The following is a 49,163-nucleotide window of genomic DNA, read 5'->3' on the forward strand; positions in this document are numbered from 1 at the left end:
GCCATGGCCAACCAGGCCGACGCCGCCCACCGCGTCTTCCCGTCCAACGACCACCCCTCCGACAAGGCCGCCTTCACCTTCCGGATCACCGCCCCGAGCGAGCTGACGGCCGTCGCCAACGGCCTGCCCGCCGGCCGTGACGACAACGGCGCCACCACCACCTGGACCTACCGCGTCCACCACCCCATGGCCACCGAACTCGCCCAGGTCTCCATCGGCCGCTCCGCCGTCCTCCACCGCACCGGGCCGCGCGGCCTCCCGATCCGGGACGTGGTCCGCGCCCAGGACCGGGAGACCATGGAGCCCTGGCTGCGCAGGACCCCCGGCCACCTGGAGTGGATGGAGGGCAAGGTCGGCCCGTACCCCTTCGAGACGTACGGCGTGCTGATCGCCGACGCCACCACCGGCTTCGAGCTGGAGACCCAGACCCTCTCCCTCTTCGAACGGCGCCTCTTCACCGACCCCCGCTTCCCCGAGTGGTACGTGGACGCCGTCATGGTCCACGAGCTGGCCCACCAGTGGTTCGGCGACAGCGTCTCCCCGCGCACCTGGTCCGACCTGTGGCTCAACGAGGGGCACGCCAGCTGGTACGAGGCGCTGTACGCCGACGAGACGGCCGGCAAGTCCCTGGAGAAGCGGATGAAGGCCGCGTACGCCGCCTCCGACGGCTGGCGCGCCGACGGCGGGCCCCCGGCGGCGCCCCGCCCGCCCGCGCCCGGGCAGAAGATCAGCCTCTTCCGGCCCGTCGTCTACGACGGCAGCGCGCTCGTCCTCTACGCCCTGCGGGAGACCGTCGGCGCCGACGCCTTCGACCGGCTCCAGCGGCGCTGGGTCGCCGCCCACCGGGACGGCACCGCCGCCACCGCCGACTTCACGGCCCTCGCGGAGCAGGTCTCCGGGCAGGACCTCGACGCCTTCTTCGACGGGTGGCTGTACGGGGAGAAGACCCCGCCGATGCCCGGCCACCCGGACTGGCGCTCCCTTCCCGCACGGGACGCCGCCCGCTGAGGAAACCCGGGTGACGGCCGCCCGGCCGCCGTGTCACCATTTTCAGGTCGGCGACGCGGCCGCGCGGGGAGTTCCCCGCGCTCCGGGAACCCTGCGGGAATCTTCCGGGGCCGCCGCGCGTTGTCACCGACATCATCGTTCCAACCGACGTAAGGATCCAATGACCTCCTCTTCTTCCCCTTCCCAGGACGAGCAGAGCTTCGCGCAGTCGCGCCGCACCGAGAGCCTTCGGGCCGATGCCCTGATGGAAGAGGACGTCGCCTGGAGCCACGAGATCGACGGAGAGCGGGACGGCGAGCAGTTCGACCGCTCCGAGCGCGCGGCCCTGCGTCGTGTCGTCGGCCTCTCCACCGAGCTCGAGGACGTCACCGAGGTCGAGTACCGGCAGCTGCGCCTGGAGCGCGTCGTGCTCGTCGGCGTCTGGACCTCGGGGACCGTGCGGGACGCCGAGAACTCCCTGGCGGAGCTCGCGGCCCTCGCCGAGACGGCGGGTGCCCTCGTCCTCGACGGCGTGATCCAGCGCCGCGACAAGCCCGACCCGGCCACCTTCATCGGTTCCGGCAAGGCCCAGGAGCTCCGGGACATCGTCGTCGAGTCCGGCGCCGACACCGTCGTCTGCGACGGCGAGCTCAGCCCCGGCCAGCTCATCGCCCTCGAAGACGTCGTCAAGGTCAAGGTGGTCGACCGGACCGCCCTGATCCTCGACATCTTCGCCCAGCACGCCAAGTCCCGAGAGGGCAAGGCGCAGGTCGCCCTCGCGCAGATGCAGTACATGCTGCCGCGCCTGCGCGGCTGGGGCCAGTCGCTCTCCCGGCAGATGGGTGGCGGCGGCGGTGGCGGCATGGCCACCCGCGGTCCCGGTGAGACCAAGATCGAGACCGACCGGCGCCGCATCCGCGAGAAGATGGCGAAGATGCGCCGGGAGATCGCCGAGATGAAGACCGGCCGTGACATCAAGCGGCAGGAGCGGCGCCGCCACAAGGTGCCGTCGGTCGCCATCGCCGGATACACCAACGCCGGCAAGTCCTCCCTGCTCAACCGCCTCACGGGCGCCGGAGTCCTGGTGGAGAACGCCCTGTTCGCCACCCTCGACCCGACCGTCCGCCGGGCCGAGACGCCGTCCGGCCGGGTCTACACCCTGGCCGACACCGTCGGCTTCGTCCGGCACCTGCCGCACCACCTGGTCGAGGCGTTCCGCTCCACCATGGAGGAGGTCGCCGACGCCGACCTCATCCTGCACGTGGTGGACGGCTCGCACCCCGCCCCGGAGGAGCAGCTGGCCGCCGTGCGCGAGGTCTTCCGGGACGTCGGCGCGGGCGACGTGCCGGAGATCGTGATCGTCAACAAGGCCGACGCGGCCGACCCGCTGGTCCTCCAGCGGCTGCTCCGCGTCGAGAAGCACTCCATGGCCGTCTCCGCCCGCTCGGGCGAGGGCATCGAGGAGCTGCTCGCCCTGATCGACCGCGAGCTGCCGCGCCCGGAGGTGGAGATCGAGGTCCTCCTGCCGTACACGCAGGGCGGTCTCGTCTCCCGCGTCCACGCCGAGGGCGAGATGCTCTCCGAGGAGCACACCCCCGAGGGCACGCTGGTCAAGGCCCGGGTGCACGAGGAGCTGGCGGCGGCGCTCGCGCCGTACGTCCCCGCCGCGCACTGAGCCGACGGCAAGGCGCCACGAAGGGGGCGGGACCGATCCGGTCCCGCCCCCTTCCTCACGTGCCCGCGGCTCTCTCCGCGAGCGTGCCGCCTACCGGCCGGCGTACTTCTTGCTGACCTCGTCGAAGATCGCCTTGGCCTCGGCGCCGAGTCGGGGACCCGCCAGCCAGCCGGCCGTCGACGGGCCGATCGAGGTGTTCGACACCAGCGCCGGCTTGCCGTCCCGGCCCTGCGCGATCCAGCCGCCACCGGACGAACCGGCCGTCATCGTGCAGCCGATGCGGTACATCGTCGGCTGCTCCGCCTTCAGCGAGAGCCGGCCCGGCTCGTCCGCGCACCGGAACATCTTCTGGCCGTCGAACGGCGGCGCCGCCGGGTAGCCGGTGGCCGTCATGGCCTTGATCTTCGGCACGGCCGGGGCGTTGAACTCGACCGGCAGGGCCGTACCGACCGTCTCCTCCAGGGACTTGCCGGACGAACCCTTCTCCGGGGTGACCTGGATGACCGCGAAGTCGTACGGGGCACCCGCGCCGCCGGTGGACGCGCCCTGCGCGATCCACTCGTCGGAGGTCTTCACCCAGTCCGCCCACCACACGCCGTACGGGGCGATCTGCTCGCGCGTCGCCTTCTCCAGCGCGGAGGTCTCCATCGCGGCGTCGTTGTAGGAGGGGACGAAGGCGATGTTGCGGTACCAGCCGCCCTCCTTGCCCTTGTGGACGCAGTGGCCGGCCGTCCACACCAGGTTGGACTTGCCGGGGTGGGCCGGGTCCTTCACCACGGTGGCCGAGCAGACCATCGAACCGTCGGGACCGTCGAAGAACACCTTTCCGGACGCGGGCGAGTTCGCGTGGTACTTCGCCGGCACCGGCTGCGCCTTCACCGGGTCCGGCGTCGGGTCGGTGACGCCCTCGTCACCGGAGATGTCCTCCTCCTCGACCGGGCGCGGCTCGGGACGCTCGGCGTCCCGCATCCGGTCCGGGTCCCAGAGGTCCTCGATGATCGGGTTGACGAAGTCCTTCGCCTCGCGAAGCCACTTGTCCTTGTCCCAGTTCTTCCACTCGCCGTCGCGCCACTTGTCGAGATCGATCCCGTGGTCCTTCAGCCGCTGCTTCAGGTCCTCCGGAATCTTGATCTTGTCGACCGGGTTCTCGCTCACCGGCGCGCTGGGCTTGTCTCCTGCGTTCTCCTCGGTCGGGCCACAGGCCGTCGCGGTGAGCGTCAGCGCCGCGACGGCGGACGCCGCCATCAGCAGCGGACGAATCGATCGCATCTCGTGATCCCCCTGGGACTACGTCAACTGGTGCATTTCCGGGCTTCGGTCGCACTCGCGTCCGACCGGACGCGGGAACGACGGCCCCCACTATGCCGGTGCCGGAGGGGACGGTACGCGCCCCGGCGGCGGTTCCGGAGCCGGTGCGGCCGTTGTCATGCCGTGATCCGGGACACGCCAAGGATCTTGCCCCCGGCCCGTGTTCCCCGGCAGTTCCCGTCGTTGGTACGGGCGGGGGACACAACGGCGGCGCTCGGAGCGGCCTTCGAGCACGCCCGGACGCCCCGTCGATGTGCAACGCAACCGTTATCGCGGGAGGACAGCGAGCCGTGGCCGTTACCGAATCAGCTTCAGCCACCGCCCCGACCCGGCGGGGGTACGGGACGGCGGCGGGAGGCGGGTACGAGGCGATCCTGCGGCGGCAGGCCCAGCGCGAGTCCGCCGCCCGCACCTACGCCCGCTCGCTGCCGATCGTCCCGGTCCGTGCCCGCGGCCTGACCATCGAGGGCGCCGACGGCCGCCGCTACCTCGACTGCCTCTCCGGCGCCGGCACCCTCGCGCTCGGCCACAACCACCCCGTCGTCCTCGAAGCCATCCGCAAGGTCCTCGAATCCGGCGCCCCCCTCCACGTCCTCGACCTCGCCACCCCCGTCAAGGACGCCTTCACCTCCGAGCTCTTCGCCACCCTCCCCCCGGAGCTCGCCGCCGACGCGCGCGTCCAGTTCTGCGGACCCGCCGGCACCGACGCCGTCGAGGCCGCCCTCAAGCTGGTCCGCACCGCCACCGGACGCCGCGGCCTCTTCGCCTTCACCGGCGCCTACCACGGGATGACCGCCGGGGCCCTCGCCGTCTCGGGCGGCGCCGAGGACGTCCGCGTCACCCGCCTCCCGTACCCGCAGTCGTACCGCTGTCCCTACGGCATCGGCGGCGAGCGCGGCGCCGAACTCTCCGCCCGGTGGACCGAGTCCCTCCTCGACGACCCCAAGAGCGGCGTCACCACCCCGGCCGGGATGATCGTGGAGGCCGTCCAGGGCGAGGGCGGCGTCCTCCCCGCACCCGACGCCTGGCTGCGCCGCATGCGGAGCATCACCGCCCGGCACTCCGTCCCCCTCGTCGTCGACGAGGTCCAGACCGGGGTCGGGCGCACCGGAACCTTCTGGGCGGTCGAACACAGCGGCGTCGTCCCCGACGTGATGGTCCTCTCCAAGGCCATCGGCGGCTCCCTCCCGCTCGCCGTCGTCGTGTACCGCTCCGGGCTCGACGCCTGGGAGCCGGGCGCCCACGCCGGCACCTTCCGCGGCAACCAGCTCGCCATGGCCGCCGGCACCGCCACCCTCGCGTACGTCCGCGAGAACCGGCTCGCCGACCGGGCCGCCACCCTCGGCGCCCGCATGCTCGGCCGCCTCCAGGGGCTCCAGGCCGCGCACCCCTGCGTCGGCGACGTCCGGGGCCGCGGCCTCATGATCGGCGTCGAGCTCGTCGACCCCGAGGCCGCGGGACCCGACGACGCCGTCCCGCCCGCCGCCCCGGCCCTCGCCCGAGCCGTCCGGGAGGAATGCCTCGCCCGCGGACTCATCGTCGAGCTCGGCGGCCGCCACTCCGCCGTCGTACGGCTCCTCCCGCCGCTCACCCTCACCGACGAGCAGGCCACCGCCGTCCTCGACCGCTTCGCCGACGCCCTCGCCGCCGCCGAACGGGCCCACGTCCCCAGGCCGCCCGCCCCCCACAGGCCCGCCCCCGGACCGTCCCACTGACCCGGACCGCCCCCGGCCCCCTCCCCAAGGAAACCCGCGTGAACGCCACCCCCACCTCCCAGCTGACCGCGACCCCGACCGCGATCGTGACCCACCCGGACGCCGAGGAATCCACGGTCCCGCGCCAGCACCACGGTCCCGCCCCCCTCCGGCCGTCCCGCCCCGGAGACACCCGGGCCGGCGAACCGCACCGCTCCGGCGCCCCCGCCGCCGATCCGCTGGACGACCCGGACCCGCGGCGCGCGGCCGACGCCGCCGCCCTGGAGAACCTCCTCCGCTGCTGGGTCCGCGAGAAGAACCTCTCCGCCCCCGACACCGCCGCCCTCCGCATCCCCCTCGACGCCAGCGGAACCGCCCTCCTCGTCCCCGTCGCCTACTGGTCGCCCACCGGCTGGCACCGCTTCGGCACGCCCACCCTGGAAGGCCTCCCCTCCACGGCCCCGGCCGTCGACGCCGTCACCCTCGCCGCCCTCCTCAGCCGCGAGACCGGCCGGTCCGAGGCCACCGAACTCGTCGGCCGCGTCGCCGACTCCGCCCGCCGCACCGCCGACTTCCTCACCGCCCGCCGCCGCGACCTCCGGCCCCACCCCGACGCCGACCCCTTCCTCGCCGCCGAGCAGTCCCTCCTCCTCGGCCACCCGCTCCACCCCACCCCCAAGAGCCGCGAAGGCCTCTCCGACGCCGAGGCCCGCCTCTACTCGCCCGAACTCCACGGCGCCTTCCCCCTCCACTGGTTCGCCGTCGACCAGACCCTCCTCGCCTCCGACTCCGCCTGGACCGAACAAGGCCGCCCCGTCACCGCCGAGCAGCTCGCCGCCGGCCTCGCCGAAGGCCTCGCTCACCCCGCCGGCACCACCCCCCTGCCCCTGCACCCCTGGCAGGCCCGCGAGCTGCTCCACCGCCCCGACGTCCGCGCCCTCCTCGACCGGGGCCTCCTCCACGACCTGGGACCCCACGGCAGCCACTGGCACCCGACCTCGTCCGTACGGACCGTCCACCGCCCCGGCGCCCGCGCCATGCTCAAGCTCTCCCTCGGCCTGCGCATCACCAACTCCCGCCGCGAGAACCTCCGCAAGGAACTCCACCGCGGCGTCGAGGTCCACCGCCTGCTGCGCACCGGACTCGTCGACGAGTGGCAGGCCGCCCACCCCGGCTTCGACATCGTCCGCGACCCCGCCTGGCTCGCCGTCGACGCCCCCGACGGGACCCCCGTCCCCGGACTCGACCTGATGATCCGGCACAACCCCTTCGGTCCCGGCGACGACGCCGTCTGCCTCGCGGCCCTCACCGCGCCCCGTCCCCGGCCCGGGGCCTCCGGCATGGGCTCCCGCCTCGCCGACCTCGTCGACCGCCTCGCCGACCGTACGGGCCGCCCCGTCGCCGCGGTCTCCGCCGAGTGGTTCCTCCGCTACCTGGACCAGGTCGTCCGCCCCGTCCTCTGGCTCGACGGCCACGCCGGCATCGCCCTGGAGGCCCACCAGCAGAACACCCTCGTCCTCCTCGACCCCGACGGCTGGCCCACCGGCGGCCGCTACCGCGACAACCAGGGCTACTACTTCCGGGAGTCCCACCGGGCCGAGCTGGAGAGCCGCCTCCCCGGCATCGGCGCCCACAGCGACACCTTCGTCTCCGACCAGGTCACGGACGAGCGCTTCGCCTACTACCTCGGCATCAACAACGTCCTCGGTCTGATCGGCGCCTTCGGCGCCCAGCGGCTCGCCGACGAGCGGATCCTCCTCGCCGCCTTCCGGTCCTTCCTCGCCTCCGCCACCGGCCTCGGCTCGCCCCTCCCGCACCGCCTCCTCGAAGCGGCCACCCTCCGCAGCAAGGCCAACCTGCTCACCCGCCTCCACGGCCTCGACGAGCTCGTCGGCCCCGTCGACACCCAGTCCGTCTACGTCACGATCACCAACCCCCTCCGCGCCTGAACGCCCCGGCGGCCCCACCGGCCGCCCCCGCCCCGACTCATCGGCGCGTCCCCCGACCACCCACCGAGGGGCGCCCCCGACCCACGGAAGACCGCCGCATGTCCATACATCCGGACCACAGACACGACGCCGGCACCCCGGCCACCGACCACCCGCCCGCCGGAACGGCGGGCGCTCCGGCGGGCGACGACACCCTCGACCTCCGCGTCGACGACCTCGTCGACCTCCTCGCCAGAAGCGGCACCGGCACCGGGACCAGTACCGGCACAGGCACCAGGACCGAAGCCGAAGCCGGAACCGCCGTCGGCACCGACCTCCTCGACGCGGTCGCCTCCTGGGCACCGGCGGTCACCCGCTTCGGCGTCTTCCGCCTCGTCCCCGTCCGCCCGGAGCGCGACCTGCCCCTGCTCACGCGCTGGATGAACGACCCCGCCGTCGCGGCCTTCTGGGAACTCGCCGGGCCCGACACCGTCACCGCCGACCACGTCGGCGCCCAGCTCGAAGGCGACGGCCGCAGCGTCCCCTGCCTCGGCGTCCTCGACTCCACCCCGATGAGCTACTTCGAGATCTACCGGGCCGACCTCGACCCGCTCGCCCGGGCCTACCCGGCCCTCCCGCACGACACGGGCGTCCATCTCCTCCTCGGAGGCGCCGCGGACCGCGGCCGCGGCGTCGGCACCGTCCTCCTGCGGACCGTCGCCGACCTCGTCCTCGACCACCGTCCCCGCTGCACCCGCGTCGTCGCCGAACCCGACATCCGCAACACCCCCTCCGTCTCGGCCTTCCTCAGCGCCGGATTCCGCTACGCGGCGGAGATCGACCTCCCCGACAAACGGGCCGCGCTCATGATCCGCGACCGGTCCCTCCGTCACGTCCTGTGAACATCCACTGCCCTTGATCCACCGCTCGACCCACAGCGGTTCCCCCTTCGAGGAGTCCTTGTGACGACGTCCCCAGCACCCCACGACTCCGGACGACCCGCGGCCACCGCCGCGCCCGCCCCCGAACTGCTCGCGCCCCCCGAGCTCAACCCCACCGCCTGGACCCGCGCCGGCGCCCGCACCCTCGCCAAGGCCCTGGGAGAGTTCGCCTACGAGGAGATCATCGACCCCGTCGCCGAAGGCCCCGACAGCCCCGGCCGGTACGCCCTCGCCCTCGACGACGGCACCCCCCTCGCCTTCACGGCCCGCCGGGGCGCGTACGGCAGCTGGCGCGTCGACCCCGACACGATCACCCTCGACGGCCGCCCGCTGACCGACCCCCTCGACCTGCTCGTCCGCGCCCGTCGGCTCCTCGGCCTCGACGGCGCCACCCTCGGCCACCTCATCCGCGAGCTCTCCACCACCCTCGCCGCCGAAGCCCGCCTCGATCACACCGCCCTCCCCGCGGGCCGCCTCGCCGACCTGTCCTACGCCGAGCTGGAAGGGCACCAGACAGGCCACCCCTGGCTCGTCCTCAACAAGGGCCGCATCGGCTTCTCCGCCGGCGACGCGGCCCGCTGGGCCCCCGAAGCCCGCCGCGCCACCCGGCTCCCGTGGATCGCGGTCAGCAACCGCATCGCCGCCTACCGCGGCGTCGCGGGACTCGCCACCCCCGAGCGCCTCTACGCCGGCGAACTCGACGCACCCGTCCTCGACGCCTTCCGCGCCGAGCTCACCGCCAGAGGCCTCGACCCGGACGCGTACCTGCTGCTCCCCGTCCACCCCTGGCAGTGGGACGAGGTCCTGCTCCCGCTCTACGCCCCGGCCATCGCCTCCGGCGCCATCGTCCCGCTCCCCGCCGACACCGACCTCCGCCTGCCGCAGCAGTCCATCCGCACCTTCCTCAACACCAGCCGCCCCGACCGGCACACCGTGAAACTGCCGCTCTCCGTGCTCAACACCCTCGTCTGGCGCGGCCTCCCCACCGAACGCACCCTCGCCGCCCCCGCCGTCACCGCCTGGGTCCACGGCCTGCGCGACGCCGACCCCTTCCTCCGGGAGGAGTGCGGCGTCGTCCTCCTCGGCGAGGTCGCCTCCGTCACCGTCGGGCACCCCCTCTACGACCGGCTCCCCGAAGTCCCTTACCAGTACAAGGAACTGCTCGGTGCGATCTGGCGCGAACCCCTCCGCCTGCCGCCCGGCGAGCGCGCCCGCACCCTCGCCTCCCTGCTCCACACCGACCCCGGGGGCCGCGCCTTCGTCGCCGAACTCGTCACGCGCTCCGGCCTGGCCCCCGCCGTCTGGCTCCGCCACCTCTTCGCCGCCCTGCTGCCGCCGCTGCTCCACTTCCTCTACCGCTACGGCACCGTCTTCTCCCCGCACGGCGAGAACGCGATCGTCGTCTACGACGAGCAGGACGTCCCCGTCCGCCTGGCGATCAAGGACTTCGTCGACGACGTCAACATCAGCGCCCACCCGCTCCCCGAGCACGACACGATGCCCGAGGACGTCCGCGCCGTCCTCCTCACCGAGGAGCCCGGCTTCCTCACCCAGTTCATCCATTCGGGGCTCTTCGTCGGCGTCCTCCGCTACCTCGCCCCGCTGTGCGAGGAACAACTCGACGTGCCGGAGGGGGACTTCTGGGCCCTGGTGCGCGCCGAGATCCTCCGCCACCAGGAACGCTTCCCCGAGCTGAAGGAGCGGTTCGAGCTGTTCGACCTGCTCACACCCCGGATCGAACGGCTCTGTCTCAACCGCAACCGGCTGCACATGGACGGCTACCGCGACCGCCCCGACCGCCCGCACGCCGCCGTCCACGGCACCGTCCCCAACCCCCTCGCGTGACCCGGAGGAGTGCCCCCGCTGTCGGCGCGGACCCGTAGGCTGGGAACGCTATGACGAAGCCATCCCTCCCCGACCTCCTCCACGCCGCCGTCGCCGCCGTCGGCGGCACGGAGCGCCCCGGCCAGGTCACCATGGCCGAGGCCGTGGCCGAGGCCATCGACGACAACTCCCACCTGCTCGTCCAGGCGGGCACCGGCACCGGAAAGTCGCTCGGCTATCTCGTGCCGGCGCTCGCGCACGGGGAGAGAGTGGTGGTGGCCACGGCCACGCTGGCGCTCCAGCGCCAGCTCGTCGAGCGCGACCTGCCGAGGACGGTCGAGGCGCTCCACCCGCAGCTGCGCCGCCGCCCCCAGTTCGCCATGCTCAAGGGCCGGTCGAACTACCTGTGCCTGCACCGCCTCCACGAGGGGGTGCCGCAGGACGAGGAGGAGGGCCTCTTCGACCCCTTCGAGGCGGCCGCGCCCACCAGCAAGCTCGGCCAGGACCTGATCCGGCTGCGCGACTGGGCGGACGAGACGGAGACCGGCGACCGGGACGACCTGACGCCCGGCGTCTCCGACCGGGCCTGGGGCCAGGTCTCGGTCTCCTCCCGGGAGTGCCTCGGCGCGAGCAAGTGCGCCTACGGGGCGGAGTGCTTCGCCGAGGCGTCCCGTGAGCGCGCCAAGCTCGCCGACGTCGTCGTCACCAACCACGCCCTGCTCGCCATCGACGCGATCGAGGGCGCCCCCGTGCTCCCGCAGCACGAGGTCCTGATCGTCGACGAGGCGCACGAGCTCGTCTCCCGGGTCACGGGCGTGGCCACCGGCGAGCTCACCCCCGGCCAGGTGAACCGGGCGGTGCGCCGGGCCGCCAAGCTGGTGGACGAGAAGGTCGCCGACGAGCTCCAGACCGCGGCGGAGGGCTTCGAGCGGGTCATGGAGCTCGCCCTGCCGGGCCGTCTGGAGAAGATCCCGGAGGATCTGGCGTACGCCCTGACGGCGCTGCGCGACGCGGCCCGCAACGTGATCACCGCCCTGGGGAACACCCGGGACCGCTCGGTGCAGGACGAGGACGCGGTCCGCAAGCAGGCGATGGCCTCGGTCGAGACCGTCCACGGCGTCGCCGAGCGGATCACCCACGGCTCCGAGTACGACGTCGTCTGGTACGAGCGCCATGACCGCTTCGGCGCCTCGCTGAGGGTCGCGCCGCTCTCGGTCTCCGGGCTGCTGCGGGAGAAGCTCTTCACCGAGCGTTCCGTCGTGCTCGCCTCGGCCACGCTCAAGCTCGGCGGCGACTTCAACGGCGTGGGCGCCTCGCTCGGCCTCGCGCCCGAGGGCATCACCGGGGACGACCTCCCGGTCTGGAAGGGCATCGACGTCGGCTCCCCGTTCGACTACCCGAAGCAGGGGATCATGTACGTCGCCAAGCACCTGGCGCCCCCGAAGCGGGACAGCGACCGGGGCGACATGCTGGACGAGCTGACCGAGCTGATCCAGGCGGCCGGCGGCCGCACCCTCGGCCTGTTCTCCTCGATGCGGGCGGCGCAGCTGGCGGCGGAGGAGCTGCGGACCCGCATCCCCGAGTTCCCGATCCTGCTCCAGGGCGAGGACACCCTGGGCGAGCTGATCAAGAACTTCGCGGCCGACCCGCGGACCTGTCTCTTCGGCACCCTGTCGCTCTGGCAGGGCGTGGACGTGCCCGGGGCCAGCTGTCAGCTGGTGGTCATGGACAAGATCCCCTTCCCGCGCCCGGACGACCCGTTGATGAGCGCGCGCCAGAAGGCGGTCGAGGAGGCCGGGGGCAACGGCTTCATGGCGGTGGCGGCGACGCACGCTGCGCTGCTGATGGCCCAGGGCGCCGGCCGACTCGTCCGGGCGACGGGGGACCGGGGAGTGGTGGCGGTCCTGGACCAGCGCCTGGCCACCGCCCGGTACGGCAGTTATCTCAAGGCCTCGATGCCCGACTTCTGGTACACGACCGACCGCAACCAGGTCCGCAGGTCGCTCGCGGCGATCGACGCGAAGGCGAAGGCGGACGGCGCCTGAGCGAGGGGTGCGGACATGCCTCCGGCCCCGGCGGAGAGCCGGGGCCGGAGGCGAGCCAGGAGAGCGGGTCGTACAGCGGACCCCGGGACCGGCGCAGTGGATCCCGGGGCCCGGTCGGAGCCGGCGGGTGCGGTCAGACCCGCCGCAGCACGGCGACCACCTTGCCGAGGATCGTGGCCTCGTCACCGGGGATGGGCTGGTACGCGGCGTTGTGCGGGAGCAGCCAGACGTGGCCGTCCTCGCGCTTGAAGCGCTTCACGGTGGCCTCGCCGTCGAGCATGGCGGCGACGATGTCGCCGTTCTCCGCGACGGGCTGGCGGCGGACGGTGACCCAGTCGCCGTCGCAGATGGCGGCCTCGATCATGGAGTCGCCGACGACCTTGAGGACGAAGAGCTCGCCGTCGCCGACCAGCTGCCGGGGGAGGGGGAACACGTCCTCGACCGACTCCTCGGCCAGGATGGGGCCGCCGGCCGCGATCCGGCCGACCAGTGGCACGTACGAGGCCGCGGGCTTGCCGGTGGTGTCGGTGGGCTGGGTGCTGGGCTGGTCCGAGCCGCGGACCTCGTACGCCCGGGGGCGGTGCGGGTCGCGGCGGAGGAAGCCCTTGCGCTCCAGGGCCATCAGCTGGTGGGCCACCGACGACGTGCTGGAGAGGCCCACCGCCTGGCCGATCTCGCGCATCGACGGCGGGTAGCCCCGCCGCTGGACCGAGTCGCGGATGACTTCGATGACCCGGCGCTGGCGGTCGGTGAGGCCGGAGCTGTCGGCCCTGATGCCTGGAGGCCGTCCGGGGAGGGCTCGGGCGGGGCGCCCGGGCTCTTCGCCGTTCATGGCTGTGTCGTTCATGGCGTGCACCGGCTCGAGTCGGCCCTGGGAGCGATCCTGGGCGGTGATGGTGGCGCTGTCTGCGGTGGTGGTCACGTCGTCGGCCCCTCTCGATTGGTCTCCCTGGCTGGCACAACGGTAGTAGCTTTCGAAAGGTTGCGCCAAACACACGTTCGAGTGAAAAACCGCAGATTGCCTTACGCGTGTGCGAGTGGGGGTGTATGGGAGTGGGCCCTCGGGGGGCGGCCCCCTCCTTACGGTAGCCTTCGCCGCTGGGTTTCCTGACTCCGGCGCGCCCTCCCGCATCTCCCGTCCGCGGGTCGCGGGCGCGGCTTCGGGGTGCCGCGACACGCTGGGGGTGTCGTACCCCCTTGAACCCAAGATCTAGTGGTTGGATGTCACCGGCCGCCCAGGGGTAGTGGTCCCCGGTCTGCCGGGGTGCTGTCCATCGCCTATGCTGGTGGTCGCTTCGAGGGCCTTGACGGGTCGACCGAGGCTGTTCAGTCGTGCCGTGAGGAAGAGGGTCGTAACCAATGCACTGCCCCTTCTGCCGGCACCCCGACAGCCGGGTCGTCGACAGCCGCACCACCGACGACGGCACGTCGATCCGACGTCGCCGCCAGTGCACCGACTGTGCCCGCCGTTTCACCACGGTGGAGACCTGTTCGCTGATGGTGGTCAAGCGCTCCGGCGTCACCGAGCCCTTCAGCCGCACCAAGGTCATCTCCGGCGTGCGCAAGGCGTGCCAGGGGCGGCCGGTCACCGAGGACGCCCTGGCCAAGCTCGGCCAGCGGGTCGAGGAGGCGGTGCGCGCCACCGGCAGTGCCGAGCTGACCACCCATGACGTGGGCCTGGCCATCCTCGGGCCGCTGCAGGAGCTCGATCTCGTCGCGTACCTGCGCTTCGCGTCCGTGTACAAGGCTTTCGAGGGACTCGAGGACTTCGAGGCCGCCATCGCGGAACTCCGCGTGCGGCCTCCCGCTGGGAACGACGGGACGGGCGCCCCCGAGGCGCCCGCTCCCGCCGGCACCGCCGACTGACGGCGGCCCGGGCCTTCGTGGGCCCGGTCACCGGCCGCGGTGCGGCCGTGAAGACCTGCCCCGGGCGGCCCGTGCGGCGCCCGTGGGTCGAGCAGTACAGAACGTAGTACAGAAGACGGTGCTCTGGGATTATCTGGGCGCCAAAGGGTGTTTTGCCCGTATATGGGAGGCGGCATGACAGAGACGGCGAGCGGCCCGGCACGTGGTTCCCGCACCAAGGGAGCCAAGGCGACGAGCAAGGGCCTGCGGATCGAGCGCATCCACACCACCCCCGGCGTGCATCCGTACGACGAGGTGAACTGGGAGCGCCGTGACGTCGTCATGACCAACTGGCGCGACGGCTCGATCAACTTCGAGCAGCGCGGCGTCGAGTTCCCCGACTTCTGGTCGGTGAACGCGGTCAACATCGTCACCAGCAAGTACTTCCGCGGGGCCGTCGGCACCCCGCAGCGCGAGACCGGTCTGAAGCAGCTCATCGACCGCATCGTGAAGACCTACACGAAGGCCGGCGAGGACTACGGGTACTTCGCCTCGCCCGCCGACGCGGAGATCTTCGAGCACGAGCTCACCTACGCCCTGCTCCACCAGATCTTCAGCTTCAACTCGCCGGTCTGGTTCAACGTCGGCACGCCGCAGCCCCAGCAGGTCTCCGCCTGCTTCATCCTGTCCGTCGACGACTCCATGGAGTCGATCCTCGACTGGTACAAGGAAGAGGGCATGATCTTCAAGGGCGGCTCCGGTGCCGGCCTGAACCTCTCCCGCATCCGCTCCTCCAAGGAGCTGCTCTCCTCCGGCGGCAACGCCTCCGGCCCGGTCTCCTTCATGCGCGGCGCCGACGCCTCCGCCGGAACCATCAAGTCCGGTGGCGCCACCCGCCGCGCCGCCAAGATGGTCATCCTCGACGTCGACCACCCGGACATCGAGAACTTCATCGAGACCAAGGTCAAGGAGGAGGAGAAGATCCGCGCGCTGCGCGACGCGGGCTTCGACATGGACCTGGGCGGCGACGACATCACGTCCGTCCAGTACCAGAACGCCAACAACTCCGTCCGCGTGAACGACGAGTTCATGAAGGCCGTCGAGTCCGGCGGGAAGTTCGGCCTCCGCGCCCGCATGACCGGCGAGGTCATCGAGGAGGTCGACGCCAAGTCGCTCTTCCGCAAGATGGCCGAGGCCGCGTGGGCCTGCGCCGACCCGGGCATCCAGTACGACGACACCATCAACCGCTGGCACACCTGCCCCGAGTCCGGCCGCATCAACGGCTCGAACCCGTGCAGCGAGTACATGCACCTGGACAACACGTCCTGCAACCTCGCCTCGCTGAACCTCATGAAGTTCCTCAAGGACGACGGCAAGGGCAACCAGTCCTTCGACGTCGAGCGCTTCGCCAAGGTCGTCGAGCTCGTCATCACCGCGATGGACATCTCCATCTGCTTCGCCGACTTCCCGACCCAGAAGATCGGCGAGAACACCCGCGCCTTCCGCCAGCTCGGCATCGGCTACGCCAACCTCGGCGCCCTGCTGATGGCGACCGGCCACGCGTACGACTCCGAGGGCGGCCGCGCCCTCGCCGGCGCCATCACCTCCCTGATGACCGGCACCTCGTACAAGCGCTCCGCCGAGCTCGCCGCCGTCGTCGGCGCCTACGACGGCTACGCCCGCAACGCCGAGCCGCACCAGCGCGTCATGAAGCAGCACGCCGACGCCAACGACAAGGCCGTCCGCATGGACGACCTGGACTCGCCGATCTGGGCCGCCGCCACGGAAGCCTGGCAGGACGTGATCCGCCTCGGCGCCAAGAACGGCTTCCGCAACGCGCAGGCCTCGGTCATCGCCCCGACCGGCACCATCGGCCTCGCGATGTCCTGCGACACCACCGGCCTCGAGCCCGACCTCGCCCTGGTCAAGTTCAAGAAGCTCGTCGGCGGCGGCTCGATGCAGATCGTCAACGGCACCGTCCCGCAGGCCCTGCGCCGCCTGGGCTACCAGGAGGAGCAGATCGAGGCGATCGTCGCCCACATCGCCGAGCACGGCAACGTGATCGACGCCCCCGGCCTCAAGACCGAGCACTACGAGGTCTTCGACTGCGCCATGGGCGAGCGCTCCATCTCCGCGATGGGCCACGTCCGCATGATGGCCGCCATCCAGCCCTGGATCTCCGGCGCCCTCTCCAAGACCGTGAACCTGCCGGAGACGGCGACGGTCGAGGACGTCGAGGAGGTCTACTTCGAGGCGTGGAAGATGGGCGTCAAGGCGCTCGCGATCTACCGCGACAACTGCAAGGTCGGCCAGCCGCTCTCCGCGAAGAAGAAGGAGGACGAGAAGGCCGAGGTGACCGCGAAGACCGAGGCGACGATCCGCGAGGCCGTCGAGAAGGTCGTCGAGTACCGCCCGGTCCGCAAGCGCCTCCCGAAGGGCCGTCCGGGGATCACCACCTCCTTCACCGTCGGTGGCGCCGAGGGCTACATGACCGCCAACTCCTACCCGGACGACGGTCTCGGCGAGGTCTTCCTGAAGATGTCGAAGCAGGGTTCGACCCTCGCGGGCATGATGGACGCCTTCTCCATCGCCGTCTCGGTGGGTCTGCAGTACGGCGTGCCGCTGGAGACCTACGTCTCGAAGTTCACCAACATGCGCTTCGAGCCGGCCGGCATGACGGACGACCCGGACGTGCGGATGGCGCAGTCGATCGTCGACTACATCTTCCGCCGCCTGGCGCTGGACTTCCTGCCCTTCGAGACCCGCTCCGCGCTCGGCATCCACTCCGCCGAGGAGCGTCAGCGCCACCTGGAGACCGGCTCGTACGAGCAGTCCGTCGAAGACGTCGACGTCGAGGGCCTGGCCCAGTCCGCCCCGGTCGCCACGGAGCTGAAGGCCGTCGCCGCCCCGGCCCCGACGGCCAAGGCCGAGGTCCCGGCCCCGAAGCAGGCGCACACCTCGGCGGAGCTCGTCGAGATGCAGCTCGGCATCAGCGCCGACGCCCCGCTCTGCTTCTCCTGCGGCACGAAGATGCAGCGCGCCGGCTCCTGCTACATCTGCGAGGGCTGCGGCTCGACCAGCGGCTGCAGCTGACATCCGGCGCGGCTGACGCGTGACTGACGAAGGGGACCGGCCGTCGGCCGGTCCCCTTCGGCGTGCCCGGGCTCGGTATGTCCGGGCTCGGCGGGCTCAGGCGCGCGCCGTGCCCATCAGCGAGCCGAAGGACTGCGGGTCCGTGTCGAAGCCCCGCCGCAGGGGACGGAAGGTCCAGCCGGACGAGGCCTCGCGGACGAATTCGACGACGGTCACGGCGGTGGCGTCGGCGACGCCGCCGAAGTCGTACGTCAGCAGTTCCGTGTAGCCCTCGCTGATCCGGACCGAGGCCTGGGCTATGCGGCCGAAGGTCACCCGGCCGCCGCCCTGCTGTATCACCACACCGACCACCACGCGGGTGTACCGCTCGGCGAGCCGGTCCAGTTCGAGCGTCATCGCCTCGTCGTAGCCGAACCCCTGCCCCGTGCGGCTGTCACGGAGGAGGGTGATCGTCCCGTCGGGGGAGCGGCTGCCGAAGTGGACCAACTGCGCGGGCGTGCCGTGCGGGTCGTCGGCGGTGAAGACGGCGGCGACGAGGTCCAGGTCGTGCGCGGGCGCGCCCGCGGGCGCCGGATCCCACTTGAGCGCCACCTCCACCTTGCCGACGCCCTTGCTGAGTCCGCTCACGATGCCTCCCCTTTCCCCGTGTCCCCGCGAGGACCCTTCGCCCCGGGTCTCTCCCTTCATGGTGTCACGCACGTGCGACAGCCGGACCGGTCGCACCGGTCTCCGGGGCGCGTACCCGCCCGGAATACGACCTCCGACTGGCCGGAATGGGAGGGGTCCTGACGAGGGCTCACGTCGGGTCGCCCATCTGTGGCGACGGTCTGCCGGGGCGCTCTCCGGACCCGTACGATGGCGCGGTGCTGGTCAAGTGGATTCGCTGCGCCGTCGTGGACCGTCGAGGGTTCGAGCGGGGACAGCGGAAGTGGGCGGGGCTGCTCGGGGAGCCGGGTTTCCGGGGGCAGGGCGGCGGCTGGAGCCGGGCCCGTCCCGAGATCGCGCACGTCTTCTCCTTCTGGGAGAGCCGGGCCTTCTACGACTCCTTCATGGCCCGCTCGCACGACCGGCTGGCCGCCGCGCAGTCCGGTACGTACAAGGACGCACAGGTCAGGCTCTTCGATCACCGCTTCGACGTGAAGACCGGTTTCGAGCCGAAGTTCGCCGACGCGGACGTGGCACGGGTGGCGCACTGCCGCGTCCACGAGGAGCGGGTCGAGCACTTCGCCCTGATGCAGGAGAAGGTGTGGAACCCGGCGATGGCCGGGTCGCCGGGCATGCTCCGGGGCTTGTTCGGGGAGGCGCCCGGTCACGAGTTCCTGGTGCTCTCCCTCTGGAACTCCGCCGCCGAGCACGGCAAGTACCGTGAGGAGCGGGTGGAGCGCCTCGGTCTGCGGGCGCAGACCGAGGCCGACGTGGCGGCGCTCTCGGGTGACGTGGTGCGCCTCGAACCCACCTGGACCGTCTGAGCGTTCAGCCCTCGCGGGTGCCCGGGGAAGGGGCCGTGGCGGTGGCCGGTCTTCCGGCCGGCCCGGTGAAGACGCCTGCCGTCACGGCCGCGAGCGCCGCGTCCGCCGCCTGGTCCGCGAGTCGTCCGTCGACGGCTTCGCGGGTGACGAAGAGACGGAGGAAGAGCGGGGCGGAGACCGCGCGGACCACGGCGCCGGCGTCGGTGCCGACGGGCGCCTCGCCCCGGTCGACGGCGCGCGCCACGACCGTCTCGCAGCGGCGGAACCTCTCGCCGTAGAACGCGCGCAGGGCGTCGGCCGCGCGCGGTGACTGGAAGGCGGCGCCGACGAACGCGGTGGGTGCGGCGGCGTCGGCGGGGTCGCGGAAGCCGTCGACGACCTCGTGGGCGAGGGCGCGCAGGTCGCCGGCGAGGCTGCCGGTGTCCGGCGGCGTCCACTCGTCCTCCCCGGCGAGGTCGAGGGCGTCGGCCACCATGCCCTCCACGCTGCCCCAGCGGCGGTAGAGCGTCGTCTTGTGCACCCCCGAGTGTTCCGCCAGGTACTCCACCGTCAGTGAGGGGTAGCCGTGCTCGGCCAGCCCCGTCAGGACGGCGTCGCGGACGGCGGCCCGGGTGCGGGCGGTGCGTCCGCCGGGGCGTCGGCTGCCGGGGGCGGGACCGGGTGCGGTGGTGGCGTCGTCGGGATCCTCGGCCGAGTCGTTCAATTGCTACTCCCGTTGCGTTAGTAACTCCGAGTGTGCCACACTCGCTGCTAACGCAACAAGGGTTGTGTTTGCCTGTTTCGCCGGGAGGCACCATGCCCGCACAGATCTCGCTCCACGACGTCACCGTCTCCCGGGGGGAGCGGTTGCTCCTCGACCGCGTCTCCCTCTCCGTCCGCCCCGGCGAGCGGGTCGGGATCGTGGGGGAGAACGGCGCCGGGAAGTCGACCCTTCTCCATCTCCTCGCCGGCGCCGTCGCACCGGACGAGGGCCGGGTGACCGTCCTGGCCGACGGAGCTCCGCGGCTCGTCCGCCAGACCCCCGAGCTGCCGCCGGAGGACACGGTGGCCGACGCCGTCGACGCGGCCCTCGCCGAGTTCCGCGCCATGGAGACGCGCCTGCGGGTCCTCGAAGCCCGCCTGGACCAGGCGGGCGCCGAAGACCTCGCCGCGTACGGTGACCTGCTCACCGCCTACGAGCTCCGCGGCGGATACGAGGCCGACGCCCGTGTCGACAAGGCGCTCCACGCCCTCGGGATCGCCCACGTCCCCCGGGAGCGCAGGCTCGGCAGCCTCTCCGGGGGAGAGCAGGCCCGGCTCGGCATCGCCGTCGCCGTGGCCTCCGCGCCCGAGGTCCTGCTGCTCGACGAACCCACCAACCACCTCGACGCGTCGGCCCTCGACTGGCTGGAGGAGTCCCTCTGCGGCCACCGCGGGACCGTCGTCGCCGTCTCCCACGACCGCGTCTTCCTGGAGCGCGTCACCACCGCCCTCGTCGAGGTCGGCACCGACCTGCGGAGCCTCGTCCGTCACGGCGAGGGGTACGCGGGATTCCGCGCCGCCCGCGAGGCCGCCCGCCGGCGCCGCCGGCAGGAGTACGAGGAATGGCGCGCCGAGACCGAGCGCCTGGAGGCGTACGCGCAGGGCGCCGCCCACGCCGTCGCGGCGGGCCGCGTCATGAAGGACAACAACAAGATGGCCTACGACCGGGCCGGCGGCCGCGTCCAGGCATCCGTCTCGGGGCGCGTCCGCAACGCCCGGGAGCGGCTCCGCCGCCTCAGGGACGACCCGGTGTCCGCACCGGCCCCGCCCCTCTCCTTCACCGCACGCCCCGAGGCGGGCGCGGTCCAGGGGGAACTGCTCGGCCTGGACGGGGTCCGGGTCGGCGGGCGGCTCGCGGTCGACGCCCTCACCGTCGGGGCGGGCGAGCGGCTCCTCGTCCACGGGGACAACGGCGCGGGCAAGTCCACCCTGCTGCGCGTCATGGCCGGCACCCTCCTCCCCGACCGGGGCGAGGTGCGCCGCCGGGGCCGGACCGGCTTCCTCGCCCAGGAGGTCGCCGTCCCCCGGCCGGCCGAGTCGCTGCTCACCGCCTTCGGCCACGGACTGGGGCTCGGGCTCGACGAGGAGGAGCTGACCGAACGGCTCCTGTCGTACGGACTGTTCCGGCCGGACGACCTCGCCGTGCCCGTGGGAGCCCTCTCGGCGGGACAGCTGCGCAGGCTCGCGCTCGCCAGGCTGCTCGCCCGTCCCGCGGACCTGCTGCTCCTCGACGAGCCCGCCAATCACCTCGCCCTCGGCCTGGTCGAGGAGCTGGAGGAGGCCCTGGAGGAGTGGGCCGGCGCCGTCGTGGTGGTCTCGCACGACCGCGAACTGCGGCGGAGGTTCACCGGGCGGATACGCCGGATGGACTCCGGGCGCCTCCTCGATTGAGCCGAACGGGGCGGCTCCCTCTAGGGTCGGACCATGGCACGACCGCGGCGCATCGTCCTCGTACGGCACGGGGAGTCCGAAGGCAACGTCGACGACTCCGTCTACGAACGGGAGCCCGACCACGCCCTCCGGCTCACCGCGACCGGTCGTCGGCAGGCGGAGGCGACGGGGGAGCGGCTGCGGGAGCTCTTCGGCGACGAGGCGGTCAGCGTGTACGTCTCGCCGTACCGCCGCACCCACGAGACCCTGCAGGCCTTCCGGCTGCCGCCGGGGCGGATCAGGGTCCGCGAGGAGCCCCGGCTGCGGGAGCAGGACTGGGGCAACTGGCAGGACCGGGAGGACGTACGCCTCCAGAAGGTCTACCGGGACGCGTACGGCCACTTCTTCTACCGCTTCGCGCAGGGGGAGTCCGGAGCCGATGTGTACGACCGGGTCGGGGCGTTCCTGGAGAGCCTCTACCGCAGCTTCGAGGCCCCCGACCACCCGCCGAACGTCCTGCTGGTCACCCACGGGCTGACCATGCGCCTCTTCTGCATGCGGTGGTTCCACTGGAGCGTGGCCGAATTCGAATCGCTGTCGAACCCGGGCAACGCGGAGACCCGGGTCCTGACCCTCGGGGAGGGGGGACGCTACCGCCTTGACCGCCCGTTCGAGCGCTGGTGTACCCCGGAACCGTACGGGCCCACCGGATAGAGTGGCGCACCGATGACCGCTGACTCCTCATTCGACCGGCGCTTCGACCGCGCCCTCGCCAGTCTGCGCGGACTGGCCGTGGGGGACGCACTGGGCTCCCAGTTCTTCGTCCCCGCGCACTACCCCCTGCTGAAGCGGCGCGAGCTGCCGCAGGGTTCCTGGCAGTGGACCGACGACACGGAGATGGCCTGCTCCGTCCTGGCCGTCCTCGCCCGACACGACCGCGTCGACCAGGACGCCCTGGCCGCCTCCTTCGCCGACCACCACGACTTCGACCGCGGTTACGGGCCCGCCGTCAACCGGATGCTCCGGCTGATCCGGGAAGGCGGCGACTGGCGCGAGCTGTCCGCGGCCCTCTTCAACGGCCAGGGGTCCTGGGGCAACGGCGCCGCGATGCGCGTCGCCCCGCTCGGCGCCTGGTACGCCGGCGACCCCGAACAGGCCACCCATCAGGCCGAGATCTCCGCCTACCCCACCCACCAGCACCGCGAGGCCGTGGTCGGCGCCATGGCCGTCGCCGCGGCGGCCGCCCTCGTGGCCGATCCGGCCGGTCCCCCCACGCCGGAGGCGCTGCTCGACGGGGTCGTCGCCCTGGTCCCGCGCAGCGCGGTCGGCGCGGGACTGCGCCGGGCCCGCGACATGCTGGACTACGGCGACGCCGGGACCGTCGCCGCCGTGCTCGGCAGCGGGCGGCGCACCAGCGCCCACGACACGGTGCCCTTCGCCCTCTGGTCGGCGGCCCGCGGCCTGGGCGACTTCGAGACCACGTTCTGGACGACGGCCCAGGTCGGCGGGGACGTCGACACGACCTGCGCCATCGCCGGCGGCGTGGTGGCGTCCGCCGCCGAGGGCGCTCCCCCGGCCGACTGGCTGGAGCGCACCGAGGCCCTTCCCGCCTGGATCCCGCGGGGGACGGCCCGGAGCTGAACGCGACGGAGGGGCGGGCCCGCGCGGGCCCGCCCCTCCGTCCCCCCGTCAGGCCACGGGGCCCGCGGCCTCGGCCTTGCCGCTGAGCGCCTCCAGGTCGCTCCTGCGGACCCGGATCACCAGGACCGCCGTCAGCAGCGCGACCGCGACCATCGCCACGGCGGCGGTGAAGGCGGTCGCGATGCCCGAGGTCAGCACCTCGTGGCTCCACGGTGCCGGGAGCTCCTTCGTCCGCAGGAACTCGGCCTGCTGCTCCGGCGTCGCGGTGGCGAGGAAGTCCGGCACCTGCTTCTCGCCCTCGGTGCGGCTCGCCGTGCCGAAGACCGTGACCAGGATGGAGAGGCCCAGCGAGCCGCCCACCTGCTGGGTCGCGTTGAGCAGGCCGGACGCGGCCCCCGCCTCGTGCTGGGCGACCCCCGAGACGGCCGTCAGGGTGAGGGTGACGAAGTTGAGGCCCATCCCGAAGCCGAAGAGGACCATCGGGCCGAGGACCCCGCCGACGTAGCTGCTGTCCGCCTCGATGAAGGTCAGCCAGAAGAGGCCGACGCCGGTGATCGTGGAACCGGTCACCATGAACGGCTTCGGGCCCACGGTGGGCAGGAACCGCTGCGAGAGGCCGGCGCCCGTCACGATCGCCACCGTGACCGGCAGGAACGCGAGGCCGGACGCGATCGGGGAGTACCCCAGTACGTCCTGCACCCACAGGACGATGAAGAAGAACATGCCGAACATGGCGGCCGCGAGGCTCAGCATGATCACGTACGTCCCCGAGCGGTTGCGGTCGGCGAACATCCGCAGAGGCGTGATGGGTTCCTTCGCGCGCGACTCGACCAGCGCGAAGGCGACGAGGAGCACCACGGCGGCGGCGAACGAGCCGACCGTAAGGGAGTCCCTCCAGCCCTTCTCCGAGGCGCGGATGAAGCCGTAGACCAGCGCCGCCATGCCGAGTGTGGAGGTGGCCGCCCCCATGATGTCGAAGCGGCCGGGGTGGCGCTCGGACTCGTTGATGTACCGGGGTGCGAGGAAGGCGATCAGCAGGCCGATGGGCACGTTGACGAAGAGGACCCAGCGCCAGTCCAGCCACTCGGTGAGCATGCCGCCGGCGAGCAGGCCGATCGCGCCGCCGCCCGCCGAGACGGCGGCGAAGACGCCGAACGCCCGGTTGCGCGCCGGGCCTTCGGGGAACGTGGTGGTGATCAGGGCGAGCGAGGTCGGCGAGGCGATCGCGCCGCCGACGCCCTGCAGCGCCCGGGCGGCGAGCAGGTGCCAGGGCTCCTGTGCGAAGCCGCCGAGCAGTGAGGCGAAGGTGAAGAGCAGGATGCCGGCCATGAAGACCCGGCGGCGGCCGAGGATGTCGCCCGCCCGGCCTCCGAGGAGCAGCAGCCCGCCGAAGGTCAGCGTGTAGGCGCTGAGCACCCACGACAGATCGGTGGTGGTGAAGGAGAGCGCGTCCTGGATGTCCGGCAGCGCGATGTTCACGATCGTGGCGTCGAGGACGACCATCAACTGGCAGGCGGCGATGACCGTCAGTGCGATTCCCGGCCGTCCCCCCGGGCCGGCGAGGCCTTTCCCGGCCTGTGTGTCCACCGGAGTTGTTGTCACTATGGATCCCCCACGGAAGAATGAGTGAACGTGACCGTTCACTGTTCTTCACGGTAGTGAGTCCCCCTCAGTGAACGCAACCGTTCACTGGGCGCTGCCGGTGGTTTCCCTCGGCCCCAACGGAGAGACCCTGATGATGACTTCGCGCTCCATGGCCGCCGCTCGGCCGGACGGAGCGACGTCCCGCAGGCGCGGACCGGTGCTCGAACGCGCCATCCTGGACGCGGCGCTCGACCAGCTGAGCAGCGTCGGATGGAACGCCCTGACCATGGAGCGTGTCGCGCTCGGGGCGCAGACGGGCAAAGCCGCGGTGTACCGGCGCTGGCCGTCCAAGGAAGACCTGGTCGCCGACGCCCTCCGGGCCGGACTGCCCCGCTTCGACGAGGCCCCCGACCTCGGCGGCTTCCGGGACGAGCTGTACGAGCTCTGCCGCCGGGTCCGCGACGTCATGAACTCGCGCTCCGGCCTCGCCCTGCGCGCGGTCCTTCACGAGTGCGACGAGGAGGCGGCCGTACGCTTCCGCGCCCTGATCGAGACCGGTGTCGTCGGCCCCTCGAAGCGGCTCTTCGCGCGCGTGCTGGAGCGCGGGATCACCCGTGGGGAGGTGCGCGCCGACGCCTTGGACGACCTCGTCCTCGACGTCATCCCGGCGATGATGATGTACCGCTCGAAGGTGTGCGGCAGCGAATGGCCCGATGAGGAGATGGCCGATGTCATCGACCGGATCATGGTGCCGCTGGTCCGCTCGGCACCGGCCTGACCGGGGCCGCGGCACGGGGAGAGGAGCGCCTGGCGGGAATCCGGGTACCGCACGCGGTGCCCGGCGGCGTAACCTGTCAGGCGCCATGCCGTACGAACCTCCCACCCACACCGTCGAGCGGTCGCTCCGAGCCACCACCGGCGCCAAGATCGTCGCCGGGGTCGACGAGGTCGGACGCGGGGCATGGGCCGGGCCCGTCACCGTGTGCGCGGCCGTCACCGGCCTGCGCCGTCCCCCCGAGGGCCTGACCGACTCCAAGCTGATCACTCCGAAGCGGCGTACCGCCCTCGCCGTCGAGCTGGAGCGCTGGGTCACCGCCTACGCGCTCGGCGAGGCGTCCCCGCGGGAGATCGACGAACTCGGGATGACCGCGGCCCTCCGCCTCGCCGCGGTCCGGGCGCTCGAGGGGCTCCCGGTCCGACCGGACGCGGTGATCCTCGACGGCAAGCACGACTACCTGGGCAGCCCCTGGCAGGTGCGCACGGTGATCAAGGGCGACCAGTCCTGCGTCGCCGTCGCCGCGGCCTCCGTGATCGCCAAGGTGCGGCGGGACGCCATGATGGCCGAGCTCGAGACCGCCCCCGGCTGCGCGGGCTACGGCTTCGGCGCCAACGCGGGCTACCCTTCGCCCGTCCACAAGGCCGTCCTCGAAGAGCTGGGTCCCACCCCGTACCACCGGCTCTCCTGGTCCTACCTGGACGCGATGCCCCGGTGGCGCCATCTCAAGAAGGTCCGCCTCTCCGCGGAGGCGGCCGCTCTGGAGAGCGGGGGCCAACTCGGCTTCGACTTCTGATCTTCCGGTCGCGGGACCTCACCGACGCGGTCCCCGCCGGCCGGGGGCGCCTCCGCGCGCCCACCCGACGGTGCCGTCCGAAACGGCATTTGATAGACATCCACCCATGCCTCTCCCTCCCGAGGAGCCTCAGATTCACGAGAGCGCCCAGGGTCCTAGCGCCACGGCCGCCGGCCGTCCCGCGCCGACCCCACGTCCCGTACCCGGCCCCCGTTCGGCGGCCTCCCCGCGTCCCGGTTCGGCCCGCCCCGCGCCGCCGGCCCAGCGGCCCGTGCCGGGTCCGCCCGCACCCAAGAACCGTCCGGAGAATCGTTCCGGCGGTGACGATCCGCAGCTCCAGCTCATCCCGGCTCCCGCCGACGGCGCCCTCGACGCCGCCGAGGAGGCCCTCGACCTGCTGCTCGACAGCGGCAGGTCGCCCGGCGAGGTGCTGGTCCTCACCACCGGCGAGCGCCACCCGTGGGCCGCGCACGAGCTGTCCTTCGGCGAGGCGTCCTACTGGGCCCAGCAGGACACCGCCGAGGACGTCTTCTTCGCGGACGCCGCCTCGGTGGACAAGGTGACCGCCCGTCCCGTGGTGATCGTCGCCCTCAACGGCGGCGACGACGTGGCCGCCCGCACCCTGCCGGTCGCCCGGTCCCGCGCGGGCGCCCTGCTCGTGGTCTGCGGAGACCCGGAGCGGGTCACCGCGCTCCTGGGCGCCGGAGTCTGACGGTCGCGTCTCCGCCGGACCGGAAGCGGCCCGGCGGAGCGGCCGGCTCAGCAGCGCGCCGCTGCCCGGCGCAGTGGCTCGGCCGCCCCGCCCGCCGTCCGCGGCGCGAGGTGATCGAGCTCGCCGGTCGGCTCGCCCAACGCCAGCGGCGTGGAGTCCGAGCTCGGCCGGCGGCCGCCCCGGCCCTCGCCGAAGACCTGCCAGCCGGCCTTGGTCAGGGTGATGTACGCGCCGCAGCGCAACCCGTGGAGCGTGCAGGCGTCCCGGAGCCCCCACATCCAGGCCCCGTCCTCCTCCGTCCACCGCTCGTCGCCGTCCCGGCAGTAGACGAGCACCGCCGTCCGGACGGGGGCACGCCGCCGGAGGTCGTGCGGGACCACCCGCCGCAGATGGGCGAGGAGCGCGTTCCGGAACTCCCAGCCGTCGGCGGGACCCGGGTGGCGCGTGAACGAGGCGCTGGCGGTGAGCCGCTCTTCGTGGTCGAGCACCGCCACGACCGCGGTCGTGGGCAGCGGACGATGGCGGGAGTGCAGTCCGCTCACGACCTCACGAGGACTGCGCAGCAAGGGAATTCCGGCCGCGGCCCAGTCGGCCGGCTCCAGCATCCGGGCGAGACGGCTCGCTGAGGCGGAGCTCGAGCCGAGCGAGGCGGTGGACGGAGCGAATCCGAGGGTCACGGTCCTCCCTTCGGATACGCGCCCGCGAGGCGGGCAAGGTCGGGTGAGGGCGCAGCACGGCACAGTCCTTCCGGACCGCTTCGAGCCGTGTGGGGCGGTTCCCCAATTCTGGCGTGGCCCGAGCGGGGGCGGCAACGAGCAATTGAGGCGGCTGACGGTAATGAGTCGTTATGCCACTGATATCCCTGCCCAGTTACCCAGTATTCACTCGTAGTTTCCCGACCCTTCTCACCCCTGGACGGCGAGCACCAGGGGAAAGACTCCTTCCGCTCCGGAACGCCGCAGCAGCCGCGCCGCCACGGCGAGTGTCCAGCCCGTGTCGGAGAGGTCGTCCACCAGGAGCACCGGGCCGCCCGCCGAGGCCACCCGCTCCGCGAGCGCGGGCGGAACCTCCAGGGCCCGGTGGAGTCCGATGACCCGCTGGGCGCTGTTGGTGCGGGACAGCCGGACGTCCTCCGCCTCGGGGGCGTACTCCACCGCGCCGAGCAGGGGCATCCGGCCGATCTCGGCGATCCGGGCGCCGAGCGAGCCGACCAGGACGGGCCGTCGCCGCGAGGCGACGGTCACCACCCCGGCGGGACGGGCCGGCGCGTCGGAGGCACCGGACGCCCAACCGCCGGGCCCCTTCGCCCAGTCGGCGAGCACCTGGACCACCGCCTGCACCACGTCGTCCGGCACCGGGCCGTCCGGCGCAGTGTCGGCAAGGAGCGGCCGGAGCCGGTTCCCCCAGCCGATGTCCGAGAGGCGTCCGAGGGCGCGGCCGCCGAAGGCCTGCTCGCCGGCCGGGATCCGGCCCTTCAGGTCGACGCCGGCGGCGGCCAGACCCGTCGGCCACATCCGGCGGGGCTCCACGTCCGCGCCCGGGCGGCCCAGCTCGCCCCGGGCGGCGTCCAGCGCCGCGTCCGTCACCTTCGGGTCGAACCGCGGGCCCGCGCAGTTGTCGCAGCGGCCGCAGGGCGCGGCCTCCTCGTCGTCCAGCCGGCGCCGCAGGAACTCCATCCGGCACCCGGTCGTGGTGGCGTACTCGCGCATCGCCTGCTGCTCCGCCGAGCGCTGCTCGGCCACCCACGCGTACCGCTCGGTGTCGTAGACCCAGGGCTGCCCGGTGCTCTCCCAGCCGCCCTTGACCCGGCGCACGGCCCCGTCCACGTCGAGGACCTTGAGCATGGTCTCCAGGCGCGTCCGGCGCAGCTCGACCAAGGGCTCGAGCGCGGGCAGCGACAGCGGCCGGCCCGCGGCGGCGAGGACGTCCAGCGTCCGGCGCACCTGTTCCTCGGGCGGGAAGGCGACGGAGGCGAAGTACCGCCAGATCGCCTCGTCCTCCTTGCCGGGGAGCAGCAGCACCTCCGCGTGCTCCACGCCTCGTCCGGCACGGCCCACCTGCTGGTAGTAGGCGATCGGCGAGGACGGCGACCCGAGGTGGACGACGAAGCCGAGGTCCGGTTTGTCGAAGCCCATGCCGAGCGCCGAGGTCGCCACCAGCGCCTTGACGCGGTTCGCCAGCAGGTCGTCCTCCGCCTGCTGGCGGTCCGCGTTCTCCGTCCGCCCCGTGTACGAGGCGACCGCGTGGCCGCACTGGCGGAGGTGGGCGGTGACCTCCTCGGCGGCCGCGACGGTCAGCGTGTAGATGATCCCCGAGCCGGGCAGCTCGTCGAGGTGGTCGGCGAGCCAGGCCAGCCGGTGGGCCGCGTCGGGCAGGGTGACCACGCCGAGACTGAGGGACTCGCGGTCCAGCGGGCCGCGCAGGACGAGGGCGTCGGTGCCCGCGCCGGTGCCGAGCTGCTCGGCGACGTCCGCGGTCACCCGGGCGTTCGCCGTGGCGGTCGTGGCGAGCACCGGCACACCGGCCGGGAGATCGGCCAGCATGGTGCGCAGCCGCCGGTAGTCGGGCCGGAAGTCGTGACCCCAGTCGGAGATGCAGTGCGCCTCGTCCACCACCAGGAGACCCGTGGCGGCGGCCAGCCGCGGCAGGACCTGGTCGCGGAAGTCCGGGTTGTTGAGCCGCTCGGGGGAGACGAGCAGGACGTCGACCTCGCCGGCCGCCACCTCCTCGTGGACGCTCTCCCACTCCTCGGTGTTCGACGAGTTGATCGTGCGGGCGCGGATGCCCGCCCGGGCCGCCGCGTCCACCTGGTTGCGCATGAGGGCGAGGAGCGGGGAGACGATGACCGTGGGCCCGCTGCCGCGCTCGCGCAGCAGGGAGGTCGCGACGAAGTAGACGGCGGACTTGCCCCAGCCGGTCCGCTGCACCACCAGCGCCCGTCGGTGGTCGGCGACCAGCGCCTCGATGGCACGCCACTGGTCCTCGCGGAGTCTCGCCGCGCCGGTCGGGTCCCCGACGAGTCGGGCCAGTACGGCGTCGGCGGTGGTGCGGAGCGCGGCGCGGTCTTCCGGGCGGTCTGCGTGGGTCATGCGCCCATGCAACCCGATGCCTCGGACATTCGGCGAACGAGGCGACGATCTGTGGACAGTGCATATCGGATCATCTGACTGTATCTGCGGAGTTATCCACAGGAGTTGTCGGAAATCGGAGATCACGAGACGGTCCTCGCCATGAACGCGAACCACCACGAGACCAACGCATCCACCCGAGGCCGCGAGATCACCCTGCGCAGCCCCTCCGAGCTCGCCGACGCCCTGCCGTTCGTGCTCGGCTTCCACCCGACCGACTCGGTCGTGCTCGTCGCCCTGCACGGAGCGAACGGCCGCTTCGGCGGCCGGATCAGGGTCGGCATCCCCCGCTCACCCGGCGAGTGGGACTCCACCGCGGACCACCTCGCCGAATGCCTCGTAGAGAACTCCGCCAAGCGCACCACGCCACCCGACGGCATCGTCGGCTTCCTGTGCCAGGACCCGCGGCCCGGCGAGACCGCGCGCCAGGTCCACGAGCGGCTGCGGCCCCTCGCACAGCGCCTCAGGACCGCCTGCGGAGCCCTCGACATCCCCGTCTACGAGGTGCTGTGCATTTCCGGCGGCCGCCACTTCTCCTACTGCTGCCCCGACACCCGCTGCTGCCCGCCGGAGGGCACCCCGCTCGCCCTCGCCGGCACCTCGGTCATGGCGGCGGCCGCCGCCTACGCGGGAATCCAGGTACGGGGCTCGCTGCGGGAGATGGAGGCCGCCTTCAGCCCCACCGGGGCACCCGGCGAAGCGGAGCAGCGCGCCGCCCTCGACGCGGCCGCGGCCGCGATCGTCCCCCGCGTCGTCGAAGGCGCGGAGGAACACGTCCGGGCGGAGCTCCGCGAGACCACCCTGGCCCTCGCGGGCCGGCTCCTCGGCAGGTTCGGCGAGCCGCCGCGCCGGATCGGGGAGGACGGCGTCCGCCGGGGCCGGGCCGCGGTCGAGGCGGACGACGACGCCCGCGTCGACCCCGGCGAGGCGGCGGCCGTGATCCTCGGCCTCCAGGACCGCGCCACCCGCGACCGGCTCGCCGAATGGATGGAGGGGGCCGAAGGCGCCGCGGCCGTGCGGCTGTGGCGCGTCCTCGCCCGGCGCTGCGTCTCCCCCTACGAGGAGTACGCCGCCGCGCCCCTGACCCTCGCCGGCTGGGCCGCCTGGTCGACCGGCGACGAACCGACCGCCCGCGTCGCCCTCGGCCTCGCCCTCCAGGCCGACCCCGAGTACGTCTTCGCGAGGCTGCTGCACCAGGCGTGCAACGAAGGCCTCGACCCCGAGTCGCTGCGCGCCTGCCTGCGCCAGGAGCGGGAGGACCGCGCCGCCGCGGTGAAGAAGGGCGCGGCCCCCGTCCCAGCCGGCCGGACGCGCACCCGGACCCGGACGCGGGGGGTCCGCGCCGGATCGAGGCCGGTGCTCCCGCGGGCGGAACACGACGGCGCGCCGCGGGAGCGCGGACGGGGCCGGGGAAGGCCGGGCGTGCGGCCCGCCGGACGGGCCGCGACCCGCCCCGGAAGGCCCGCCCCGCACCACGGAGGGCGGCGCGGGACGAGGAGCGGCCGATGACGACCGTGACCCCGCGCGCCGCCGGACCGTTCACCTCTGTGGCGGAGCCGGGCGAGCCGAGCCGCCGACACCCCGCCGGCCGTCCGGATCGCACAGAGAGCACGCCACACCTCCCATGGTCCTCAGCCCTGTCCCGGCCCCCGGACACCCGACCGAACACCCCGCCAGGAAACCGCTCGCGGGGGGCGGCGCCCCCACCGTCCAGGGGCCACGCCCCGGGGAGCTTCCGCCGGTCCACGACGCCCTGGTCTGCGTCGCCCTGCCCGCCTTCGCCCTCTCACCCGAGCACGGCCAGCTCACCGGCCACGGGCCGGAGGGCGTGTACGCCTCGGGGCGGCGGCTCCTCTCCCGCAGCGTCCTGCGGGTCGCCGGTCGCGAGCCCGTCCCCCTCCAGGGACGGCTCGCCGCCGCCGACCGGGCCGTCTTCGTCGGCGCCCTCCGCGTCCCCGGTGACACCGGCCCCGACCCGGGCGTCACGGTCGAGCGCTCCCGGGGCGCCGACGGATCCGAGCGGATCACCCTCCGCAGCGCGGTCCCCCGCCCCGTCCGCGTCCCGGTGGAGGTCGCTCTGGGCACGGATCTCGCGGAGCTGGGTGCGATCGCGTCCGGCCGCCCCCGGCCCGAGCTCAGGCCCAGCGTCCACGGCACCGGCCTCCGCTGGACCGCCCCCGACGGCCGCTCCGTGGCCGTCACCGCCGACCCCGCGCCGACGGACGCCCTGGCGGCGGCCGGGGTCCTCCGCTGGGAAACCGACCTCGCCCCCGGCACCGCCGTCACCCTCCACCTGCGTGTCCAGGCCGAGCGGGCCCCCGGCGCCGCCGCGCCCGTCGGGGGCGGCCGCCCCGGCGGGCACCTGCTCCCCGACGCCCAGGCGGAGGGCGACGACCACCGGACGGGCGCGCTGCTCCGCGCCTCCGTCGAGGACCTGCGGGCCCTCCTCCAGCGCGATCCCGCCCATCCCGCCGACGTCCATCTCGCGGCCGGCGTCCCGTGGCGCTGCGGGCCCGTCACCGCGGAAGCCCTCTGGGCGGCCCGCATGGCCCTGCCGCTCGGCACCCGGCTCGCCGCCGCCACCCTGCGCACCCTCGGCCGCACCCAGGTCGCCGACGGAACCGAGTCCGGACGCATCCCCGGCCCGCTGCGGGACGCGGGACCGCACCTCCCGCCCCGCTGCACCGGCGTCGAGGCCACCCTCGCCTTCCCCGTCGTGCTCGCCGAAGCCCGCCGATGGGGCCTGCCCGCCGCCGAGCTCGACGAGCTCCTTCCGGTGGCGGAGCGCTGCCTCGGCTGGCTGCGTCGAGGCCTCGACGCGGGCGGGCTCCTGCCGGACCCGGCGCCCGGCGGCCCCTGGCGGGCCGAGACACAGGCCCACGCCCACCGGGCCGCCCTGCTCGGGGCCGACCTCCTCGACTCCTGCGGACGACCCGGCGGGGAGGAGCTCCGGGCCGCCGCCCGCCTGCTGCGCACCCGGTTCCGCGCCGAGTTCTGGCTCGACGACCTCTCCGGCGGCCGGCCCGCCGCCGCCCGGTCGGCGGAGGGACGTTCCTGGCCCCAGTTCGGCGGGTGGGCCGCCCACCTCCTCGACACCGGGCTCCTCGACGGCGGCCGGTACGCCCAGGGGCTGCTCGACCGGACCGAGACCGAACAGCTGGCGCGGCTCCTCGGCACCCCCGCGCTCGACTCCGGCTGGGGACTGCGCAGCCTCGGCGCCAAGGAAGCCGGCCACAACCCCTTCGGGCACCGGGCCGGCGCCGTCCGCGTCCACGAGACGGCCGTCGCCGTGGCCGGACTGGCCGCCGCCGGACACGAGAAGGAGGCCGTGTCCCTGCTCCGTGGCCTCCTCGACGCCGCCGAGCGCTTCGGCCACCGGCTGCCCGAGATGTACGCGGGCGAGCAGCGCACCGCGGGTACGCGGCCCGTGCCGCACCCGGCCGCCTGCCGGCCCGCGGCCATCGCCGCCGCCGGAGCGGTCCACGCGCTCGCCGCCCTGGCCGGGATCCGTCCCGACGCCCCCGGCCGCACCGTCGCCGTGCAGCCCCTGGCCTCCGCGCCGCTGGGGGCGCTCCGGCTCTCCGGGCTGGTCGTCGCCGGGGAACCCTTCGCCGTGCGGGTGAGCCGCCTCGGGCTCGGTATGGTCGAGGAGGCCGCCGCGTCCCTGCAGCTGGGGGTGTGACGCATGCCGGACACGGAGACGAGGAAGCCCTTCCGGCCGGGGGAGGAGGGCGAAGGCGGAGAGCGCACGACGCGTGTTTATCGTCAAAAGGACGACTATGATCGCGGCATGCCCTACGACCCGTCGGCCTTCCCGCCCTTCGCTGTCACCGTCGACCTGGTCGTCCTCACCGTGCGGAGCCACGCGCTGTGCACCCTGGTCGTCCGCAGGGGAGAAGAGCCCTTCCAGGGAAGATGGGCGCTGCCGGGAGGTTTCGTCCGTGACGACGAGGACCTCGGCGCCGCCGCCGCGCGCGAGCTGGCCGAGGAGACCGGGCTGCGCGCCCACGACCCGTCGGCGCCGTCGCCGGACAACGGCGCGCACCTGGAACAGCTCGCCACCTACGGAGCGCCCGGGCGCGACCCGCGGATGCGGGTGGTGAGCGTCGCCCACCTCGCGCTCGCCCCCGACCTGCCCGCGCCCCGGCCGGGTGGTGACGCCAACAGCGTGCGCTGGGCACCCGTGGAGAAACTGCTCGACCAGGCGTGGGCCACCGACCCCGGCTCCCCGGACGCGCTCGCCTTCGACCACGCCCAGATCCTCTCCGACGGCGTGGAGCGGGCCCGTTCGAAGATCGAGTACTCTTCGCTCGCCACGGCGTTCTGTCCGCCGGAGTTCACCGTCGGCGAGCTGCGCCGGGTGTACGAGGCGGTCTGGGGTGTGACGCTCGACCCCCGCAACTTCCACCGCAAGGTCACCGGCACCCCCGGCTTCCTCGTGCCGACCGGAGGAACCACGACCCGTCAGGGAGGGCGCCCCGCCCAGCTGTTCAGGGCCGGCGGAGCGACCCTGCTCAACCCGCCGATGCTGCGCCCCGAGGTCTGAGGAGCGGAGGCCTCCGCCGCCCCCGGGGCGGCAACCCTGCGCGGAAAGTCCGAAATCTAACGTTATCTTGCTGCGATAGCGCCGCCCTGCCGCGGAGCGGTGACTCCTACCGCGAGAGATGCGATGCTCCAGGCCATCGGACTGACCAGTGCCCCCCGCCGCGACCGCCCGCCCGCCGTGGACGATCTGACCTTCGAGGCCCCGACCGGGGCCGTGACCGCCCTCGTCGGCCCCCCGGGCTCCGGCAAGACCACCGCCCTGCGCCTGCTCCTCGAACTCGACCCGGGGCGCGGGCTCACCTACTTCCGGGGGCGGCCGCTGCCCCGGATCGCCCAGCCGGCCCGCGAGGTCGGCGTCGTCCTCGGTGACGTGCCCGGCCACCCGTCCCGTACCGTCCGGGGGCAGTTGCGCATGCTCGCCGCGGGCGCGGGCGTCCCCGTGGCCCGAGCCGACGCCGTGATCCGCGACGTGGGCCTCGGCGGACTGGAGGAGGCGCGGCTCGGCACCCTCCCGCGCGGGGCCGACCGCAGACTCGCGCTGGCGGCCGCCCTGTTGGGGGAGCCGCACACCCTGCTCCTGGACGCACCGGGAGCGGGACTGTCCCCGGCGGAACGGATCCGGCTGCACGAACTGCTGCGCGCGCACGCGGAGGCCGGCGGCACCGTCCTCTACACCACCCGGGACCCCAAGGACGCGGCCCGCAACGCCGATCACGTCGTCGCCCTCGACGGCGGCCGCCTCGTCGCCGCCCAGACGGCGGGCGACTTCGCCCGCACCCGGCTGCGGCCGAGGGTCGCCGTCCGCACCCCACACGCCGCCCGGCTCGCCGCCGCGGTGACCCAGGAGGCCCGGGCCGCGCGCCGCCCGGTGGAGGTCGACACGGAGGACGGCACCCTCCTCCTGGTGTACGGAGGCGACTGCGCGCGGGTGGGGGACATCGCGTTCCGGCACGGCGTCCCCGTCCACCGGCTCGTGGAGGAGACGGGCGGCGAAGGCTCCGGCCCGGTCACGGCCGGGCCCGCGGAGTGCCCGGCGGAGGACGCGCTCGCGCCTGTCCCCGGTCCGCGGCGGCCGGCGCGTTCCCCGCTGCGGCCGCTCCGGTACGAGCTGCGCCGGATCGCCGGCGTACCGTCCACGGGGCTGATCCTGGCCGGCACCCTGACGGTGTCGGCCGTGCTCGCGGTGCTCCTCGGGCGGGGCGGCGGCACCCCGCTTCCGGCGGTGCTCGCCGCCTGGCCCGAGCTCCTGCCGCTGCCGCCCGCCGCACTCGGCGCGGGACTGATCGGCGCGCTCTCCTTCGGGGAGGAGTACCGCTACCCCGCCCTCGCCGCGGGCCGCGGCGCCGTGCCGCGCCGGCTGGCGCTGCTCCTCGCCAAGCTCGCCGTCTCGGCGACCGTCGCCCTGCTCCTCGGCGTGCTGGTGGCAGGCGCCGACCTGGCGGCCCTCCGCCTCCTCTACGGCCCGGACTTGATCCCCGTGCCCGGCAACTGGGTGCCGATGAGCGCGAGTTGGCTGGGGCTGTCGGTGGGCTGCGCGTGGGCGGGGGTGCTGGGGGCGGGGGTGTTCCGGGCCGCGGCGGCCGGAGTGGCCGCGGTCCTCTTCGTCCCGGTGGCCTTCGTCCCGCTGCTGCGGCACGTGATGAGCGGCCCCGCGGTCCGGTCCGTCGCCGGACTCCCCGCCCGGTTGCGCGAGTTCGCCGGGCCCCGCTGGGCGCCGCCGCTCGACCGGTGGCTCTCCGGGGCGCTGGAGGTGGTGGCGCAGCCCGCCGGGGTGGCCCTCGCGCTCACGTTGACGGTTCTTCTCTGCGCTTATGCGCTCACCGGGCTTCGCCGACGGGCCCGTTGGTGATCATTTGCGGACCGAAGTCTTCCGCTTGGGCGGCAACTCCCTTGCCGAATGCCGGTTATGTCCCAATAATCGTCAATTGCGTAGGGGGTGCCGATCACCCTTTCGTGTGCTTTTCACCAAAGACCTCAAGGGCCACGGAGGCCACGCCGACAAAGGATGCGTGAGTACCCTTGCGCACACGATGATGACCGCCGCCCGCTCCGTCGACTCCGGCCTCGGCGCCACGGGCGACCGCTACCCCTACGCGGAGGCGCCCCCCGCCGACCGTGTGGGCCCACCCTCCTGGGAGGGGGTGGACACGGACCTCGGCCGCGTCGGCCGCCGCACCGCCGGCAGCCGGGGCCGCGGACTGCACGGCCAGCTCGTCCAGCAGCTCGGTCAGATGATCGTCTCCGGCGACCTGGGTGCGGACCGCCCCCTCGTCCCCGAGGAGATCGGCCAGCGCTTCGAGGTCTCGCGCACCGTCGTGCGCGAGTCGCTGCGCGTCCTGGAGGCCAAGGGCCTCGTCAGCGCCCGTCCCAACGTCGGCACCCGGGTCCGTCCGGTCAGCGACTGGAACCTGCTCGACCCCGACATCATCGAGTGGCGCGCCTTCGGCCCGCAGCGCGACGACCAGCGGCGCGAGCTCAACGAGCTGCGCTGGACCATCGAGCCGCTCGCCGCCCGTCTCGCCGCCGGCCACGGCCGCGAGGACGTGCAGCAGCGCCTCGCCGACATGGTCCAGATCATGGGCCACGCGTACGCGCAGGGCGACGGCATCACCTTCTCCCGCGCCGACACCGAGTTCCACTCCCTCCTCATCCAGCTCGCGGGCAACCGCATGCTGGAGCACCTCTCCGGCATCGTCGGCGCCGCCCTCCAGGTCTCCGGCGGGCCTGTCACGGCCTGTGACCGGCCGAGCGAGAGCTGCCTGGCGCACCACGGCCGGATCGTCGACGCCCTCGCGGCGGGGGACGCCACCGGTGCCGAGACCGCCATGCGCCAACTGCTCACGGTCCACCCCGAGGTGGAGCCCCGCGTCGTTCCCGCCCCCCGCGAACACTGATCCGCGGACCGTGGCCGGAAGCGCACGGGCGCGTACGCAAGGAGTGCCGCCGGGTCCGAGCGCGGTCCGGGAGCCCCTCCGGCTTCCCCGGACCGCGCCAGGGTGTCGGCGGCGCCGAATGTACGCTTGATAACTGCTTGCCCCTTTCGTCGCGAACGCGGTGTGACTCGGGACACGAAGATTGGGCGTAACACTCCTCCGAGCCGTGCGATGACCTAAGAGGTGACAGCCGAGGAAGGAATACAGCAGCCGGTGCAGGCGCTGTGCAGTTCCCCGGTCCAGCCCGCGCCGTCGGCACATTCCCCGTCGACGGTCGTCGGCTCCGGCCCGATCCTCGGGCGGGGCCGGAAGCCGTTTCCATCGTTCCGAGAGGTTGTTCGTGTCGGCCAGCACATCCCGTACGCTCCCGCCGGAGATCGCCGAGTCCGAGTCTGTGATGGCGCTCATCGAGCGGGGAAAGGCTGATGGGCAGATCGCCGGCGATGACGTGCGTCGGGCCTTCGAGGCTGACCAGATTCCGCCAACCCAGTGGAAGAACGTTCTGCGCAGCCTCAATCAGATCCTCGAGGAAGAGGGTGTGACGCTGATGGTCAGTGCAGCGGAGTCGCCGAAGCGCGCCCGCAAGAGCGCAGCAGCGAAGAGCCCGGCCAAGCGCACCGCCGCCAAGACCACCGTCACCGCGAGGGCGGCGACGGTGACGAGGACCACCGTCGCCCCCGGCTCGGCGGCCCCCGCGGCCGAGAGCGCCGACCCGGCCGACGAGGCCGCCTCGCCCGCCAAGAAGGCGGCCGCGAAGAAGACCGCCGTCAAGAAGACGGCGGCCAAGAAGACCGTCGCCAAGAAGACGGCGGCCAAGAAGACCGCGTCCAAGAAGTCCGACGACGAACTGATCGAGGGCGAGGAGCTGCTCGAGGACGTCGCGCCGGGCAAGGACGAGGAGGAGACCGAGGGCGAGACCAAGGGCTTCGTCCTGTCCGACGAGGACGAGGACGACGCTCCCGCCCAGCAGGTCGCCGTCGCCGGTGCCACCGCGGACCCGGTCAAGGACTACCTGAAGCAGATCGGCAAGGTCCCCCTGCTCAACGCGGAGCAGGAGGTCGAGCTCGCCAAGCGCATCGAGGCCGGTCTCTTCGCCGAGGACAAGCTCGCCAACTCGGACAAGATCGCCCCGAAGCTCAAGCGCGAGCTGGAGATCATCGCCGAGGACGGCCGCCGCGCCAAGAACCACCTCCTGGAGGCCAACCTCCGTCTGGTGGTCTCGCTGGCCAAGCGCTACACCGGCCGCGGCATGCTCTTCCTGGACCTGATCCAGGAGGGCAACCTCGGTCTGATCCGCGCGGTCGAGAAGTTCGACTACACCAAGGGCTACAAGTTCTCCACGTACGCCACCTGGTGGATCCGTCAGGCGATCACCCGCGCCATGGCCGACCAGGCCCGCACCATCCGCATCCCGGTGCACATGGTCGAGGTCATCAACAAGCTCGCGCGCGTCCAGCGCCAGATGCTCCAGGACCTGGGCCGCGAGCCCACCCCGGAGGAGCTGGCCAAGGAGCTCGACATGACCCCCGAGAAGGTCATCGAGGTCCAGAAGTACGGTCGCGAGCCGATCTCCCTCCACACCCCCCTGGGTGAGGACGGCGACAGCGAGTTCGGTGACCTCATCGAGGACTCCGAGGCGGTCGTGCCGGCCGACGCGGTCAGCTTCACGCTCCTCCAGGAGCAGCTGCACTCCGTCCTCGACACGCTCTCCGAGCGTGAGGCCGGCGTGGTCTCCATGCGCTTCGGCCTCACCGACGGCCAGCCGAAGACGCTCGACGAGATCGGCAAGGTCTACGGCGTGACCCGTGAGCGGATCCGCCAGATCGAGTCGAAGACGATGTCGAAGCTGCGGCACCCGTCGCGCTCGCAGGTCCTCCGGGACTACCTCGACTGAGCCGTCGGCGGTACACGGCAGTGGACGAAGGGTCCGGTTCCCCGCTCGGGGACCGGGCCCTTCGGCCGTGCGCGGGTGCATCGGACCCCTCCGTGCCGGACGCTGGGTGAACGGATATCAGCGGAGAGTCAGGAGGCTCCATGCGTGGTCCCTTCACCCGAGCGTTGACGGGTGCCCTGGGTGTGATCGCGGCGGTGGCCGGAACGGCGGCCGGCGCCGCCCCGGCCGCCGCCGACAGCGTCGTGGTGGGCGGCAGCCCGACCGAGATCACCGACGCGCCCTGGGTCGTGGCGCTGTCCAGTCGTGACCGGTTCGGAGGTACGCGCGCGGGCCAGTTCTGCGGTGGCGTCGTCGTCGCGCCCACCAAGGTCCTCACCGCCGCCCACTGCCTCAGCCGCGAGGCGCTCGGCGGCGCCCCCTGGCAGCTGCGGGACTTCTCGGTGATCGCGGGCCGGGCGGCGCTGCGCGGGCAGGGCGGGCAGGAGGTGCGGATCGCGGGCACCTGGGTGAACCCCGACTACGACCCGACGACCAACTCCGGCGACCTCGCCGTGCTCACCCTCGCCGAGTCCCTGCCGGACTCCTACGTCATCAAGGTGGCGGCACCGGGGGACGCGGCCGAGAATCCGGGCACGGCGGCCGAGGTGTACGGCTGGGGCGACACCAGCGGCAACGGCAGCTACGCCACCTCGCTGCGCTCCGCGCACGTCCAGGTGCTGCCGGACGGGGCGTGCGAGCGGGCGTACCCGGGCGGCTTCGGGGGCGTCTCGTACCGCAAGGAGTCGATGCTCTGCGCCGGGGACCCGCAGGGCGGCCGGGACGCCTGCCAGGGCGACAGCGGCGGGCCACTGGTGGCCCGGGGGGTGCTGGTCGGCCTGGTCTCGTGGGGAAGCGGCTGTGGGCAGGCGGAGAACCCCGGCGTCTACACGCGGGTGTCCGCGGTGCTCCCCGAGCGGCTCTGAGGGGACGGCGGGCCCCGGCCGGGGCCCGCGGGACCTTTCGGGGCCGGGGTACGAGAACGGGCGGTCACCCTTCGGTCCAAGGGTGACCGCCCGTCGTCCGGCCGCCTAGGGCCGGCCCTGAGCTCGTCGTGGATGCGGCGGCGTCAGTGCTCGTCGCCCACCGTTCGGGCCGGCACGTCGGTGAGCCGGTCCGTCTCATCCTGTATCTCAACGGCGATCTTCTTGAGTTCCGGCTCGAACTTGCGACCGTGGTGGGCGCAGAAGAGCAAGTCACCTCCGCTGGCCAGGACGACACGCAGGTAAGCCTGGGCGCCGCAGCGGTCGCAGCGGTCAGCGGCCGTCAGGGGGCTCGCGGGGGTCAGAACAGTAGTCACGTCGCCTCTTCTCTAGCTCGACGAGCTGTCGTACCAGGGTCAACATCCAACCAGGCCGAAAACGTTCCCGCTCGTGGCTTTTCCTTGAAACTTTTTCCCAAGGTGGCTGTCTGCTGCCGGTTGGCGGCGAATGAGCCGTATTGCGTCGCTCTACGGGTTTCGCGTTGCGGTGTGTGTCGATCGTCCTCCCGGCCGGGTTGCCGGTTGTTCATGAGGACGTGCCCGGAGCCTAGATGGTTCATGCGTGGAAGGGAACGTGACGTTCGCGTCACCCCTACGAGGGATCGAACATCCATGCGAGCCTGGACTAGCATGAGGAAACCGAGTGGGTGGCGTTTCAGCGGCCCCACCAGGCATCGGTACCCTCTGAGCGATGAGCGACGCCGGTACTCACCCCATCGGGCAAGATTTCAAATTCAGCGAGGAGCGAACCGCGTGACCGCCGAAACGTCCGTGCCGTCCAGTGCGCTGCTGACCGCAGACCGTGACGGTTCCAACTACACCGCGCGGCACCTGCTCGTCCTCGAGGGGCTCGAAGCGGTCCGCAAGCGCCCCGGAATGTACATCGGGTCCACCGACAGCCGTGGCCTGATGCACTGCCTCTGGGAGATCATCGACAACTCGGTCGACGAGGCCCTGGGCGGCTACTGCGACCACATCGACGTCATCCTCCACGACGACGGCTCGGTCGAGGTCCGGGACAACGGCCGTGGCATCCCGGTCGACGTCGAACCCAAGACCGGTCTCTCCGGCGTCGAGGTCGTCATGACCAAGCTGCACGCCGGCGGAAAGTTCGGCGGCGGCTCGTACGCGGCCTCCGGCGGTCTGCACGGCGTCGGCGCCTCCGTGGTCAACGCCCTCTCGGCCCGCCTCGACGTCGAGGTCGACCGGAACGGCGCCACGCACGCGATCAGCTTCCGGCGCGGCGTCCCCGGCATCTTCACCGAGCAGGGCCCGGACAGCCCCTTCGATCCGGCGAGCGGACTGATCAAGGGCAAGCGGGTGCCCAAGACCCGCACCGGCACCCGCGTCCGCTACTGGGCCGACCGCCAGATCTTCCTCAAGGACGCCAAGCTCGCCCTGGAGACGCTGCACCAGCGCGCCCGCCAGACCGCCTTCCTCGTACCCGGCCTCACCATCGTCGTCCGCGACGAGCGGGACCTGGAGGGGATCGGCAAGAGCGAGGAGGTCTTCCGCTTCGACGGCGGCATCAGCGAGTTCTGCGAGTACCTCGCGCAGGACAAGGCCGTCTGCGACGTCCTGCGCCTCACGGGCCAGGGCACCTTCAAGGAGACCGTCCCCGTCCTCGACGACCGCGGCCACATGACCCCCACCGAGGTCACCCGCGAGCTCGGCGTGGACGTCGCCCTGCGCTGGGGCACCGGGTACGACACCACGGTCCGGTCCTTCGTGAACATCATCGCCACCCCCAAGGGCGGCACCCACGTCTCCGGCTTCGAGCAGGCCGTCACCAAGACCGTCAACGAGGTGCTGCGCTCGGCGAAGCTGCTGCGCGTCGCCGAGGACGACATCGTCAAGGACGACGCCCTGGAGGGCATGACCGCCGTCGTCACGGTGCGGCTCGCCGAGCCGCAGTTCGAGGGCCAGACCAAGGAGGTCCTCGGCACCTCGGCGGCCCGCCGGATCGTCGCCAACGTGGTGGCGAGGGAGCTCAAGGCCTTCCTGACCTCCACCAAGCGGGACGCCAAGGCCCAGGCCCGCGCGGTCCTGGAGAAGGCCGTCGCCGCGGCCCGCACCCGGATCGCCGCCCGCCAGCACAAGGAGGCGCAGCGCCGGAAGACCGCCCTGGAGACCTCCTCGCTGCCGGCCAAGCTCGCCGACTGCCGCAGCGACGACGTCGAGCGCAGCGAGCTCTTCATCGTCGAGGGAGACTCCGCGCTCGGCACCGCCAAGCTCGCCCGCAACAGCGAGTTCCAGGCGCTGCTGCCGATCCGTGGCAAGATCCTCAACGTCCAGAAGTCGTCGGTCTCGGACATGCTCAAGAACGCCGAGTGCGGCGCGATCATCCAGGTCATAGGAGCCGGCTCGGGCCGCACCTTCGACATCGACGCGGCCCGCTACGGCAAGGTCATCATGATGACCGACGCCGACGTCGACGGCTCGCACATCCGGACGCTCCTGCTGACCCTCTTCCAGCGCTACATGCGGCCCATGGTCGAGGCGGGGCGGGTCTTCGCGGCCGTGCCGCCGCTGCACCGGATCGAACTGGTCCAGCCCAAGAAGGGCCAGGACAAGTACGTGTACACGTACTCCGACAACGAGCTGCGGCAGACGCTCCTGGAGTTCCAGCGCAAGGGGGTCCGCTACAAGGACTCCATCCAGCGCTACAAGGGTCTCGGCGAGATGGACGCCGACCAGCTCGCGGAGACCACGATGGACCCCCGCCACCGGACCCTGCGCCGGATCAACATCGGCGACCTGGACGCGGCGGAGACGGTCTTCGACCTGCTGATGGGCAACGACGTGGCGCCCCGCAAGGAGTTCATCACCAGCTCGGCGGCGACGCTCGACCGCTCGCGCATCGACGCCTGAGGCGCACCACCGCTCCGCATCGACGGCCCGGCCCCCGCACGACGGGGCCGGGCCGTCCGGCGTCCATACGCATATCGGCCCGGTCCGGTCAGTCGGCGAGCCGAAGTATCACCTGATGGGGTGAAGAGCGGAAGGAGAAGAGTCCGGGATCTGCCCACTCTGTCCATCCTTGGGCACGCGGCCGAAACGGTTCGCTGACAAGGAGAGTTGACCGGTGGAGCAGCTGGACGAGCAGGAGCGCGCGGGGGCGCGGGACGACGGGACGGCCCGGGACGGCGGGGCGGCCGGAACGATGCCCCGACAGCGGTACGACGAGGCCGCGCACGGCACGCCGGGAACGGCCGGGATCTACCTGGAGGTCCAGCGCAGCCCCGCCTTCCAGGAGGTACGGCGCCGCTACCGCCGCTTCGCCTTCCCCGCCACCCTCGCCTTCCTGCTCTGGTACCTCGCCTACGTCGTCGCCGCCACCGCCGCCCCCGGACTGATGGCCCGCCCGGTGGCGGGCGCGGTCAACGTGGCGATGGTCGCCGGACTCGGCCAGTTCCTCACCACCTTCCTCCTCACCTGGGCCTACGCGCGACACGCCCGCCTGCGCCGGGACCGGGCGGCGCTCGAACTGCGCTGGGACACCCAGGAGATGACGAGGGGAGCCGGACAGTGGTGACCGGAGACCACCAGACCCTCGCCCTGGTCCTCTTCAGCGTCTTCGTCGCCGTGACGCTCGCCATCACCACCTGGGTGAGCCGCGACCGGCACGGCTCGGCCGAGGAGTTCTACGCCGGCGGCCGGCTCTTCTCGCCGATGGAGAACGGATTCGCCATCGCCGGCGACTACATGTCGGCGGCCTCCTTCCTCGGCATCTCCGGCCTCATCGCGCTCTACGGCTACGACGGCATGCTCTACTCGGTCGGCTTCCTCGTCGCCTGGCTGGTGGTGCTGCTCCTCGTCGCCGAACTCGTCCGCAACTGCGGCCGGTTCACCCTCGCCGACGTCGTCGCCGCGCGGATGGCCGAACGGCCCGTCCGGATCGCGGCCGGCACCTCCTCCGTCGCCGTCTCGGTGCTCTACCTGGTGGCGCAGATGGTCGGCGCGGGCAGTCTGGTCGCGCTCCTCCTCGGCGGTACCGGCGAGGCGGCGCGCACCTGGACGGTCATCGGCGTCGGCGCGCTGATGGTGATCTACGTGTCGCTCGGCGGGATGCGGGCCACCACCTGGATCCAGATCGTCAAGGCGGTGCTGCTGATGGCGGGCACCGTCGCGCTCACCGTGCTCGTCCTCGTCCGCTTCCACGGCGACGTGAACAGCCTGCTCAGCACCGCCGCCGAACGCAGCGGACACGGCAGCGCCTTCCTCGGCCCCGGGCTGCGCTACGGCGGCGACTGGACCGCCCGGCTCGACTTCATCAGCCTCGGCCTCGCGCTCGTCCTCGGCACCGCCGGCCTGCCGCACATCCTGTCCCGCTTCTACACGGTGCCCACCGCGCGGGCCGCCCGCCGCTCCGTCGTCTGGTCCATCGGTCTCATCGGCGGCTTCTACCTCATGACGATCGTCCTCGGCTTCGGCGCCGCCGCCCTCATCGGCTCCGCCGAGGTCCGCGCCTCCAGCGCCTCGGGGAACACGGCCGTCCCGCTGCTCGCGCTGGACCTCGGCGGGGGAGCGGGCTCCACCGGCGGCACCGTGCTCTTCGCGGTCGTCGCGGCCGTCGCGTTCGCGACCATCCTCGCCGTCGTCGCCGGGATCACCCTGGCCTCCTCGGCCTCGGTCGCCCACGACCTCTACGCCTCGCTGCGCCGACCGGGCCGGCGGCAGTACGGCGAGGTCGCGGTGGCGCGGGTGGCCGCCGCGGTCATCGGTGCCGTGGCGATCGGCCTCGGACTGCTCGCCAGCGACCTCAACGTCGCCTTCCTCGTCGGCCTCGCCTTCGCGGTCGCCGCCTCGGCCAACCTGCCGGTGCTGCTGTACTCGCTCTTCTGGCGCCGCTTCACCACGCGGGGCGCGGTCTGGTCCGTCTACGGCGGACTCGTCCCCGCGGTGCTCCTGGTGCTGTTCTCGCCGGTCGTCTCCGGCAGCCCGGAGGCGCTCTTCCCCGGCGTCGACTTCCAGCTCTTCCCGCTCCAGAACCCGGGCGTGGTCTCCATCCCGCTCGGCTTCCTCGCCGGCTGGCTGGGCGCCGTCACCTCCCCCGAGCCGCCCGACGAGGCGCGGCACGCGGAGACCGAGGTGCGGGCGCTGACGGGGGCCGGGGCGGTCTGACGGAACCGGGGGCGGCGCGTCAGGGGGAGGAGACCCAGGTGTAGCGGTGCTCGGGGCGGCCGGTCTCGCCGTACCGGAGGGAGAGCCGGACGCGCCCGGTCCGTTCGAGCAGCTTGAGGTAGCGCTGGGCGGTCTGGCGGCTGACGCCGGTCCGCTCGGCGAGCTCCTGGGTGGAGAGCGGCCCGCCGGCGGCGAGCAGCGCCTGGCGGACCAGCTCGGCCGTCGTCGGGGAGTGTCCCTTGGGCAGGGCGGGGGTGACGGAGCCCGCGGCAAGGGTGCCGAAGATCCGGTCGACCTGGGCCTGCTCCGCCTCGCCGCCGCTCTCCAGGGTGCGGCGGAGCGTCGCGTACGCCTCCAGCTTGGAGCGCAGCCCGGCGAAGTCGAACGGTTTGACCAGGTACTGGAGGGCGCCGTGCCGCATCGCCGCCTGCACGGTCGCCACGTCCCTGGCGGCGGTCACCATGATCACGTCGCACTGGTGGCCCCGGGCCCTCAGCTCGCGGATGGCGGCGAGGCCGTTCTCGTCGGGAAGGTAGTGGTCCAGGAGGACCAGGTCCACGGCGTGTCCGTCGAGGGCGTCCAGCGCCTCGGCGGTGGAGTGGGCGGTGGCCGCGACCCGGAAGCCGGGCAGCTTGGTCACGTACGCGGCGTTCACCCGCGCCACGCGGACGTCGTCGTCGACGACGAGCACGTCGATCACCGGGGCACCTCCTGGGTCGTGGGCGGGCCTTCCGCCGGGGCGTCCGGGGCCTCGACGTCCCGGGACCGTTCGGTGAGGGCGTCCGGGAGGACCACCGTGAACCGGGCGCCGCCGGTCTCGGCCGTCGCCACCCGCACGGTGCCGCCGCGCCGCTCGGCCAGGCGGCGCACGAGGGCGAGGCCGAGGCCGCGCCGGCCGTGCGAGGGCGGTTCCTTGGTCGTCCAGCCCTCGGTGAAGATCAGCTCCCGGCGGTCCTCGGGGACGCCGGGGCCGCTGTCGGCGACCCCCAGGACGACCGTCCGGCCCTCGGCGCGCAGCGCCACCTCGACCCGGGCGTCCCCGGTGCCGGCGGCGGCGTCCAGGGCGTTGTCGACGAGGTTGCCCACGACGGTGACCAGTTCGCGCGGGTCGACCAGGCGGTCGGGGAGCAGGGAGTCCGGGGCGATCCGCAGGGAGACGCCCCGCTCGGCGGCGACCGTCGCCTTCCCGACGAGGAGTGCCGCGAGCAGCGGGTCGTGCACCTTCTCGGTCACCTGCTCGGCGGTCGCCCGGTGGACCCCGACGACCTCGGTGACGAAGTCGGCCGCCTCCTCGTACAGCTCCAGTTCGAGCAGCCCGAGGAGGGTGTGCAGCCGGTTGGCGTGTTCGTGGTCCTGGGCCCGCAGGGCGTCGATCAGGCCGCGGGTGGAGTCCAGTTCCCGGCCGAGCCGTTCCAGCTCGGTGCGGTCGCGCAGGGTCGCCACGGCGCCGCCGTCGTCGGTGGGCATCCGGTTGGCGATGAGCACCCGGTGCCCCTGGACGGTCACGAGGTCGGCGCCGGTCGCCCGGCCGGTCAGCACGTCCGCCGTGCGGCCCGGACCGAGGAGCGCGTCGAGCGGCTGCCCGGCGGCCTCGGGGCCGAGGCCGAGCAGGCGCTGCGCCTCGTCGTTGAGGAGCCGCACGGAACCCTTCCGGTCCAGGGCCACCACGCCCTCGCGGATGCCGTGCAGCATCGCCTCGCGCTCGGCGAGCAGCGCGGAGATGTCGGAGAAGGCCAGGTCGCGGGTCTGGCGCTGGATCCTCCGGGAGATCAGGTACGCCGCCAGGGCGCCGGCCGCGAGCGCGCCGCCCGCGTAGGCCAGCAGGCCGGGAATGGCGGAGAGGAGCCGGTCGCGGACGCTGTCGTACTCGATGCCGACGGAGACGGCGCCGACGATCCCGCCGTCGGCGTCGAGCAACGGCGCCTTGCCGCGGGCCGAACGGCCGAGGGTGCCGCTGTCGATCTCCATCACCTCGCGCCCGGCGAGCACCTCGCTCGGGTCGGTGGAGACGGTCCGGCCGATCTGGGCGGGGTCGGTGTGCGACCAGCGCACGCCGCGGGTGTCCATGACGACGACGTACTCGGCGCCGGTCGCGGCCCGGATCCGCTCGGCCTCGCGCTGCACCGGGCCCGTCGCCGACGGCGGGCCGTCGGCCAGGTCCGCGGCGGTGCGCGTGGAGGCCATGGTCTCGGCGATGGCGAGGGCCCGCCGCATGGCCTGGTCGTCGAGCTGGGCGCTCAGCGGGGCCAGGAAGAGGCCGGTGGCCAGCACGGTCACGCCGGTGGCGACGGCCAGCTGCATCAGCAGCACCTGCGAGAACACCCGGCGTGGCCATCCCAGCCGGCGCCGCCGGCGCGCGGCCGGCCGCGCGGAGGGGGGCGAAGCGGTGCTGGTCATGCCCGAAACGGTACGGGGACGGCCCGTGCGACCGGAAATGCCCCGGGCGGGTGCCAGGGTCCGGCCGCGGACCCCGGCCGGACCCCGGCCATGACCGACCGGGCATGCCCAGGGCGTGTGCGTGTGCGCGTCGTGCGGGCCGCGGACGCCGGACCCGGTGACCGACGGACCCGCGGGCGTGTGCGTGGGAAGGGAGGGGGCGTGGGGCGAGCTGCCTATCCTGGGGGCCGGTCCGGGGCCCGCGCCGAGTGCCGTCCCGGGCCGTGTCCGGCGTCGTTCAGCGAAAGGTCCGTTCCGTGAGTGCGCAGCAGATTCCCGTCGTCGTCCTCGCCGGGTTTCTCGGGGCCGGGAAGACCACGCTCCTCAACCATCTGCTGCGTGGTTCCCGGGGGACCCGGATCGGGGTCATGGTCAACGACTTCGGGGACATCGGGATCGACGCGATGACCGTCGCCGGGCAGGTGGGGTCGACGGTCTCCCTGGGGAACGGGTGCCTGTGCTGCGCCGTGGACGCCAGCGAGCTGGACGAGTACCTGGAGGTGCTGACCCGGCCCGAGCTGCGCCTGGACGTGATCGTGATCGAGGCGAGCGGGCTGGCCGAGCCGCAGGAGCTGGTGCGGATGGTGCTCGCCAGCGAGAACCGGCGGGTCGTGTACGGCGGGCTGGTCGAGGTCGTCGACGCCGCCGAGTTCGCGGCCACGCGGGAGCGGCACCCCGAGACCGACCGGCACCTCGCCCTCGCCGACCTGGTCGTGGTCAACAAGGCCGACCGGGTGTCCGGGGAGGAGCTGAGCGCGGTCCGGGAGACCGTGGCCGGGCTCGCGGGACGGGCCGCGGTCATCGAGGCGGCACACGGCCGGATCGATCCCGAGCTGCTCTTCGACCGGGTCGTCCCGGAGGACGAGATCGCCGGGCAGATGTCGATCGAGGACATCCTCTACGCCGACGAGGACGGCCACGCGCATCCGCACGCCGCCTACGACACCGTCTCCCTGGCGACCGCCGTGCCGCTGCACCCGCGCCGGCTGATGGCCTTCCTCGACTCGCGGCCCGAGGGCCTCTACCGCCTCAAGGGCTTCGTGGACTTCGGCGTCGCCGACCCCGGGCACCGCTATCTGGTGCACGCCGTCGGCCGCTTCCTGCGGTTCTACCCGGAACCCTGGCCGGCCGGGGCGGAGCGGCTCTCGCAGCTCGTCCTGATCGGCTCGGGCGTCGACGCGGCCGCTCTGCGCAAGGAACTCGCCGCGTGCGAGCAGGACGGGCCCGGGGACGTCCCGGACGAGCACGGCATGTGGGGCGTCCTGCGGTACGTCCCCCAGGGCGACGAGCCGCCGTCGGAGGCCTAGGGTCTGTTGTGAAAGTGCTGGTCACAGCCACTCGTTGATGGCTGCGACCAGCACGGTCGCTTCGTAGCGG

The 49,163-nt window shown here is 73.1% G+C and carries 37 protein-coding genes (1 of these 37 only partly in view); 27 read left to right on the forward strand and 10 right to left on the reverse strand.

Going from position 1 to position 49,163, the window contains the following annotated elements; translation table 11 throughout:
• Positions 1 to 1,008, forward strand: the 3' portion of a protein-coding gene (locus IE245_RS29255) for a M1 family metallopeptidase (RefSeq protein ID WP_189952962.1). 543 nt of this gene lie to the left of the window's left edge; only the last 1,008 of its 1,551 coding nucleotides appear in the window; the start codon falls outside the window, past its left edge; the stop codon is at positions 1,006 to 1,008.
• Between the two features lie 160 nt (positions 1,009 to 1,168).
• Positions 1,169 to 2,662 (forward strand): GTPase HflX, encoded by a 1,494-nt coding sequence (gene hflX / locus IE245_RS29260; RefSeq protein ID WP_189952964.1) that lies wholly within the window; start codon positions 1,169 to 1,171, stop codon positions 2,660 to 2,662.
• Between the two features lie 90 nt (positions 2,663 to 2,752).
• Here hflX and IE245_RS29265 read toward each other — a convergent pair whose 3' ends face one another.
• Positions 2,753 to 3,931: a trypsin-like serine peptidase gene (locus IE245_RS29265; RefSeq protein ID WP_189952966.1), complete on the reverse strand. Its 1,179-nt coding sequence runs from the start codon at positions 3,929 to 3,931 to the stop codon at positions 2,753 to 2,755.
• A gap of 329 nt (positions 3,932 to 4,260) precedes the next feature.
• Between IE245_RS29265 and IE245_RS29270 the strand changes: the two genes are divergently transcribed.
• The 5 genes from IE245_RS29270 to IE245_RS29290 all read left to right on the forward strand — a co-directional run bounded on the left by IE245_RS29270 (position 4,261) and on the right by IE245_RS29290 (position 12,402).
• On the forward strand, positions 4,261 to 5,685 hold the full coding sequence (locus tag IE245_RS29270) for a diaminobutyrate--2-oxoglutarate transaminase family protein (protein WP_373305423.1): 1,425 nt from the start codon (positions 4,261 to 4,263) through the stop codon (positions 5,683 to 5,685).
• Between the two features lie 38 nt (positions 5,686 to 5,723).
• Positions 5,724 to 7,613: an IucA/IucC family protein gene (locus tag IE245_RS29275; RefSeq protein WP_229851650.1), complete on the forward strand. Its 1,890-nt coding sequence runs from the start codon at positions 5,724 to 5,726 to the stop codon at positions 7,611 to 7,613.
• A gap of 98 nt (positions 7,614 to 7,711) precedes the next feature.
• On the forward strand, positions 7,712 to 8,494 hold the full coding sequence (locus tag IE245_RS29280; RefSeq protein WP_189952969.1) for a GNAT family N-acetyltransferase: 783 nt from the start codon (positions 7,712 to 7,714) through the stop codon (positions 8,492 to 8,494).
• Positions 8,495 to 8,554: 60 nt separating this feature from the next.
• Complete coding sequence (locus IE245_RS29285) at positions 8,555 to 10,378, forward strand: IucA/IucC family protein (protein ID WP_189952972.1); 1,824 nt, start codon at positions 8,555 to 8,557, stop codon at positions 10,376 to 10,378.
• 50 nt (positions 10,379 to 10,428) lie between these two features.
• Entirely contained in the window at positions 10,429 to 12,402 is a 1,974-nt protein-coding gene (locus IE245_RS29290) for an ATP-dependent DNA helicase (RefSeq protein ID WP_189952974.1), read from the forward strand.
• Between the two features lie 133 nt (positions 12,403 to 12,535).
• On the opposite strand, the gene lexA is transcribed toward IE245_RS29290, so the two are convergent.
• Positions 12,536 to 13,324, reverse strand: a complete 789-nt coding sequence (lexA, locus tag IE245_RS29295) for a transcriptional repressor LexA (protein WP_031010805.1) — start codon at positions 13,322 to 13,324, stop codon at positions 12,536 to 12,538.
• 437 nt (positions 13,325 to 13,761) lie between these two features.
• On the opposite strand from lexA, the gene nrdR reads away from it, so the two are divergent.
• Together nrdR and IE245_RS29305 are read left to right on the forward strand one after the other, a co-directional pair.
• Positions 13,762 to 14,268, forward strand: a complete 507-nt coding sequence (nrdR, locus tag IE245_RS29300) for a transcriptional regulator NrdR (protein WP_189952976.1) — start codon at positions 13,762 to 13,764, stop codon at positions 14,266 to 14,268.
• Positions 14,269 to 14,442: 174 nt separating this feature from the next.
• Entirely contained in the window at positions 14,443 to 17,340 is a 2,898-nt protein-coding gene (locus IE245_RS29305; protein ID WP_189952978.1) for a vitamin B12-dependent ribonucleotide reductase, read from the forward strand.
• 96 nt (positions 17,341 to 17,436) lie between these two features.
• On the opposite strand, the gene IE245_RS29310 is transcribed toward IE245_RS29305, so the two are convergent.
• Positions 17,437 to 17,967: a TerD family protein gene (locus IE245_RS29310; RefSeq protein ID WP_189952980.1), complete on the reverse strand. Its 531-nt coding sequence runs from the start codon at positions 17,965 to 17,967 to the stop codon at positions 17,437 to 17,439.
• A gap of 236 nt (positions 17,968 to 18,203) precedes the next feature.
• Between IE245_RS29310 and IE245_RS29315 the strand changes: the two genes are divergently transcribed.
• A complete protein-coding gene (locus IE245_RS29315; protein WP_189952982.1) occupies positions 18,204 to 18,809 on the forward strand; it encodes a YdbC family protein in 606 nt (201 codons plus the stop codon).
• 4 nt (positions 18,810 to 18,813) lie between these two features.
• Here IE245_RS29315 and IE245_RS29320 read toward each other — a convergent pair whose 3' ends face one another.
• Positions 18,814 to 19,512, reverse strand: coding sequence for a TetR/AcrR family transcriptional regulator (locus tag IE245_RS29320; RefSeq protein WP_189952984.1), 699 nt, complete (start codon positions 19,510 to 19,512; stop codon positions 18,814 to 18,816).
• Positions 19,513 to 19,604: 92 nt separating this feature from the next.
• Here IE245_RS29320 and IE245_RS29325 point away from each other — a divergent pair, with 92 nt between their 5' ends.
• From IE245_RS29325 to IE245_RS29335, 3 genes are read left to right on the forward strand one after another with little or no spacing between them, the layout of a single operon-like run.
• Positions 19,605 to 21,221 (forward strand): ATP-binding cassette domain-containing protein, encoded by a 1,617-nt coding sequence (locus tag IE245_RS29325; RefSeq protein ID WP_189952986.1) that lies wholly within the window; start codon positions 19,605 to 19,607, stop codon positions 21,219 to 21,221.
• A 33-nt stretch (positions 21,222 to 21,254) separates the two neighbouring features.
• Positions 21,255 to 21,914 (forward strand): histidine phosphatase family protein, encoded by a 660-nt coding sequence (locus tag IE245_RS29330; RefSeq protein ID WP_189952988.1) that lies wholly within the window; start codon positions 21,255 to 21,257, stop codon positions 21,912 to 21,914.
• 12 nt (positions 21,915 to 21,926) lie between these two features.
• Complete coding sequence (locus IE245_RS29335; protein WP_189952990.1) at positions 21,927 to 22,841, forward strand: ADP-ribosylglycohydrolase family protein; 915 nt, start codon at positions 21,927 to 21,929, stop codon at positions 22,839 to 22,841.
• A gap of 48 nt (positions 22,842 to 22,889) precedes the next feature.
• Here IE245_RS29335 and IE245_RS29340 read toward each other — a convergent pair whose 3' ends face one another.
• Positions 22,890 to 24,428 carry an MFS transporter gene (locus IE245_RS29340; protein ID WP_229851651.1) on the reverse strand — a complete coding sequence of 513 codons (1,539 nt, stop codon included), beginning with the start codon at positions 24,426 to 24,428 and terminating at the stop codon, positions 22,890 to 22,892.
• A 148-nt stretch (positions 24,429 to 24,576) separates the two neighbouring features.
• Between IE245_RS29340 and IE245_RS29345 the strand changes: the two genes are divergently transcribed.
• From IE245_RS29345 to IE245_RS29355, 3 genes are all read left to right on the forward strand, one after another.
• The gene (locus tag IE245_RS29345; RefSeq protein ID WP_189952994.1) at positions 24,577 to 25,203 is read left to right on the forward strand and encodes a TetR/AcrR family transcriptional regulator; all 627 of its coding nucleotides are present in this window, start codon (positions 24,577 to 24,579) and stop codon (positions 25,201 to 25,203) included.
• 85 nt (positions 25,204 to 25,288) lie between these two features.
• The gene (rnhB, locus tag IE245_RS29350; RefSeq protein ID WP_189952996.1) at positions 25,289 to 25,996 is read left to right on the forward strand and encodes a ribonuclease HII; all 708 of its coding nucleotides are present in this window, start codon (positions 25,289 to 25,291) and stop codon (positions 25,994 to 25,996) included.
• Positions 25,997 to 26,102: 106 nt separating this feature from the next.
• Entirely contained in the window at positions 26,103 to 26,708 is a 606-nt protein-coding gene (locus tag IE245_RS29355; protein WP_189952998.1) for a hypothetical protein, read from the forward strand.
• Between the two features lie 47 nt (positions 26,709 to 26,755).
• On the opposite strand, the gene IE245_RS29360 is transcribed toward IE245_RS29355, so the two are convergent.
• On the reverse strand, positions 26,756 to 27,385 hold the full coding sequence (locus IE245_RS29360; RefSeq protein WP_189953000.1) for a hypothetical protein: 630 nt from the start codon (positions 27,383 to 27,385) through the stop codon (positions 26,756 to 26,758).
• Between the two features lie 228 nt (positions 27,386 to 27,613).
• A complete protein-coding gene (locus tag IE245_RS29365) occupies positions 27,614 to 29,797 on the reverse strand; it encodes a RecQ family ATP-dependent DNA helicase (protein ID WP_189953002.1) in 2,184 nt (727 codons plus the stop codon).
• A 141-nt stretch (positions 29,798 to 29,938) separates the two neighbouring features.
• Here IE245_RS29365 and IE245_RS29370 point away from each other — a divergent pair, with 141 nt between their 5' ends.
• From IE245_RS29370 to IE245_RS29400, 7 genes are all read left to right on the forward strand, one after another.
• A complete protein-coding gene (locus tag IE245_RS29370; RefSeq protein WP_189953004.1) occupies positions 29,939 to 31,345 on the forward strand; it encodes a DUF4192 domain-containing protein in 1,407 nt (468 codons plus the stop codon).
• Positions 31,346 to 31,460: 115 nt separating this feature from the next.
• Positions 31,461 to 33,518 carry a glycogen debranching N-terminal domain-containing protein gene (locus IE245_RS29375; RefSeq protein WP_189953006.1) on the forward strand — a complete coding sequence of 686 codons (2,058 nt, stop codon included), beginning with the start codon at positions 31,461 to 31,463 and terminating at the stop codon, positions 33,516 to 33,518.
• Positions 33,519 to 33,626: 108 nt separating this feature from the next.
• A complete protein-coding gene (locus IE245_RS29380; RefSeq protein ID WP_189953008.1) occupies positions 33,627 to 34,382 on the forward strand; it encodes an NUDIX hydrolase in 756 nt (251 codons plus the stop codon).
• Positions 34,383 to 34,505: 123 nt separating this feature from the next.
• Positions 34,506 to 36,230, forward strand: a complete 1,725-nt coding sequence (locus IE245_RS29385; RefSeq protein WP_189953010.1) for an ATP-binding cassette domain-containing protein — start codon at positions 34,506 to 34,508, stop codon at positions 36,228 to 36,230.
• Between the two features lie 160 nt (positions 36,231 to 36,390).
• Positions 36,391 to 37,275 (forward strand): FadR/GntR family transcriptional regulator, encoded by an 885-nt coding sequence (locus tag IE245_RS29390; RefSeq protein ID WP_189953012.1) that lies wholly within the window; start codon positions 36,391 to 36,393, stop codon positions 37,273 to 37,275.
• A 379-nt stretch (positions 37,276 to 37,654) separates the two neighbouring features.
• On the forward strand, positions 37,655 to 39,208 hold the full coding sequence (locus IE245_RS29395) for an RNA polymerase sigma factor (protein WP_189953014.1): 1,554 nt from the start codon (positions 37,655 to 37,657) through the stop codon (positions 39,206 to 39,208).
• A gap of 140 nt (positions 39,209 to 39,348) precedes the next feature.
• The gene (locus IE245_RS29400; RefSeq protein ID WP_189953016.1) at positions 39,349 to 40,170 is read left to right on the forward strand and encodes a serine protease; all 822 of its coding nucleotides are present in this window, start codon (positions 39,349 to 39,351) and stop codon (positions 40,168 to 40,170) included.
• A gap of 143 nt (positions 40,171 to 40,313) precedes the next feature.
• Here the strand turns inward: IE245_RS29400 and IE245_RS29405 are convergent, their stop codons facing one another.
• Positions 40,314 to 40,544, reverse strand: coding sequence for a DUF7455 domain-containing protein (locus IE245_RS29405; RefSeq protein ID WP_030495106.1), 231 nt, complete (start codon positions 40,542 to 40,544; stop codon positions 40,314 to 40,316).
• Between the two features lie 435 nt (positions 40,545 to 40,979).
• Here IE245_RS29405 and IE245_RS29410 point away from each other — a divergent pair, with 435 nt between their 5' ends.
• The 3 genes from IE245_RS29410 (at position 40,980) to IE245_RS29420 (ending at position 45,350) form a co-directional block, all read left to right on the forward strand.
• Positions 40,980 to 43,097 carry a DNA gyrase/topoisomerase IV subunit B gene (locus tag IE245_RS29410; RefSeq protein WP_189953018.1) on the forward strand — a complete coding sequence of 706 codons (2,118 nt, stop codon included), beginning with the start codon at positions 40,980 to 40,982 and terminating at the stop codon, positions 43,095 to 43,097.
• Between the two features lie 214 nt (positions 43,098 to 43,311).
• Complete coding sequence (locus IE245_RS29415; protein WP_229851653.1) at positions 43,312 to 43,761, forward strand: DUF485 domain-containing protein; 450 nt, start codon at positions 43,312 to 43,314, stop codon at positions 43,759 to 43,761.
• A complete protein-coding gene (locus IE245_RS29420; protein WP_189953020.1) occupies positions 43,758 to 45,350 on the forward strand; it encodes a monocarboxylic acid transporter in 1,593 nt (530 codons plus the stop codon). The genes IE245_RS29415 and IE245_RS29420 overlap by 4 nt, the downstream gene beginning before the upstream one ends.
• A gap of 19 nt (positions 45,351 to 45,369) precedes the next feature.
• Here the strand turns inward: IE245_RS29420 and IE245_RS29425 are convergent, their stop codons facing one another.
• Together IE245_RS29425 and IE245_RS29430 are read right to left on the reverse strand one after the other, a co-directional pair.
• Positions 45,370 to 46,050, reverse strand: coding sequence for a response regulator (locus IE245_RS29425; RefSeq protein WP_189953022.1), 681 nt, complete (start codon positions 46,048 to 46,050; stop codon positions 45,370 to 45,372).
• A complete protein-coding gene (locus tag IE245_RS29430) occupies positions 46,047 to 47,747 on the reverse strand; it encodes a sensor histidine kinase (RefSeq protein ID WP_189953024.1) in 1,701 nt (566 codons plus the stop codon). Before IE245_RS29430 ends, IE245_RS29425 begins: the two co-directional genes overlap by 4 nt.
• Positions 47,748 to 48,043: 296 nt before the next feature.
• Here IE245_RS29430 and IE245_RS29435 point away from each other — a divergent pair, with 296 nt between their 5' ends.
• Entirely contained in the window at positions 48,044 to 49,093 is a 1,050-nt protein-coding gene (locus IE245_RS29435; protein ID WP_189953026.1) for a CobW family GTP-binding protein, read from the forward strand.
• Positions 49,094 to 49,163 lie beyond the last annotated feature (70 nt).

Source organism: Streptomyces roseolus, from assembly GCF_014649855.1.
Lineage (GTDB): Bacteria > Actinomycetota > Actinomycetes > Streptomycetales > Streptomycetaceae > Streptomyces > Streptomyces roseolus.

Bases quoted from the DNA above. Each gene is read 5' to 3' on its own strand.
- IE245_RS29265 (WP_189952966.1), bottom strand. From the start codon at position 3,931: ATGCGATCGATTCGTCCGCTGCTGATGGCGGCGTCCGCCGTCGCGGCG.
- IE245_RS29305 (WP_189952978.1), top strand. From the start codon at position 14,443: ATGACAGAGACGGCGAGCGGCCCGGCACGTGGTTCCCGCACCAAGGGA.
- nrdR (WP_189952976.1), top strand. From the start codon at position 13,762: ATGCACTGCCCCTTCTGCCGGCACCCCGACAGCCGGGTCGTCGACAGC.
- hflX (WP_189952964.1), top strand. From the start codon at position 1,169: ATGACCTCCTCTTCTTCCCCTTCCCAGGACGAGCAGAGCTTCGCGCAG.
- IE245_RS29385 (WP_189953010.1), top strand. From the start codon at position 34,506: ATGCTCCAGGCCATCGGACTGACCAGTGCCCCCCGCCGCGACCGCCCG.
- IE245_RS29355 (WP_189952998.1), top strand. From the start codon at position 26,103: ATGCCTCTCCCTCCCGAGGAGCCTCAGATTCACGAGAGCGCCCAGGGT.
- IE245_RS29430 (WP_189953024.1), bottom strand. From the start codon at position 47,747: ATGACCAGCACCGCTTCGCCCCCCTCCGCGCGGCCGGCCGCGCGCCGG.
- IE245_RS29335 (WP_189952990.1), top strand. From the start codon at position 21,927: ATGACCGCTGACTCCTCATTCGACCGGCGCTTCGACCGCGCCCTCGCC.
- IE245_RS29380 (WP_189953008.1), top strand. From the start codon at position 33,627: ATGCCCTACGACCCGTCGGCCTTCCCGCCCTTCGCTGTCACCGTCGAC.
- rnhB (WP_189952996.1), top strand. From the start codon at position 25,289: ATGCCGTACGAACCTCCCACCCACACCGTCGAGCGGTCGCTCCGAGCC.
- IE245_RS29365 (WP_189953002.1), bottom strand. From the start codon at position 29,797: ATGACCCACGCAGACCGCCCGGAAGACCGCGCCGCGCTCCGCACCACC.
- IE245_RS29325 (WP_189952986.1), top strand. From the start codon at position 19,605: ATGCCCGCACAGATCTCGCTCCACGACGTCACCGTCTCCCGGGGGGAG.
- IE245_RS29280 (WP_189952969.1), top strand. From the start codon at position 7,712: ATGTCCATACATCCGGACCACAGACACGACGCCGGCACCCCGGCCACC.
- IE245_RS29290 (WP_189952974.1), top strand. From the start codon at position 10,429: ATGACGAAGCCATCCCTCCCCGACCTCCTCCACGCCGCCGTCGCCGCC.
- IE245_RS29330 (WP_189952988.1), top strand. From the start codon at position 21,255: ATGGCACGACCGCGGCGCATCGTCCTCGTACGGCACGGGGAGTCCGAA.
- IE245_RS29370 (WP_189953004.1), top strand. From the start codon at position 29,939: ATGAACGCGAACCACCACGAGACCAACGCATCCACCCGAGGCCGCGAG.
- IE245_RS29375 (WP_189953006.1), top strand. From the start codon at position 31,461: ATGGTCCTCAGCCCTGTCCCGGCCCCCGGACACCCGACCGAACACCCC.
- IE245_RS29400 (WP_189953016.1), top strand. From the start codon at position 39,349: ATGCGTGGTCCCTTCACCCGAGCGTTGACGGGTGCCCTGGGTGTGATC.
- IE245_RS29345 (WP_189952994.1), top strand. From the start codon at position 24,577: ATGATGACTTCGCGCTCCATGGCCGCCGCTCGGCCGGACGGAGCGACG.